Raw genomic sequence first — 57,671 nt, 5'->3', positions numbered from 1 at the left:
TGGTGGGCTATGCGGTGCGCTGGAACAGCCTGTCAGAAATTATCTGGGATGAATTCCGGGAGCAGTTCGCGCCGGGTGCGTTTAAAGAAAGCCTGGCATCCGGTAGTGATGTGCGTGCGCTGTATGAACATAACTATACCCAACTACTGGGGCGCACCAAATCCGGCACTCTGGTGCTGTCCGAAGATGATACCGGGCTGCGCTTCGAGCTGACGCCACCGAATACCCAGCTTGGTAATGATGTGCTGGAGCTGGTGGAGCGTGGAGATATTTCCGGCATGAGCTTTGGCTTCCGGGCGCTGAAAGAGGCGTGGGATATCGGCCAGTCTCCTTACCTGCGCACCGTGACCGCTGCCGAACTACGTGAAATCACCGTTACCTCTATGCCTGCCTATCCTGAGTCTGGTGTGGAAATTGCGTACCGTTCGCTTTTCTCCCAGCATCCTGAACTTATGCGCACTGGTGATAACCGTCGCCGCTGGGCTGACCTGGCGGGGCTGTGATATGTGGAATATCTGGCCTTTTGGCCGCAAAACAGATCAGCGCAGCCTGACCATTGATGAGTTTCTGGCGATGGCAGGGATCCCAAATACCGGATCAGGTGAGTATGTGTCTGCGGGTACTGCGGAATCTCTGCCAGCGGTGATGAATGCTGTGTCAGTTATCAGTGAAGCGGTGGCAACAATGCCCTGCTATCTGTACCGGGTACGCAATGATAACGGTCGTGAGGCGCGGGAATGGCTGAGTAATCACCCGGTGGATTATCTGCTGAATGAACAGCCTAACGTCTGCCAGACACCTTACCAGTTCAAGCGCACGATGATGCGTCACTGTCTGCTGAACGGTAACGCCTATGCGGTGATCGAGTGGGGCCGTGACGGCCAGCCGCAATCCCTGCATCCGTATGCGCCTGGGGCAGTTGTTCCTGAGCGTATCGGCGAGCATAAGTACAAGTACACCATCACCGAGCCTTTTACCGGAGCGGTACGAACCTACCTGCAGGAAGAGATCCTGCACCTGCGTTACTCCACCGATGATGGTTTTCTGGGGCGTTCGCCGATCACCATCTGCCGTGAAGCGCTGGGGTTAGGTCTGGCCCAGCAGCGCCACGGTGCCAGCATTATGAAAGACGGCATGATGGCGGCGGGCATCGTGAAGGCTAAAGAATGGCTCGACAGCACTAACGGTAAGAAAGCGCTGGATGCGCTGGAACGCTACAAAGGTGCCAGAAATGCCGGGAAAACACCCATCCTTGAAGGTGGCATGGAATATGAACAGCTTGGCATGAGCAATCAGGATGCCGAGTGGCTGGCCTCCCGCCGTTTCTCCATCGAAGACATTGCCCGCATGTTCAACGTGTCGCCCATCTTTCTGCAGGAATACAGCAACAGCACCTACAGCAACTTTAGTGAAGCGAGCCGCGCCTTTCTCACCATGACGATGCGCCCCTGGCTGACGAACTTCGAGCAGCAGATCAAATCTGCGCTGCTGGTGGCTTCACCAGTGCCGGGTATTCGCTACCAGGTTGAATTCGACTCTGCCGATCTCCTTCGTGCCACCCCTACCGACCGTTACGCCACTTACGAGCGCGGGATCAAGAACGGGATTATTAACCCGAACGAAGCACGAGAAAAAGAGGGGATGCCACCGCGTGAAGGAGGTGACGAATACAGCCAGGCATGGAAACAGGAAATCGCGGTCAATACCGGAAACGGAAAAACGGAGGACAAACCATGAGAGCCGGAGGCTTAAAAAACCGCGTAACCATCCGTAAGTTCACCACGTCGCGTTCACCTTCCGGGCAGGTTATTGAGAAGTGGGAAGACGGCGCAACCATCTGGGCAGAAGTAAAAGGTATCAGCGGACGTGAGCTGGTGGCCTCCGGGGCTGTAACGGCTGAGGCCACTGTCCGGGTATGGGTACGTTTTCGTCGCGATATTACGGCCGCTTCCCGTCTGAAAGTCTTAGCTGGTGCGTTTGCTGGCTCCACGCTCAACATCATCGGGCCGCCTGTCCCTGACACGGGTATGACGCGCCTGGAAATCCTTTGCAAACTGGGGGCAGAGAAATGAGTGAAATCACCCTGGCTGAGGCGAAGCTGCATTGTCGCATTGACGGTAACGAAGAAGATGTACTGATTCAGGCGTATATCGATGCGGCACTGGAAGTTTGCCAGAAGCATATCGGCAAACGGTTTGATAGTGGGCTGGAGTTTACCCCGGCGATCAAGGTTGGCTGCCTGATGTACATCTCCCTTCTTTACGAATACCGCACGCTAATCAGTGATGTTGAGGCTAAAGAGATCCCTTTGGCCATCTCTGCGCTGTGGTCTGTTTATCGTGATGTGGGGGTGTACTGATGCCGTGGCAACCAATGCGCCGGTGCACTGAGCCGGGATGCAATAAGCGGGTGAAGTCTGGTAAGTGCGATGAGCACAAGCGGGAAGCCTGGCGGGCGGAAGATGCCAGACGCGGCCACCGTCGCGCCCGTGGTTACTCTGCATCATGGGAGAAGTACCGCGCTCAGTATCTGAAACGTCAGCCGCTATGTGTCGAGTGCCAGAAGCTGGGCCTCTACGTTCCTGCAAAGATTGTCGATCACATCATCCCTGTCAACGGCGGTGATGATGTTCTGTTCTGGCCTGAGTGGAATCACCAGCCGTTATGCCAGATGCATCATAACCAGAAGACCACGCAGCAAGACCCCATCACCAAAGCGAACCGTAAGGCAGGGCTGTACCGAGAGCAGGAAGAGCGTGCAGCCCATCGCAATGACTGGATGTATGAGGCCAGCAATGAATGAGAAAGACGTGGTGAATCTGTACCGATCATTGATGCGCTGCCGTGATGGCTTCATGAATGGGCGAAGCAGACGCAATGAGCGCCAGACTGCGCAGCGTATGAGCGAGCGTGAACGGTAGTTGCGGGAATGCTTCCGCAACCGCTGACAGGCCGCATGGACGGGGTGGGGGCGGTTTTCAGGACAAACCTCAAGGTGCCAGGCACCGACCGCCCCCTCAAATTTTTACGCACGGTGTTTTTTTTGACAGCAGTAAGCCAGAAGGAAACAAGAAGTTATGGTGAGACCACCCAAACCACCCGCTTACCTTGATGAAATCGCAGGGCAGCAGTGGAAGACAAAAGCAAAGCAGATGGCTGAACGCGGGGATTTAACCCCTGCCGACTGGAACAACCTGGAGCTGTATTGCGTCAACTATTCGATGTACCGAAAAGCCGTTGCAGATATTGCCCTGCGCGGGTTTTCAGTTGAAGGCTCACGCGGTGCCGCCACCAGTAACCCGGCACTGAAAGCGAAATCCGACGCTGAGAAAATTATCATCAAAATGTCGTCTCTGCTGGGCTTTGATCCGGTGAGCCGTCGCCGGAATCCGCCAGAAACGGAAGAGGAAGACGAACTTGACCGTCTGGAATGAGTACGCAAACGCGATAAAAACGGGTGAAATCCCGGCCTGTAAGCGCGTAAAACAGGCCGTTGAACGGTACTTTTCAGACCTGAATGACACCCGCTATGAGTTCGATACGGCTACCGTAGAGCGGTTTATTGCGTTCTCACGGCTCTGTCCACACGTCAAAGGCCCGCTGCGGGGCCAGCCTATCGAGCTGGAGCCGTGGCAGCAGTTCGCCTTTGCTAACCTGCTGGGCTTTAAAGTCAGGGAGTCAGGCCGCCGCAAGTACAGCAGCGCCTTTATTGAAGTGCCGCGCAAGAATGCCAAATCCACCGTAGCCGCCATGCTGGCTAACTGGTTTCTGGTCATGGAGAAAGGCCAGCAGGATATCTACACGGCGGCGGTTAGCCGGGATCAGGCCCGTATCGTGTTCGACGATGCCCGCCAGATGTGCCTGCTGTCAAAACCACTGAAAAAGCGCGTCAATATTCAGGCGCACAAGGTCATTTTTCCAAAGAGCAACAGCCTGTTAAAGCCGCTGGCGGCGAAAGCGGCCACCATTGAAGGGACCAACCCCAGCCTGGCGATTGTCGATGAGTACCACCTTCACCCGGATAACGGCGTTTATTCCGCGCTTGAGCTGGGCATGGGGGCACGCCCTGAGGCGATTTTGTTCGCCATCACGACCGCCGGGAGTAATGTTGTTTCCGCCTGTAAGCAGCATTACGACTACTGTTGCCAGATTCTGGCCGGAGAAGAGAGCAACGATTCGCTGTTTGTCCTGATATACGAGCTGGACGACGAAAGCGAGGTTGAGCAGCCGGAAATGTGGATCAAGGCTAACCCTAACCTTCATGTGTCCGTTGACGCAGCGAAACTGGAATCCACTATTCAGAAAGCGCGGGGCATACCGTCGCAGTGGGTGGAAATGCTGACCAAACGTTTCAATATCTGGTGTCAGGGTTCCACGCCGTGGATGGGTGCTGGCGCATGGGATGCCTGTGCGCTTGACTACACCGAAGCGGATCTGGCAGGAATGGAGTGTTACGCCGGATTTGACCTGTCCTCTACCAGCGATATTACAAGCGTGAGCTACGCTTTCCCGTTCGACAGGGAGATCAGGCTCCTGACCCGTCATTATCTGCCAGAAGCACAGTTGCTTAACGTCGCCAACAAAAACCGCGCCATCTACCGCCAGTGGGTGAAAGCGGGCTGGATACGTACCACACCCGGCGACTGTATCGACTATGACCGCATCCGCGACGATATCCTGCGCGATGCTGAAACCTTCAATATCCGGCTGGTGGGCTTTGATACCTGGAACGCCACACACCTGCGCACCCAGCTACAGGGGGCGGGCCTCGACGTTGAGCCGTTCCCGCAAACCTATCTCAAGTTCAGCCCGGTAGCGAAATCCTTTGAGGTGTTCGTTAACCGTAAGGTAGTGCGCCATCGTGGTGATCCGGTTCTGGCCTGGGCGATTGGTAACGTGGTGATGGAGTCTGACGCCAATGCCAACATCAAGCCCAACAAAAAGAAATCCTCCAACAAGATAGACCCGGCGGTATCGGCGCTAATGGCGTTCGGTACATTCCAGGCAGAGCACGAGGATTTTGCTTTCGATATGAGTGAAACCCATAAACAGCGACTTGCGGATTTTACCGGGATTTGAATATGCTCAAACAAAAGAAAATCGAGGCAGCAATTGAAGAGATGGCCCGCCAGCAGGGGCATGAACTTAACGGGCAGGATAGGCTGTTAATTCGCACCAAAATCGCAACGGCTTTGGCAGCCACGCCAGCGAATGAGTGATAGAGTATATGTGTGGAAAAAAACTGCCACTAAGATAACTTTGGGTTAATATTTTTGCGGTCACGAAGTCTTCGTGTTCCGCGAAAGTATTTTTAACATTGCTTTAGGAGGTTAGAGAAATGTATCAATTTGCTGTTGGTGATAAGGTCCAACTAAAAGTTGGAGGACCAGAGATGGTTATCGGGAGGTTTACTCAAACAACAAGAGGCAAAGACTTCAATGGTGCTGAATGTTTTTGGGTTGAAGATGGTAAGAATACGAAAGATATTTTCCCTTTTGCGGTACTGGAGAAAGTCCCTACTATCACTGAAATAGGTGCAGAATTGCTTTAAGACTTCAAGTCTGCGCAGGAGTGCAGACAACCGACTGTAGTTATCACATTTTTACTATTCAACTCCCCCATCCTCTTACTGCTATAATCGCCACCTTTCTTACGTACTCATGCTTTCGCATAATTTCGGCTTTGTGCGATAATCCGTATATCAATCGGTGTATCAATTTCAACTGAAATTCAAAGCTTGAGTGTAATTTTAACTGATTAAAATCAGTGAGATATATAGATTATGAAGCATGTTGTTGAAGTGATGATCCCGGAAGCGGAGATCAAAGCGCGTATCGCCGAATTGGGTCGTCAAATCACAGAACGTTATCAGGACAGTGGCAGTGAAATGGTGCTGGTGGGCCTGCTGCGCGGCTCATTTATGTTCATGGCGGACCTTTGCCGTGAAGTGCAGGTACCGCACGAAGTCGATTTTATGACCGCCTCCAGCTATGGCAGCGGCATGTCTTCGACCCGCGATGTTAAAATCCTCAAAGATCTGGATGAAGATATTCGCGGTAAAGACGTTCTGATCGTTGAAGACATTATCGATTCCGGCAATACACTCTCTAAAGTGCGCGAAATTCTCAGTCTGCGCGAGCCGAAGTCTCTCTCTATTTGCACCCTGCTCGATAAACCGTCGCGCCGAGAAGTGCCGGTTGATGTGGAATTTGTCGGCTTCTCGATCCCTGATGAATTCGTGGTGGGCTACGGTATCGATTATGCGCAACGTTATCGCCACCTGCCGTATGTCGGCAAAGTGGTGATGCTGGACGAGTAAGCATAAAAAAAGCCGGGCTTTAGCCCGGCCTGATGCGTTATCCCAGCTGGCATCATGCTGCCGGGAAGGCAAGGTTATCTGTGATTGATGTGTTTCTTGCTGAGGTTCGAGACGCCCTGACGGTAGCGCTGTTCCAGGCTTTCGCGGTTCGTTGCGGTGACTTCCAGGTCACGCAGTAAACCATCGTGGATGCCATACGCCCAACCGTGAATCGTGACTTTTTGTCCACGTTTCCAGGCAGATTGCATAATGGTGGAGTGACCCAGGTTATACACCTGCTCCATCACGTTCAGCTCGCAAAGGGTATCAAGGCGGCGCTCCTGCGGCATCTCGCCAAGCAACGAACTATGCTTGAACCAGATATCGCGAATGTGCAGCAGCCAGTTGTTAATCAGCCCCAGTTCCGGGTTTTCCACCGCCGCCTGCACACCACCACAGCCGTAGTGGCCGCAGATGATGATATGCTCAACTTCCAGTACATCGACCGCGTACTGAACCACAGAAAGGCAGTTCAGGTCGGTATGAATAACCAGGTTGGCAACGTTACGGTGAACAAACAGTTCGCCTGGCTCAAGGCCGGTAAGGCGTTCTGCGGGAACGCGACTGTCAGAACATCCAATCCATAGAAAACGCGGTTTCTGCGCTTGCGCCAGTTTTTCGAAAAAGCCGGGATCCTCTTCCACCAGCATTTTTGACCATAGTGCATTGTTGCTGATGAGTGTATCTATGTCTTTCATGGAAGTTAACGACCTGTAACCAAATAAGTGCGTTGCGCTAATATAGGTCAACTCCCACGTTTTTTAAACCACACATCGAGTGTAAGAATAAGGTAAGTGAAAATTCATGACCATTGCACTGGAGCTTGAGCAGCTTAAAAAAACCTACCCGGGCGGCGTTCATGCGCTACGTGGTATTGATCTTAAAGTAGAAGCTGGGGATTTTTACGCGTTACTGGGACCAAACGGCGCAGGAAAATCGACCACCATAGGTATCATCAGTTCTCTGGTAAATAAAACGTCCGGACGCGTGAGTGTCTTCGGCTACGACCTGCAAAAAGATATCGTTAACGCCAAACGGCAGCTCGGTCTTGTGCCGCAGGAGTTCAATTTTAACCCGTTTGAAACCGTACAGCAGATTGTGGTTAACCAGGCAGGTTACTACGGCGTTGAACGTAAAGAGGCGCTGGAGCGTAGCGAAAAATACCTGAACCAGCTCGATCTGTGGGAAAAACGCAACGAACGCGCGCGTATGTTATCGGGCGGGATGAAGCGTCGTTTGATGATTGCCCGCGCCCTGATGCATGAGCCGAAGCTGCTGATCCTTGATGAACCTACAGCCGGGGTGGATATCGAACTGCGTCGTTCTATGTGGGGCTTTCTGAAAGATCTCAACGACAAAGGCACCACCATCATTCTGACTACCCATTATCTGGAAGAAGCCGAGATGCTGTGTCGCAACATTGGCATTATTCAGAGCGGTGAGCTGATTGAAAACACCTCCATGAAGTCATTGTTGGCGAAGCTAAAATCGGAAACCTTTATCCTCGATCTGGCAACGAAAAGCCCGTTACCGAAGCTGGAAGGTTACCAGTATCGGCTGGTGGATACGTCGACCCTGGAGGTCGAAGTGTTGCGTGAGCAGGGGATAAATAGCGTGTTCAGCCAGCTTAGCGCGCAGGGCGTACAGGTCTTGAGTATGCGCAACAAGGCTAACCGTCTGGAAGAGCTGTTCGTCACGCTGGTGCATGAGAAAAAAGGAGAGCACGCATGATGCAGCTTTATTGGGTGGCATTGAAAAGTATCTGGCATAAAGAAATTCAACGGTTTATGCGTATTTGGGTACAGACGCTGGTGCCGCCGGTGATTACCATGACCCTCTATTTTATTATCTTTGGTAATTTGATTGGCTCACGTATCGGTGAAATGCACGGCTTTACCTATATGCAATTCATCGTGCCAGGCCTGATCATGATGGCGGTGATCACTAATGCCTATGCAAACGTGGCGTCATCATTTTTCAGCGCCAAGTTTCAACGCAATATTGAAGAGCTGCTGGTCGCCCCGGTGCCCACACATGTGATTATCGCAGGGTATGTGGGTGGCGGCGTGGCGCGTGGTTTATGTGTCGGGGTGCTGGTGACGGCCGTGTCGCTGTTTTTCGTGCCTTTTCAGGTCCACTCGTGGGTTTTTGTTGCGTTAACGCTGCTGTTGACCGCGGTATTGTTCTCGCTGGCGGGTCTGCTGAATGCCGTTTTTGCGACAACCTTTGATGACATCAGCCTGATCCCGACATTTGTCCTGACACCGCTGACCTATCTCGGTGGGGTGTTCTATTCGCTGACGTTGCTACCGCCGTTCTGGCAGGCGCTGTCTCATCTCAACCCCATTGTTTACATGATTAGCGGTTTCCGCTTTGGTTTCCTCGGTATTACCGATGTGCCGCTTTTCACCACTGTGGCGGTTTTGGCGGTGTTTATCATCGCTTTTTATATATTGTGCTGGTATTTAATTCAGCGCGGACGCGGTCTGCGCAGTTAATCGCCACTTACCCGGCGGCGTTCGTCGCCGGGTTCTCATTGCCCTTTTAATCTATGATATCTGTCACCGACGGCTGATGGTCACCTGGCTAAACTGCAAGTCTGCTAAGGAGATAGGTATGCTGGGATGGGTCATTACGTGCCATGGTGAACTGGCGCAGGAGATGCTGGACAGTCTGGAGAGCCGGTTTGGTCCGCTTAAACAATGTAGAGCGGTCAACTTTCGCCACGGGCTTAGCACCAATATGCTCAGCCGCATGATTTGTGATGCGTTGCATGAAACGGATTCCGGTGATGGCGTGGTTTTTTTGACCGATATTTCCGGGGCAGCGCCTTACCGCGCCGCCTCGCTCATGAGCCACAAGCATGAGCATTGTGAAGTGATATCCGGCGTTGATGCTGAGTTGCTGGAAGCAATGTATCCGCTGCGTGAAGTATGTAGCAGTGCCGATTTTCGTGAGCAGATTGTGGGCGCTGGCGCGCCGGTGGTCAGCAGTCTCTGGCATCAGCAACAGAAAAATCCGCCGTTTGTGTTGTTACATGATTTGTATGAAAAATAAACGTTGGTATTCATTTTTCTTTTTCCTACAATAACCTAAATTATTTTTAGCCTGGTTAGGTGCATGCCTCGTTTTCTCCTCATTTTGTTCTTGCTGGTGTCATGTAGCGTTTCTGCACGTCTCGTTAGTCAAAATCCCGACCCTGCTCGCTATATGCAAATTACGGAAGATGCCGACATATGGGCGCAGATTGGCAACAATGTTATGACTGTTGGCAATATCCGCGCCGGACAAATTCTGGCGGTTGTGCCAGGGGCGGAAGACTATTACGAATTTCGCTTCGGCTTCGGTAAAGCGTGGATAGATAAAGGGCATCTGGGAACGGTTCGTGGCAGTGAGAAGGTTCAGGATAGCCTTGGCGATCTCAATAAGCCCCTGAGTAATCAAAATTTGATCACCTGGCGTGATACACCGATGTATAACGAGGCGGACAATACCAGTGAACAATTGGGTATTCTGGCCGGGAATCTGCGCTACCCCATCATCAGCAAGCTAAAAGACAGACTCAACCAGACTTGGTATCAGATTCGCATTGGCGAACGTCTGGCGTGGATCAGTAGCCTGGATGCGCAGGAAGATAACGGTATTCCGGTGCTCACCTACCATCATATTCTGGAAGACGAGGAGAACACGCGGTTTCGTCATACCTCGACGACCACCTCTCTTCGCGCTTTCACCAACCAGATGAGCTGGCTGCATGACCAGGGCTATACCACGTTAAGCATGTATCAACTGGAAGGTTATATACGTAACGCGATGAACCTTCCTGCCCGTTCAGTGGTGATCACCTTTGATGACGGACTGAAATCGGTCAGTCGTTATGCGTATCCGGTGTTAAAGCAAAACGGTTTCAGGGCGACCGCTTTTATTATTTCGTCGCGTATTAAGCGCAAACCGCAGCTCTGGGATCCAAAATCCCTGCAGTTCATGAGCATCTCTGAACTGGAGCAAATTTCGCATGTCTTTGATTTTCAGTCACATACTCATTTCCTGCATCGCACCGATGATGCTGGGCATCCGATCCTGCTAAGTCGCAGTTATGACAATATCCTGATGGATTTTAAGCATTCACGCCGCGCGCTTTCGCAGTTCAACCAGCACATATGGTATCTGGCGTACCCGTTCGGCGGCTATGACGACAAAGCGTTGGCTGCGGCGAAGGATGCAGGATTCCATCTTGCGCTGACCACGGTGCGAGGGAAGGTAAAGCCTGGGGATAATCCGTACTTACTGAAACGGTTGTATATCTTAAAGACGGATTCGCTGGAGGATATGTCGAGGTTAATAAGTAATCAACCTCAGGGATAAATCAGGCAAAATGGGCTATTTTATTTACCGTTTTGAACCAGGGCGGTGCTCGTCATCCTCACGTACTGTGTGTACGCTCCGGTGACTGCGCGCTGTCCGTGTTCAAACTGTCTGCATCAATACGCCCATTATGCCTGATTAATGAGTCGGCTATGCCATTCAGGCAACTTGTACCGGAACCGCTTTTGCCGTGCGTTTCATCTCGTTGTCGCCGTCAAAGTAGGCGACTTTCGGCTGCCAGCTACGCGCCTGCTCATCCGGCATGGTGATGTAGCTTGCGATAATCAGGATGTCGCCAACGTCAGCACAGTGCGCCGCCGCACCGTTAACTGAAATGATGCGGGAGCCACGTTCACCGGCAATGGCATAGGTGGAAAAGCGCTTACCGTTAGTGACGTTGTAAATATCGATGGCTTCGTATTCCAGGATACCAGCCGCCTCAAGGAAATCCTGGTCAATCGCGCAGGAACCTTCATAGTGCAGGTCGGCCTGTGTCACTTTGACGCGGTGGAGCTTGCCTTGCAGCATCGTGCGAATCATAACTTCTACCTTTAATGGCGTAACGAAATACAGGTATATCGCCGGGTGGCATTTTGCTGCCCGGCCAGACTTTCCCGGCCCGGCGACAGCGCCAGACCAGGCCGATAACAGGCCAGTATTGCCCGTTTTTTAACCCCTGTCTACAGGGGGAGATCAACCACTTTATTGTCGATGAGACGCGCCTGACCCAGCCAGGCGGCCATCAAAATCACCGCGCGTTTGCTGGTCTGCGCCAGCTCCAGAAGCGTGTCTGCATCGCGGATCTGGATGTCATCTGCGCGAAAGCCGCTGTCGTTAAGTTCCTGTTCCGCCAGGGCAATGATCTCTTCGAGATTGCGATCGCCTGCGCTCAGTTTTGCGGCCATCGCGTTCATGGTTTTGCTCAGAGCCGGTGCGATTTTGCGTTGATCGGCGGTGAGATAGCCGTTACGGGAACTGAGCGCCAGACCGTCTTTAGCACGCACGGTCGGAACCCCGACAATCTCAATGTCATAGCCCATATCGGCAACCATTTTGCGAATGAGCTGCAACTGCTGGTAGTCCTTTTCACCAAAGCAGGCGATATCTGGCTGGACCAGGTTAAAGAGCTTGCTGACGATGGTGGAAACACCACGGAAATGCCCCGGGCGGCTTGCGCCTTCAAGCATGGTGGAGATACCAGGCACATCCACATAGGTTTGCGTGTCTGTGCCCTGCGGATAAATATCATTTGGCACAGGGGCGAAAACAAAATCCACTTTCCGTTTATTGAGCTTTTCGCAATCTTCCTGCAGGGTGCGCGGGTAGCGAGCCAGATCGTCGGCGCGGTCAAACTGCATGGGGTTGACGAAAATGCTCACCACGACCACATCCGCGCGGGCTTTGGCTTCCTCAACCAGCGTCATATGACCATCGTGCAGGTTGCCCATCGTTGGCACCAGCGCAATGCGTTTTCCTTCCTGACGCGCTCTTCGAATATGCTGGCGCAGTAACGGCAGGGTTTCGATAATCAACACAACGGCACTCCTTAATGGAAACTGTGTTCTTCGCCCGGATAGACCCCGGACTCAACGTCGGCAATATACTGGCGCACGGCAGCGCGCATGTCGCCTGCCTCGCTCAGAAAGTTTTTCGCAAATTTGGGGATATGACCACCGGTAATGCCGAACGCGTCGTGCATCACCAGAATCTGGCCGTCTGTGACGTTACCTGCGCCGATACCAATGACCGGAATGGTCAGCGCGTCCGTGACACGCTTTGCCAGCTCAACCGGCACACACTCCAGAACCAGCAACTGCGCACCAGCGGCTTCCAGCGCCAGCGCGTCGTCCAGCAGCGTTTGTCCGGCATCGCCGCGCCCCTGAACTTTGTAGCCACCGAAGATATTTACGGACTGTGGCGTTAACCCCAGGTGCCCGCACACTGGCACAGCGCGTTCGGTGAGCATTTTCACCGTATCACTCAACCAGCGACCGCCTTCGATTTTTACCATATTGGCCCCGGCGCGCATCACGGCGGCGGCGTTTTCAAAGGCCTGCTCCGGTGTGGAATACGCCATAAACGGCAGGTCGGCCAGTAGCAAACAATGAGGGGCGCCACGGCGCACCGCGCGCGTGTGATAGGCAATGTCGTCTACCGTCACGGGCAGGGTGGAATCATGACCTTGTACCGTCATCCCTAACGAGTCGCCAACCAACATCACATTGATGCCTTCTTCGGCGAACAGTTTAGCGAAGCTGTAATCGTAGGCTGTGATGGTAGCGAAGCGTTTTTTTTCCTGTTTGCACTTAAGCAGCCAGGAGATGGTGGTGGGTTTCATAACGTTTCCTGATGGCTAAAAACGAATTCTGGCGCATTCTAACAGCAACATTCAGGTGAACAATGATTTTAGGCAATCGTTTAACACCGATCACATCAGAAGCGCCAGAAAAGCGTTTTACCACAAGGCAGGTTTGTCCGCTGCGCATTCTGTGAGGGCGGCGCTCAGCGTCATACCATCAGGGAATCGCAGGGCAGGGGCAATTTCAAATAACGGCCACAGCATAAAGCCGCGATTTTTCATGTCGTAATGGGGAACGGTGAGACGCGGCGTCTGAATAACCTGATCGCCAAACAGCATGATATCCAGGTCCAGCGTGCGTGGCCCCCAGCGCTCGGCTTTACGCACGCGCCCTTGCTGCAGTTCAATGCGCTGGGTGTGGTCAAGCAGCGCTTCGGCCTCAAGGGTTGTTTCCAGCGCGACGGCGGCGTTGAGATAGTCAGGCTGATCCTGCGGGCCAAGCGGAGGCGTGCGGTAGAACGAGGAGACGGTGACCACGCGGCTTTGCGGGATCTCCCCAATGGCGTCCAGCGCTGCCTTTACCTGCTCCAGAGGCGATGCGAGATTACTGCCGATGGCGATATAGCAAAGGGTCGGGGACATACAGGCTCCTGCGTTTTTCATTCTCTATAGCATCAGGCCTGCGCGTGGCAGGCCTGAAAGGGATAACATTATGCGCTGCCTTCACGGCGCGGCGCGCGTTTGCGCGGGCGGCGATGGCGACGGCGAACGGCGGGTTCATCGCCCAGGTCGTCAAGCATATCTTTCTGCTCCGGCGGTGCGGAAACCTGAAATTCTCCCCACCATTTCACCAGCCGCTGCAGTTCGCCGTTGTTTTCAACCTCGGCACGCAGGGCCAGCAGATCGTAGGCTGCGCGGAATTTCGGATGCTCCATCAGTTTCCACGCGCGTTTCCCCTGACGACGGGACATACGCAGTTGTAGCTGCCAGATATCGCGAATCAGCGAGGTGATGCGTTTCGGGATGGCCAGTGAACGGCAGGCTTCATCCAGCACATCGTTCATGGCAAGCGCAAAGGCGTCGTAATATGCCAGACCGCCTTCCTGAGTAATGCGCTGCGCGGTTTCCAGCAACGGATACCAGAACATAGCTGCAAACAAAAACGCCGGGTTAACCCGCATATCGTTGTGAAGGCGGGTATCGGTGTTTTTCAGCACCTGCGCAATGATGCGTTCCATCGGGCTGTCACCGTTTTCGGTGAAGAAGCGACTGATGGTAGGGAAGAGAGGCTGGAAGAGGTTGTATTCGCGCAGCAGCATGTAGGTATCGAAACCATAGCCCGCTTGCAATAATTTCAGCGACTCTTCAAACAGGCGCGCAGGGGGGACGTCATTAATCAGGGCGGCCAGACGAGGAATCGGTTCGGCCGTTTCAGCGCTGATGTTCATACCCAGTTTGGCGGCGAAACGCACCGCGCGCAGCATACGTACCGGGTCTTCGCGATAGCGGGTTTCCGGGTTGCCAATCAGGCGAATGACGCCCTCATCCAGATCGCGCATGCCGCCGACATAATCACGCACGGTGAAGTCAGCAACGCTGTAATAAAGGCTGTTAATGGTGAAATCGCGACGCTGAGCATCTTCTTCGATAGAACCGAAAATATTGTCGCGCAGCAACATGCCATTCTGGCCACGCTGAGACGTGGTGCGGTCGGCTTCGGTATCTTCGTGATGACCGCGAAAGGTGGCGACTTCAATGATTTCCGGCCCGAACATGACGTGGGCCAGGCGGAAACGGCGACCCACCAGGCGGCAGTTGCGAAATAATTTACGCACCTGGTCCGGCGTGGCGTTCGTCGTGACGTCGAAATCTTTTGGTTTTTTGCCCAGCAATAAATCACGCACGCCACCACCGACGAGATAAGCCTCGTAACCGGCTTTGTTCAGGCGGTAGAGGACTTTGAGCGCATTTTCACTGATATCTTTGCGAGAAATAGCGTGCTGTTCACGCGGGATAACCGTCATCTGAGGTTGTACGCTAGCCTCAACGACCATGCTCTCTTCGCGACTTAGCACCTTACGGCAAAAATTAGCGACTCGGGTAAAAATAGTGCACCTCGGTAGTGTCAAACGTCAGGACAAAAAAATAAGGACAAAAAAATAGCGGCTAATCATAGCTCAGCGCGAGGCGTTTGAGAATGCCGTATTCACATCCACTGCAATGGGCACGTTAGTGAGCGTCCAGTTTGCCACCGCATTTTTCAACAAATCGTCGACGCTGAGATCCTGCCACTCATTTGTTGCGCTCTGGTTTAAGAATTGTAACGCCCTGATTATTATGGGGCGCGGATCGCCACCGGGCAAGGCTGGCGCATGGTTTTGCTTGGAGAGTTTATTCCCTTGCGCATTGAGCGCCAGCGGCAGATGGACATACTGTGGCACTGGCCAGCCAAATTGTCGGTAGAGCGAAATTTGCCTGACCGTGGGTTCAATTAAATCTGCGCCGCGCACAATTTCCGTGATGCCCTGAAAATGGTCGTCAACCACGACGGCGAGGTTATAGGCAAACAGGCCATCCCGGCGGTGGATAATGAAATCCTCGCGCGCCAGTTTTTCATCCGCATAGAGTTCGCCGCGTAGCCTGTCGTGAAAATGGAGCACCGGATGTTGCTGCACCAGACGTACAGCCGCATTTTCCGGGCCATTATTAGCGCTACGGCAGTGGCCGTCATAGGTACCGCCCACGCTCTGAATGCGCGCCCGCGTACAGGTACAGTAGTAACTCAGCCCACGAGTACGAAGCCAGGCCAGCGCGTCGCGGTAGGCCTCATGACGTTGTGATTGCCAGAGTACATCGCCATCCCAGTGCAGGCCGTAATGCTCAAGCTGGCGCAAGATGGTGTCTGCGGCACCGGGAACTTCACGCGGGGGATCAATGTCTTCGATACGCACTCGCCAGGTACCCTGCTGCGCGCGCGCCTGCAGGTAGCTGCCAAGTGCAGCAATGAGCGAGCCAAAATGGAGTTCACCGGACGGTGACGGCGCAAAGCGCCCAATATAGTGAGAGTCAGACATAAAAGACAGGAAACGCCGACAATACGGGAAATTTTCCCCGACTATAGCACAGCCTGATTTGAAGGCGCAGGCTGGAATCAGCGCTGCGCCGTCTGAGGGGTTGACCGGCTGTCGGTCAGAGGCGAATTAACCCGCCATCTGTTTTTCGCGAATTTCCGCCAGTGTTTTGCAATCGATGCACAGGTCAGCGGTCGGACGCGCTTCCAGGCGGCGAATGCCGATTTCAACACCGCAGGATTCGCAGTAGCCGAAATCTTCGTCTTCAACTTTTTTCAGCGTTTTCTCGATCTTTTTGATCAGTTTACGCTCGCGGTCACGGTTACGCAGTTCGAGGCTGAACTCTTCTTCCTGTGCGGCACGGTCTACCGGGTCCGGGAAGTTAGCTGCTTCATCCTGCATATGGGTGACGGTGCGATCGACTTCATCCCTGAGTTGATTACGCCACGCTTCAAGAATACGCCTGAAGTGCGCCAGCTGGGCTTCATTCATATACTCTTCGCCCGGTTTCTCTTGATACGGCTCCACCCCAGCGATGGCGAGAATACTCAGGGACGATGTTTTACGGTTTTGCCCTTCTTGCATGTTGCTTCTCCTTAACACGCACTATCGATCCCCGTGTTGGGGGAAAATCAGGCCGCTATAAATAGCAGATGCTTTTCCGGATGGCAAATATCTAAACGTAACACTTGACAAGCCTGTGAGGAAAAGCGTATTTGCGCACGCGACCAGAACACTTATTAGTCAATTTAGTCAATCGCTGCTCTATATCGTGAAAGGCAGCGGCAATCTCAGAGTCATATTTGTAGCAGAAAGTTCCGCTTTTACCGCCAGAATTTCTACTCCCTGACCTTGTGCTTCCTTTAACAATCGTGCGTATTTCTCATCAATATGGCGCGCTGGAGAAAAATGTTCAACGGCTGAATGCAGCACGGCAAACAGAATAACCGCGCGGTCGCCGCTGGCCGCTACGCTCATTAACTCACGCAGATGCTTTTGTCCGCGTAGCGTAACTGCATCAGGGAAAAAACCGCATTCCCGCTCGGCGAGCGTTACTGATTTCACTTCAATATAGCAGTTGCGTCGGCCATCCGCCTGTAACAGAAAATCAATTCTGCTGCCTTCGGCACCATATTTCACTTCACTTTTCAGCGCACTGTAACCCGACAGTCCTGGCAAACGGTTTTGCTGTATTGCTTCTTTCGTTAACGTATTAGCGCGAAGCGTATTAACGCAAATAAAAGCGCCCTGTTGGGTTTGCGTTAATTCCCAGGTATGCGGATATTTGCGTTTAGTATTTTCTGATGTGGAATACCAAACCGTGTCGCCAGGCGTGGCGCAACCGGTCATTGCGCCGGTATTGGGACAATGGATTGTCAATGTTTCGCCTTCTGGCGTGATCACATCGGCAAGAAACCGCTTATAGCGCTGAATAAGCGTGGCGGATCGGAGGGGCGGAGAAAATTCCATGACATATCCTTTTTATGTTTTTAGCGTCCAGCGGTTTAACGCCGTGTAGCGCAGACGTCCTCCGGCAAACTGCGATTCATATAAGACAAATTCTGTTACAGGAAAAGTCCAGTGAAAACCCGGCGGCGGTATCGTGACCGCATGACTGGCATCGCGTAGCAGGGTGATATGAGGATGAAACGGCGTTGGACTTTGCCAGCATCCGCTGCGTGCAGCCTGAGCGCGCAGCATATCCGCCAGTTGCAACAGCCCGCGTGGCGACTGGCGACAGCCAAGCCAGACGACGCGCGAACGCAACCATTGCCCGGCATCATCGAGTTGTAACGTAAAGCCTGGCTGACGAATGCGACCGGCCAGCGTTTCCAGCGCCCGTTGTTTTTCCGCGCTCACTTCCCCCAAAAACGCCAGTGTCAGATGTAAGTTTGCTGCCGCAACCGGTCGTCCGGCATCTTGCGGGAAATGTTCCGCCCGCCAGCGCACCACCGCCTGTCGGGTGGCGTCGGGCAATTCGATGGCAAAAAACAGCCTTTTCGATTCAGACATGGCAGGCACTCAGTTAGGATTTGTCGCGATGCTACAATGGCAGGCGGATGCTCGCAAATCCTTCGGCGCTCCAAAGCGCCGTAGTTCATGTACAATTGGCCCCGTCCTTATCAATGTGAATCCTCTGGAGCCTTGAGTGTCCTCACTGCCGGTTGCTGCCGTATTGCCCGACCTTCTCAATGCGTTACAACACGCTCCCCAGGTACTGCTAACTGCCCCGACAGGCGCGGGGAAGTCAACCTGGCTGCCGCTGCAATTGTTGCAGCAGGGCGGTATTGACGGGCGTATTTTACTGCTTGAACCGCGCAGGCTGGCTGCCCGTAACGTGGCGCAACGGCTGGCGGAACTGCTCAATGAGCAGCCTGGTGACACGGTCGGCTATCGGATGAGAGCCCAAACTTGTGTTGGGCCGAATACGCGTCTGGAAGTGGTGACTGAGGGGATCCTGACGCGAATGATCCAGCACGATCCCGAGCTGAACGGCGTTGGTCTGGTGATCCTTGATGAATTCCACGAACGTAGCCTGCAGGCCGATCTGGCGCTGGCGCTATTGCTGGATGTCCAGCAGGGACTGCGTGACGACCTGAAACTGCTGGTCATGTCAGCCACCCTTGATAACAGCCGCCTGCAGACCCTGTTGCCGGATGCGCCGCTGATTGTTTCCGAGGGGCGTATGCACCCGGTCGAGCGGCGCTATCAGGCCTTAAACAGCCATCAGCGCTTTGACGAGGCGGTCGCGGTGGCGACAGCCGATTTGCTGCGTTCGCAATCGGGGTCGTTGTTACTGTTTTTGCCGGGAGTCGGGGAGATCCAGCGTGTGCAGGAACAACTGGCCAGCCGGGTCGCTGACGATGTATTGCTCTGTCCGCTGTATGGGGCGTTGTCGCTCAATGAACAACGCAAAGCCATTCTTCCGCCGCCTGCCGGGCAACGAAAGGTGGTGCTGGCGACCAATATCGCCGAGACCAGCCTGACCATAGAAGGCATTCGCCTGGTAGTGGACAGCGCCCAGGAGCGGGTGGCCCGTTTCGATTCGCGAACAGGGCTAACACGGCTTGTCACTCAGCGCGTGAGCCAGGCATCGATGACGCAGCGTGCCGGACGTGCCGGGCGCCTTGAACCAGGTATCTGTTTGCATTTGATCGGCAAAGAACAGGCCGAAAGGGCGGCGGCACAGAGCGAGCCAGAGATTTTGCAAAGCGATTTGTCTGGCCTGTTGATGGAGTTGTTACAGTGGGGATGCCAAGATCCCGTGCAGCTTAGCTGGCTGGATTTACCGCCAGCGACTAACCTTGCCGCAGCGAAGCGGTTGTTGACGCAACTGCGGGCGCTGGAAGGCGATCGCCTCTCTGCGTTCGGGAAAAAAATGGCATCGCTGGGTAACGATCCGCGCCTGGCCGCGATGTTAGCGAGCGCCAGCGGTGCGAATGAGGTGGCAACGGCGGCGAAGCTGGCAGCCATCCTTGAAGAGCCGCCGCGCGGGGGGAATACCGATTTGAGCGTTGCCTTTTCCCGCAATCAGCCCCAGTGGCAGCAGCGTGCCCGACAGTTGATCCGGCGGTTGAAAAGTGCGGAAGGGGAGCCGGATAGCGATCTGTTGGCGCCGTTGCTTGCCAGCGCTTTTGCCGACCGCATTGCGCGCAGGCGTGGCCAGGACGGGCGTTATCAACTGGCAAACGGAATGGGCGCAATGCTTGACGCGGATGACGCGCTTAATCGCCATGAATGGCTGCTCGCGCCACTGCTGTTACAAGGGAGCCAGTCGCCGGATGCCCGCATTTTGCTGGCGCTGCCGCTGGACATTGATCGGTTAATGGCAGCCTGTCCGCACATTGTTGAGCCGTCTGACTCTGTGGAATGGGATGAAGCGCTGGGAACCTTAAAGGCATTTCGCCGTAGCCGGATTGGTCAATTGACGGTAAAGGTTCAGCCGCTGGCGAAGCTTCCGGAAGAAGAACTACACCAGGCGATGCTCAACGGCATTCGTGATAAAGGGCTGGATGTCCTTAACTGGACGCCCGAGGCGAAACAGCTTCGTCTGCGTTTACATTGCGCGGCGAAATGGCTGCCGGAAGAGGCATGGCCTGCGGTGGATGACGCTTCGCTGCTGGCTTCTCTGGAAAGCTGGCTGTTACCGCAAATGGGGGGCGTACATTCGCTTCGCGCGTTGAAAGCGCTGGACGTGGGCGAAGCATTAAAAGCTTTCTTACCCTGGCCTTTGCGTCAACGTCTGGATAGTGAACTGCCTGGGCATTACACTGTGCCGACGGGAAGTCGGATTGCCATTCGTTATCATGAGGATAATCCGCCTGCTCTGGCGGTGCGTATGCAGGAGATGTTTGGTGAGGCCACAACGCCTGTTATCGCTCAGGGGCGCATTGCGCTGGTACTGGAACTGCTTTCCCCGGCTCAGCGTCCGCTGCAAATTACGCGCGATTTAGCGGCGTTCTGGCAGGGGGCGTACCGTGAAGTGCAAAAAGAGATGAAAGGGCGTTACCCGAAACATGTCTGGCCTGACGATCCGGCGAATGCCGCACCGACGCGGCGCACGAAAAAGTATTCGTAGTTATGGGCGGGGCAGATTGATGCCCTCACCCCAGCCCTCTCCCACAGGGAGAGGGTGCAGACACTAAAGATTTTCTCGTTGAGAAAATCTGCTGTTTACCTGGAGTGCGGCCTGGTGCCCTCACCCCGGCCCTCTCCCACAGGGAGAGGGTGCAGACACTAAGATTTTCTCGTTGAGAAAATCTGCTGTTTATTTTGAGAGATTTCTTCTTCTGCCTGGAGGCGGAAGAACTGAGAATCAGGCCCTTGCGCCTGAATGTTGCGGAGAGAGAGCATGGCGGGGAATGACCGCGAGCCAATTGGACGTAAGAGCAGACCTTCACGTCCGGCAAAAGAGAAAGTAAGTCGTCGTCGAGTCAGAGAAGAGGAATACGACGATTACGAAGATGATGATGGCGATGAGCAGGACTCAGCGCCGCGCAAAGGGAAAGGTAAAGGCGGTAAACCTCGCGGTAAGCGCCGTTGGTTCTGGCTGCTGTTGAAAATTTGTATCGTGGGTGCGGTGCTGCTGGCCATTTATGGCGTGTACCTGGATCAGAAGATCCGCAGCCGTATCGATGGCAAAGTGTGGCAACTGCCGGCTGCCGTCTATGGCCGTATGGTCAACCTTGAGCCGGATATGCCCATCAGCAAAAACGAGATGGTCAAACTGCTGGAAGCCACACAGTACCGTCAGGTGACGAAGATGACGCGTCCTGGCGAGTTTACCGTGCAGGCGAAAAGCATTGAGATGATCCGCCGCCCGTTTGACTTCCCTGATAGCAAAGAAGGGCAGGTCCGGGCACGTCTGACGTTTGATGGCGACCGGCTCGATAGCATTGAGAACATGGACAGCAACCGTCAGTTCGGTTTCTTCCGTCTCGATCCGCGTTTGATCACCATGCTTTCCTCGCCTAACGGCGAACAGCGTCTGTTTGTCCCGCGTAGTGGTTTCCCGGATCTGCTGGTGGATACGTTGCTGGCGACCGAAGACCGCCATTTCTACGAGCATGACGGTATCAGTTTTTACTCGATTGGCCGTGCGGTGCTGGCGAACCTGACCGCCGGACGTACGGTGCAGGGGGCGAGTACGCTGACCCAGCAATTGGTAAAAAACCTGTTCCTGAGCAGCGAGCGTTCCTACTGGCGTAAGGCTAACGAAGCCTATATGGCGCTGATCGTCGATGCCCGTTACAGCAAGGATCGTATCCTTGAACTGTACATGAACGAAGTGTACCTCGGGCAGAGCGGTGATAACGAAATCCGTGGTTTCCCGTTGGCAAGCCTTTACTACTTTGGCCGTCCGGTGGAAGAGCTGAGTCTCGACCAGCAGGCGATGTTGGTCGGGATGGTGAAAGGGGCGTCAATCTACAACCCGTGGCGTAACCCTAAACTGGCCCTGGAGCGACGTAACCTTGTCCTGCGCCTGATGCAAGAGCAGAAGGTGATTGACCAGGAGCTTTACGACATGCTCAGCGCTCGTCCACTTGGTGTGCAGCCGCGTGGTGGCGTGATTTCGCCGCAGCCTGCGTTTATGCAGATGGTCCGTCAGGAGCTTCAGGCTAAACTCGGCGATGACAAAGTGAAGGACTTGTCGGGGGTGAAGATTTTCACCACCTTTGATTCTGTTGCGCAGGACGCGGCAGAAAAAGCGGCGGTGGAAGGTATTCCGGCCTTGATCAAGCAGCGTAAACTGGACGACCTGGAAACCGCGATGGTGGTTGTGGATCGCTTCAGTGGCGAAGTCCGTGCAATGGTCGGCGGGGCGACGCCGCAATTTGCGGGCTATAACCGTGCAATGCAGGCGCGCCGCTCTATCGGCTCGTTGGCAAAACCGGCGACCTACCTGACAGCGCTAAGCCAGCCGGATAAATTCCGTCTGAATACCTCCATTGCCGATGCGCCGATTTCACTGCGTCTGTCCAATGGTCAGGTCTGGGCACCGCAAAACGACGACCACCGTTTTAGCGGTCAGGTGATGCTGGTGGATGCGTTAACGCGCTCCATGAACGTGCCGACAGTTAACCTCGGGATGGCAATGGGGCTGCCTGCGGTGACCGACACCTGGTTGAAATTAGGTGCGCCTAAAGATCAGTTAACGGCTAACCCGTCCATGCTGTTGGGGGCGCTCAACCTGACGCCGATTGAAGTCGCGCAAGCGTTCCAGACCATCGCCAGCGGCGGTAACCGCGCAACGTTGTCTGCGCTGCGTTCAGTCATTGCAGAGGATGGTACGGTGCTGTACCAGAGTTATCCGCAGTCTGAGCGTGCGGTACCTGCACAGGCGGCCTATCTGACCCTGTGGACCATGCAGCAGGTTATTCAGCGCGGTACCGGGCGCCAGCTCGGCGCGAAATATCCGGGGCTGCATCTGGCAGGGAAAACCGGTACCACCAACAACAACGTCGATACCTGGTTTGCCGGGATTGACGGGCGTGAAGTGACGATTACCTGGGTTGGGCGTGATAATAACCAGCCGACCAAGCTGTATGGTGCGAGCGGGGCGATGGCTATCTATCAGCGCTATCTGGCAAACCAGTCGCCAATTCCGCTGGATCTGACGCCGCCGGAAGATATCACCACCATGAGCGTGGATGATATGGGCAACTTCATTTGCGGCGGTGGCGGTGTGCGTTCACTGCCGGTCTGGACGACCAGCCCGGAAACGCTGTGCCAGCAAAATCCGATGATGCAGCAGCCGCAGCAGGGTAATCCGTTCGATCAGTCAACCCCGCCGCCGCAACAGCAGCAGCCTCAGCAACAGCCACCACAGCAGCAAGAGAAGAGCGACGGTGTTGCAGGCTGGATTAAAGATATGTTCGGTAGTAACTAATGCTCAAACCCCCAGTCGCCCGGCTGGGGTTTTTGATTTAGGCATGGCTGGAACATCTCTTTAACCTCGTTTTAAATCCTTTTTAATTCCTTCTTAACGCCATCCTTTTTACTTGGTTGTTTATTAATCCCTCACACCGCGCAGGGCCGCTTAGCGCTTGCTATGCGGTCGGCGCTTCGCATATTATGCTGCCGTCATAATAATAATTATCGTTTACGTTATCATTCACTCATTGTCAGAGAACAAACAATGGCGCGTCTAAAAACTGCTCAGCCAGTCAACACCTCACTGCGTAAACTCGCAGTAGTTGTAGCCACAGCGGTTAGCGGCATGTCTGTCTATGCACAGGCTGCAACGACCCAACCTGAAGAAACCGTTACCGTAACCTCCAGCAGCACGGCGGGGCAGGAAAATGCCTGGGGCCCGGCGGCAACGATTGCCGCGCGCCACTCTGCGACGGGGACCAAGACCGACACCCCGATTGAGAAGACCCCGCAGTCTATCTCCGTGGTAACCAGCGAAGAGATGGCCCTGCATCAGCCGAAGTCCGTGAAGGAAGCGCTGAGTTACACGCCGGGTGTCGCCGTGGGGACGCGTGGCGCATCCAATACCTATGACTATCTTGTCATTCGTGGTTTTGCCGCAGATAACCAGAGTCAGAATAACTACCTCGACGGTATGAAGATGCAGGGCAACTTCTACAACGACGCGGTGATTGATCCTTACATGCTCGAACGTGCTGAAATCCTGCGCGGCCCGGCTTCTGTGCTGTACGGTAAGAGCAGCCCGGGTGGGTTACTGAACATGGTCAGCAAACGTCCGACAACGACGCCGCTGTATGAAGTGCAGTTCAAGATGGGCACCGATAACCTGTACCAGACAGGTTTTGATTTTAGCGACGCGCTGGATGACGACGGCGTTTATTCTTATCGTTTGACCGGTCTGGCACGCTCCGCTAACGCCCAACAGGAAGGGGCAAAAGAGCAGCGCTACACCATTGCGCCGTCTTTCAGTTGGCGTCCTGATGACAAAACGAACTTCACATTCCTTTCTTATTTCCAGAACGAACCGGATACGGGTTACTACGGCTGGTTACCGAAAGAGGGGACCGTTCAGCCGCTGCCAAATGGCTCCCGTCTGCCGACCGACTTCAACGAAGGCGCGAAGAACAACACCTATTCCCGTAATGAGAAAATGGTGGGTTACAGCTTCGAACATGGCTTTAACGATACCTTCACGCTGCGCCAGAACCTGCGTTACGCGGAAAACAAAGTCGCGCAGAATAGCGTCTATGGTTACGGCGTCTGCTCAGATTCAGCCAATGGTTTTAACGCTAGCTGTAATGCGCTCTCTGCAGCGGATAAAGGCCACTATCTGGCACGTAAATACGTCGTTGATAGCGAACGCCTGCAGACGTTCACTGTGGATACTCAGTTGCAGAGCAAATTCGCCACTGGCGATGTAGATCATACCCTGCTGACTGGCGTTGACTTTATGCGTATGCGTAATGATATCGACTCCTGGTTCGGTTATGACAACTCTGTTCCGTTGCTGGATCTCTACAACCCTGTCTCTTCTGATTTCGATTTCGGTACCAAAGATCTGACTAACTCAGGTCCTTATCAGGTGCTGAATAAACAGAAACAGACCGGTGTGTATGCGCAGGATCAGGCGCAGTGGGACAAAGTGCTGGTCACCCTCGGGGGGCGTTATGACTGGGCGAAGCAGGAAACCCTGACCCGTACCACTGGCATACAAACCACCCGTGACGATAAGCAGTTCACCTGGCGCGGTGGCGTTAACTACCTGTTCGACAATGGTGTAACACCATACTTTAGCTATAGCGAATCCTTCGAACCGGCATCCACGACGGGCCAGAATGGCAAGATTTTCGCACCGTCTAAAGGTAAGCAGTACGAAGCGGGCGTGAAATACGTACCAAAAGATCGTCCGATTGTGCTGACCGGTGCAGTGTATCAGTTGACCAAAACCAACAACCTGATGGGCGATCCGGCGGGATCTTTCTACTCGGTTGAAGGCGGCGAAATCCGTGCGCGCGGCGTTGAGCTTGAAGCGAAAGCGGCACTCTCTGCCAGCATCAATGTGGTCGGTTCTTATACCTATACCGACGCTGAGTACACTACCGATACCAACTACAAAGGCAACACGCCTGCCCAGGTGCCAAAACACATGGCATCTCTGTGGGGCGATTACACCATCTTTGATGGCGCGCTCTCTGGTCTGACGCTGGGTACCGGCGCTCGCTTTACCGGTTCCAGCCAGGGCGATCCGGCGAACTCTTTCAAAGTGGGGAGCTACACGTTAGTTGACGCTCTGGTGCGTTACGATCTGGCGCGTGTAGGCCTGGCGGGCTCTAATGTGGCGTTACACGTGAACAACCTGTTCGATCGCGAGTACGTCGCAAGCTGCTTTAATACCTATGGTTGCTTCTGGGGGGCTGAGCGCCAGGTGGTGGCGACAGCAACCTTCCGCTTCTAATCTCTCTTCGGGCACGGTTCGCCGTGCCCTTTTAAAAGTTGGCACTCATGCAGGAAAACAACGCGCTTCCCGATACCACGTTTCAACTCACCGACGTCACATTCAGTGTGCCTGGCCGCACGCTGCTGCATCCCCTTTCTCTGACCTTTCCGGTTGGTAAAGTCACTGGCCTTATCGGGCATAACGGTTCAGGGAAATCCACACTGCTGAAAATGCTGGGGCGTCATCAACCGCCTTCGCAGGGAGATGTTCTGCTCGACGGACAGCCGCTGGCAAGTTGGAGCAGTAAATCCTTTGCCCGTAAGGTGGCCTATCTGCCGCAGCAGTTGCCTCAGGCAGAAGGTATGACGGTACGTGAACTGGTGGCGATTGGTCGGTATCCGTGGCATGGCGCGCTGGGCCGTTTTGGTGTGGCTGACAGAGAGAAAGTGGAAGAGGCGATAGCGCTGGTTGGACTCAAACCACTGGCGCATCGTCTGGTTGATAGTCTGTCCGGCGGCGAACGTCAGCGTGCATGGATTGCCATGCTGGTGGCACAGGATAGCCGTTGTCTGCTACTGGATGAACCGACCTCGGCGCTGGATATCGCTCATCAGGTGGACGTGCTGGCGCTGGTGCATCGTTTAAGCCAGCAACGCGGGCTGACGGTAATTGCCGTGTTACACGATATTAATATGGCGGCGCGCTATTGCGATTACCTTGTCGCATTACGCGCCGGTGAAATGATTGCCCAGGGGACCCCGGATACACTCATGCGCGCGGAGACTCTCGAACAAATTTACGGTATCCCGATGGGGATTCTTCCTCACCCGTCAGGTGCTGCCCCGGTGAGCTTTGTCTATTGATGGATGGCCTGAACATGATTAGCCGTCGTCGCCTGTTGACGATGATGGCGCTCTCTCCTTTGCTGTGGCAGATGCGCAGCGCGCATGCCGCGGAAATCGACACGCAGCGGATTGTCGGTCTGGAGTGGCTGCCGGTCGAACTGCTGTTGGCGCTGGGGATTAAACCTTACGGCATTGCCGATATTCCCAATTACAATCTGTGGGTGAATGAGCCTGCGCTCCCCGCCGGGGTGATTGACGTTGGGCTGCGCACGGAGCCCAATCTGGAACTGCTTACGCAGATGAAACCTTCTTTCCTGGTCTGGTCTGCCGGCTATGGCCCCTCTGCCGATGTACTGGCGAGAATCGCGCCGGGGCAGGGGTTCAATTTTAGCGACGGTAAGAAACCGCTGGCGACGGCACGAAAATCCCTCAACGAGATGGCACAGCTATTCCATATGGAAGCGGCGGCAAAAGCGCATCTGGATACCTTCGATAGCTTTATTGCCGACAGAAAACCGCACTTCAGACCGCGTGGCGAACGCCCGTTGCTGATGATGACGCTGCTGGATGCACGCCACATGCTGGTCTTTACCCGCAACTGCCTGTTCCAGGAAATCCTGGATGAGTTTGGTATTCAAAACGCCTGGCAGGGGGAAACCTCGTTCTGGGGAAGCACCGCCGTGGGGATTGATCGCCTGGCGATGTATAAAGACGTCGATGTTCTCTGTTTTGACCACGGTAATGATGCTGATATGCGTAAGTTGATGGCGACCCCGCTGTGGCAGGCGATGCCATTTGTTCGCGCGGGCCGATTCCAGCGCGTACCTGCCGTCTGGTTCTATGGCGCGACGCTCTCTGCCATGCACTTTGTGCGTGTTCTGGATAACGCGCTCGGGGGCAAAGCATGAGAAGACCGTTTGCGTTACTGCCGGGCCTGCTACTGGCGGTGTTATTCATTGCTGGTGCCTGGCTAACCTGGCTGAATTTGAATGCCGCACTTCCCCGTGCACAGTGGGGGCAGGCGCTTTTCTCGCCCAACGTTGATGTGATTGAACAGATGCTGTTCCATTACAGCCTGCTGCCACGACTGGTGATTTCGCTGTTAGTCGGGGCTGGCCTGGGGCTGGTGGGGGTACTGTTCCAGCAGGTCTTACGTAACCCGCTGGCAGAACCTACAACGCTTGGGGTCTCTACCGGCGCGCAACTGGGCATCACCGTCGTCACGCTCTGGGCGCTTCCGGGTGCGTTGACCACGCAGTTTGCCGCGCTGGCCGGCGCCTGTGTGGTTGGCGCGCTGGTGTTTGGGGTTGCCTGGGGCAAACGGCTTTCTCCGGTGACGCTCATTCTGGCAGGGCTGGTGGTGAGCCTCTACTGCGGGGCGGTCAACCAGTTGTTGGTGATTTTCCACCACGATGCGCTGCAAAGCATGTTCCTGTGGAGCACCGGTACGCTTACCCAGACCGACTGGAGCGGCGTGCAGCGCCTGTGGCCGCAGCTGATCGGCGGCGTGGTGCTCACCCTGCTGTTGCTGCGACCATTAACGTTGATGGGGCTGGATGATGGCGTTGCCCGCAATCTTGGTCTCGCGTTATCAATGGCGCGTCTGGCCGCGCTTACGCTTGCGATCGTACTCAGCGCACTGCTGGTGAATGCGGTCGGGATTATCGGCTTTATCGGCCTGTTTGCACCTTTGTTGGCGAAAATGCTCGGTGCGCGGCGTCTGCTGGCGCGTCTGATGCTTGCCCCCCTGATTGGCGCCCTGATTCTTTGGCTATCTGACCAGCTTATCCTGTGGCTTGCCCGCGTATGGAGAGAGGTCTCCACAGGATCTATGACGGCGCTGATTGGCGCGCCGCTGTTACTGTGGCTGCTGCCGCGTTTGCGCAGCATGAGCGCGCCTTCGATGGATGTCGGGGACAATGTCCCCACGGAACGGCAGAACGTGCAATGGTTTGCGCTGGCCGGGCTGGTTGTATTGCTACTGGGTGTACTGGTGGCTCTTTCGTTCGGACGCGACGCGGAAGGCTGGCGCTGGATTAGCGGTACGATGCTCGACGATCTAATGCAGTGGCGTTTGCCGCGGATTATCGCCGCGCTGACGGCCGGGATCATGCTGGCGGTAGCCGGGTGTATTATTCAGCGCCTGACGGGGAACCCGATGGCAAGCCCGGAAGTGCTGGGGATCAGCGCCGGAGCGGCCTTCGGTGTTGTGGTCATGCTGTTCTTCGTGCCGGGGAATGCGTTTGGCTGGCTGATGCCAGCCGGCAGTCTCGGTGCGGCCATTACGCTGCTGGTCATTCTGATTGCCGCCGGTCGCGGGGGCTTTTCTCCGCACCGTATGCTACTGGCCGGGATGGCGCTCAGTACCGCGTTCACCATGCTGTTGATGATGTTGCAGGCAAGCGGCGATCCGCGTATGGCGAAGATCCTGACGTGGATTTCCGGTTCGACCTATCACGCGACCTTTGAGCAGGTGATGCTTACGGGCCTGATGATGGTCGTGCTCCTCGCGCTGGTGCCGTTATGTCGTCGCTGGCTGACGGTATTGCCGCTGGGCGGTGATACGGCGCGTTCGGTGGGGATGGCGTTGACCACATCACGTATCGGGCTATTGCTGCTGGCGGCGGCGTTAACGGCAACCGCAACGATGACCATTGGTCCGCTGAGTTTTATTGGCCTGATGGCACCGCATATCGCGCGTATGATGGGTTTTCGCCGTACCATGCCGCATATCGTTATGTCTGCGCTGACGGGTGGGCTTCTGTTGGTGTTTGCCGACTGGTGCGGGCGGATGATGATGTTTCCCTACCAGGTCCCGGCAGGACTGCTGTCGACCTTTATCGGCGCGCCGTATTTTATCTATTTGTTGAGAAAGCAGAGCCGATAAGCGGTGGGTCGCCGGTGCGGCCCTGATTTGTAGCCCTGGTAAGCGTTGCGCCACCAGGGCGTGTCCCGGATGACGGCGCAAGCGCCTTATCCGGGATACGATTCTGGCTGAACAGGTGCCACGCAAGGCGACACCTGTCTCGTCAGAAATTACAGCTTCGCAAACACGCGGCGTGCTGCATCAACCGTATTGCGGATATCTTCTTCGCTATGCGCGATGGACATAAAACCTGCTTCGAAAGCTGATGGCGCAAAATAGACACCCTCTTCAAGCATCAGATGGAAGAAGCGCTTAAAGCGTTCCACATCGCAGGCCACCACATCCTGATAACAGGTCACTTCCGGCGCATCGGTAAAGAACAGACCGAACATGCCGCCTACGTGGTTGACCACCAGTGGGATACCCTGGCCGCGCGCTGCATCAATCAGGCCATCTGCCAGCAATGCCGTCAGATCATTGAGGGTTTCATGCACGCCCACCTGCGACACTTCGGTCAGGCAGGCATAACCAGCGGCCATGGCAATGGGGTTGCCGGAAAGTGTACCGGCCTGATAGACCGGGCCTGTCGGCGCCAGGGCTTCCATAATGTCGCGGCGGCCACCAAATGCGCCCACCGGCATTCCGCCGCCGATGATTTTACCCAGGCAAGTCAGGTCCGGCGTGACGTCATAGTAAGATTGCGCACCCGCCAGCGCGACGCGGAAGCCGGTCATCACTTCGTCGATAATCAGCAACGCGCCGAACTCATCACAGAGCGCGCGCAGGCCCGGCAGGAAGTCATCTTTCGGCGGAATACAGTTCATGTTACCCGCGACCGGCTCAACGATGATACAGGCGATATCCTGCGGATATTGCTCGAAAGCGTCGCGGACGCTCGACAGATCGTTATAGGTGCACGTCAGGGTATGTTTGGCGAAGTCCGCCGGCACGCCCGGAGAGTTTGGCTGGCCCAGCGTCAATGCGCCGGATCCCGCTTTGACCAGCAGGCAGTCTGCGTGGCCGTGGTAGCAGCCTTCAAATTTGATGATTTTGTCGCGACCGGTAAAACCGCGAGCCAGACGAATCGCACTCATGGTGGCTTCGGTACCGGAGTTCACCATACGCACCATATCCATGGTCGGTACCAGTTGAGTCACCAGTTCGGCCATTTTCACTTCCATCTCGGTCGGCGCGCCAAAACTCAGACCGCGCTGGGCGGCTTCAATTACCGCATTGCGAATAGCCGGATGGTTGTGACCCAGCACCATCGGACCCCAGGAGCCGACGTAATCAATGTAAGCTTTGCCATCGGCGTCGTAGAGATAAGCGCCGTCAGCGCGCTCAATAAACAGCGGCGTGCCTCCTACGCCGGTGAAGGCGCGTACCGGCGAGTTAACGCCGCCGGGGATAAGTTCGCGTGCGGCGCTGTAGAGGTTTTCTGACTTACTCATGAAATCGTTCCTGGTTTGTTAAAAACAATGGGGCTTATTCTAAGGGATTCCTGGAAGAGGATAAAAGTATTGCGCACGGAAAGGATAGCCACCTCAGAGGGAGAATACTTGAACGAATAACCAGGGTAATAGATAATAGCCAAAATGATCGGGTTATTATTTGCCCAGATCGCAGTATGAATGGGAGCGAAAAATGAGTGACGATGTAGCGCTGCCGCTGCAGTTTACCGACGCAGCAGCCAGTAAAGTGAAAAACCTGATTGCGGATGAAGACAATCCGAACCTGAAACTGCGTGTCTACATTACGGGCGGCGGTTGCAGTGGCTTCCAGTATGGCTTCACGTTTGACGACCAGATCAACGATGGCGATATGACCATTGAGAAACAGGGCGTAGGCCTTGTTGTTGACCCGATGAGCCTGCAATATCTGGTGGGTGGTTCGGTTGATTATACCGAAGGTCTGGAAGGTTCCCGTTTTGTGGTGACCAACCCGAACGCAACAAGCACCTGCGGTTGCGGATCCTCATTCAGCATCTGATCCCTGTTCGGATGCCACAAAAAAGCCGTGTCAGTGACACGGCTTTTTGCTATCTGCCATTCTCATCCAGCGCGAATGTCGGCAGCTTGAGATGCCAGCGTATGGCGGCAAGGCGAATGCCCAATGTGACCACCATTCCAAGCATCGCGGCGTTTTCCAGCGGCACATCAAAAGAGTAAGCCGCTGTTGAATGGACAATACCGCCAATGATACAAGCGGTGGCGTAGATTTCCGTTCGCAGGATCATCGGTACTTCGCGTGCCAGCACATCACGAATAATCCCACCGCCAACACCGGTCAGCACCCCCATACCCGTTGCGACCAGCGGCCCGGTGCCAGCCATAAACGCTTTGTTTACCCCAATACCGACAAACACGGCCAGCCCGACGGCATCAAGCACTGGCAGCACCCATTTCGGCAGACGCCTTGGCTGGCGAACCAGCAAAATCGTCAGCATACAGGTGACCATTGCCACCACCAGGTCGGTCGGATCTTTCACCCAGAATACAGGGCCATGGGCGAGCGCCATATCGCGGATCGTGCCGCCACCGACGGCGGTTACCACGCCTAATACCAGCACACCAAAAGGATCCATCCGGAGTTTTCCGGCAAGCAGCACACCTGAGATGGCAAAAACAGCGGTACCGACAATATCCAGCCAGTAGACGAGCATGGTTTAATCCCCGGTTATTTCACCTGCGCCAGGGCAGGGCAGAGTTGTTGAGCGGCGAGGATAATACGCGGACCGGCGCGCTCAAACCAGTCGCTGGTTAGCGGAATGACCGGAATATCGAGCTGTTTGTGCCAGAATTGTTCGATTTTAGGAATTTCGCTCACATTTCCTGCTACCACGATCGCATGGGGCTCGCGCGCCAGCACTTGCTCACGACTCACCTGGGGCCAGGGAACCCGGCTGGCGGCAAAGATATTCTCGCCCCCGCACAGTTCCAGCACTTCGTTTTGCAGCGAGCCTTTACCGCTGGTGAAAAGCGGTTCTCCGCCAAACTGCAGAAACACCCGTTTTTTCGTCTGCCCGGCATACTGTTTTTTCAGCGCCTGATACTGGGCCAGCAGCTCAGTTGATGCCTGCTGTGCTTGTTTGGGGTGTGGGCTGTATTGTGCGAGCCCGGCTAAAGATTCTGCGACTTGTTCGATGGTTACCGAATCCAGCCACAGCACCTTGATACCCAGCCGTTCCAGTTGATCGACCTGACGTTCCGCATTGCCGCCGCGCCAGGCGAGGACGACGTCGGGTTTTAACGCCACAATCCGCTCGATGTTGAGCCCTTGCCAGGTGGCAACCTGCTCGATTTTTTTCGCCTCAGGGGGAAAGTCTGAATAGCTGCTGACGCCCACAGGCGTGATGCCAGCGGCAAAGGCCATTTCCGTATTCGCAGGAGAGAGGGAGATCACGCGCGGCGCGGCGCAAAGCCACGCCGAAGCAAAAATAAGCAGGGCGGCCAGCGCCCTGAACAAATATTTAGCCACGTGCCAGGTTCTGCACCAGTGTCTCAACCATCAGGCTGGACTGTTTCGCAGCAACCACGAGGAACTCATCAAAGCTCAGGTGGGATTGCTGGTCGGCCACGTCGGAGATGGCGCGCACCACCACAAAGGGTACGCCAAAGTTATGGCAGACATGCGCAATGGCGGTTGCTTCCATTTCAACGGCTACGGCTTGCGGGAAGTTATGGCGAATTTTGGCCAGACCCACGGAGCCGTTAATAAAGGCATCACCGCTGACAATCAGACCGCGAACCGCGTTCAGATTGAGCTGTTTAATGCAGCTTTCTGCCGCAGTAACCAGTTTTTCATCTGCTTTAAAGCCCGCCGGGCAACCGGGCAACTGGCCGAACTCGTAGCCAAATGCTGTGACGTCCGCGTCGTGATAGCGTGCTTCGTCAGAGACCACGATATCGCCGACTGTCAGGGTTGACGCCAGACCACCAGCGGAACCTGTATTGATAATCACATCCGGCTTGCAGCGTTCCAGCAGCAGTGTTGCGCCCATTGCGGCGGCCACTTTGCCGATGCCAGATTTCAGCAGGGCGACTTCTGTACCATTCAGCGTACCGGTGTAAATTTCACAGCCGCCAATGGTCAGCGTCTGACGATTTTCGATTTTGTCACGCAACAGCGTAACTTCTTCTTCCATTGCACCAATAATGCCAATTTTCATGGAGATACTCGCTAATGTGATAAGACAGGGATACGTTTACAGGGCATAGTCTATCATGGCATACACAATTGCATGATACCCCGTGACGCCTCGCTGACAGGAGAGGAAATGGCTGAGATCGATTTTCGCAAAAAAATAAACTGGCATCGTCGCTACCGTTCGCCACAAGGCGTGAAAACTGAGCGCGAAATCCTGCGCATTTTTGAAAGCGATCGCGGGCGGATAATCAACTCGGCGGCGATTCGCCGTCTGCAGCAAAAAACGCAGGTCTTCCCCCTGGAACGTAACGCGGCGGTGCGCACGCGGTTGACCCATTCGCTGGAAGTGCAGCAGGTTGGGCGTTACATCGCCAAAGAGGTGTTAAGCCGCCTGAAAGAGCTTCGTCTGCTTGAAACCTATGGCCTGGATGAACTTACCGGCCCTTTTGAAAGCATTGTTGAGATGGCGTGCCTGATGCACGACATTGGTAATCCGCCATTTGGTCATTTTGGCGAGGCGGCAATCAATGACTGGTTTCGTCAGCGCCTGGCGCCAGAGGATGCTGCCAGCCAGCCTCTGACGGACGATCGCTGCGAAGTGGTGGCGCTGCGTCTGCGGGAGGGGGAAGATGCTCTCAATGCGCTACGTCGTAAGGTGCGCCAGGATCTCAGCCATTTTGAAGGAAATGCGCAGGGTATTCGTCTGGTTCACACCCTGATGCGCATGAATCTGACCTGGGCACAGGTGGGCTGTATCTTAAAATATACCCGGCCTGCCTGGTGGAGTGGTCCACCGCCATCCACCCACAGTTATTTAATGAAAAAGCCGGGTTTTTATTTTTCCGAAGAGACGTATGTCGCCCGGCTGCGTAAAGAACTTGAGCTCGATACTTACAGTCGTTTCCCACTGACCTGGATAATGGAAGCTGCTGATGATATTTCCTATTGCGTAGCTGACCTTGAAGATGCGGTGGAAAAGCGCATTTTTACCGCAGAGCAACTCTATCAGCATCTCTATGAGGCCTGGGGTGAACACAGTAAAGGTTCTTTGTTCTCTCAGGTAGTGGAGAACGCCTGGGAGAAATCCCGCGCAAATTCATTAAGCCGTAGCGCCGAAGATCAGTTCTTTATGTATTTACGTGTAAATACCTTAAATAAACTTGTGCCTTATGCCGCGCAGCGATTTATTGAAAACCTACCGCAAATATTCAGCGGAGAATTCAATCACGCCCTGCTGGAAGATGACAGTGATTATAGCCAGCTCCTTGAACTTTATAAAAATGTCGCCATTAAAGAGGTGTTTAGTCATCCCGATGTTGAACAACTGGAGTTACAGGGATATCGCGTAATCAGTGGGCTTCTGGAGATTTATCGTCCGCTACTGCAATTATCTCTGGCGGATTTTTCAGAGCTTGTGGAAAAAGATCGCGTGCGACGTTTGCCGATTGAATCACGCTTGTTCCAGAAGTTATCAACGCGCCATCGACTGGCTTACGTTGAAGCTGTGAGCAAATTATCCCCGGAAGGGAGCGACTTCGCGATATTGGAATATTATCACCGTTGTCGGCTCATCCAGGACTATATCAGCGGAATGACAGATTTATATGCATGGGATGAATACCGCCGCTTGATGGCGGTGGAATAATCGGTTGGGAATTGTAAAGACGGACAATAAATTTTTACTTTTTCCAAAAACTTAATCCCGGAACTTCACGCTATAAAGCGACTCTGAGTGATACATACACAGCCGTTTGCGTTACCAGTAAAGAGATTGAGAGACATGAAAAAAACGACTTTAGCAATGAGTGCACTGGCGTTGGCTTTAAGCCTGGCGCTGTCCCCTGTTTCCGTGATGGCTGCTGAAACCGCCTCATCGGTGTCGACTTCGCAGCAGATGCCAAGCCTGGCGCCCATGCTGGAACAGGTCATGCCATCCGTTGTAAGTATTAACGTAGAAGGCAGCACCACGGTTAATACGCCGCGTATGCCGCGTAATTTCCAGCAGTTCTTCGGTGATAATTCCCCGTTCTGCCAGGACGGTTCTCCCTTCCAGAGTTCGCCTTTCTGTCAGGGCGGTGGTGCTCCGGGCGGGCAAGGTGGCCCCGGGGGTGATGGCGCTCAGCAACAGAAATTTATGGCTCTGGGTTCCGGTGTCATCATTGACGCAGCTAAAGGCTATGTCGTGACAAACAACCACGTGGTGGATAATGCGACCTCAATTAAAGTTCAGTTGAGCGATGGCCGTAAATTCGATGCCAAAATCGTTGGTAAAGACCCGCGTTCCGATATCGCACTGGTGCAAATTCAGGATCCGAAAAACCTGACGGCTATTAAGCTGGCTGACTCTGACGCTCTGCGCGTCGGTGATTATACCGTGGCTATTGGTAACCCGTTTGGCCTGGGTGAAACCGTGACCTCAGGTATTGTCTCTGCGCTGGGTCGCAGCGGCCTGAATGCGGAAAACTATGAAAACTTTATCCAGACCGATGCGGCGATCAACCGGGGTAACTCCGGCGGTGCGCTGGTTAACCTGAATGGTGAACTGATCGGTATCAATACCGCCATCCTCGCTCCGGATGGCGGCAACATCGGTATCGGCTTTGCTATCCCAAGTAATATGGTGAAAAACCTGACGGCGCAGATGGTGCAGTATGGCCAGGTACGTCGTGGCGAGCTGGGAATCATGGGGACTGAACTGAACTCTGAGCTGGCGAAAGCGATGAAAGTCGATGCTCAGCGCGGTGCCTTTGTCAGCCAGGTCATGCCAAATTCTGCGGCTGCGAAAGCAGGTGTGAAAGCCGGTGATGTGATTACTTCGCTGAATGGCAAACCAATCAGCAGCTTCGCCGCGCTGCGTGCGGAAGTGGGTTCTATGCCTATCGGCAGCAAAGTGCAACTGGGTCTGGTTCGCGACGGTAAACCGGTGAATGTGAGCCTTGAACTGCAGCAGAGCAGCCAAAATCAGGTCGAGTCCGGCAATATTTTCAGCGGCATTGAAGGCGCTGAAATGAGCAACAATGGTAAAGATGAGGGCGTTGTCGTGAACGTGGTGAAAGCCAACACGCCTGCTGCGCGCATTGGTCTTAAGAAAGGGGATATCATCGTGGGGGCTAACCAGCAACCGGTGAAAAACCTTGGCGAGTTGCGCAAAATCATCGACAGCAAGCCTTCGGTCCTTGCTTTGAATATTCAGCGTGGTGATACTTCAATCTATCTGCTGATGCAGTAACCCGCTTAAGCCCTCTTCTTCCATTCGGGAGAAGAGGGCGCTCTCCTCAGATTTTGTGAGGCCTTCCACAACTCCATACTTCCACCGCCTGCTTTGTGCATTTGCACAGTGCGCCCCGTAATTATCTCCCATATGCTTGTGCTCTGCTCACGGGAGGGTTACATGGCTGGCTGGCATCTTGATACTAAAATGGCGCAGGATATCGTGGCGCGCACTATGCGCATCATAGATACAAACATTAACGTGATGGATGCTCGTGGCCGCATTATTGGTAGCGGCGATCGCGAGCGAATTGGGGAATTGCACGAAGGCGCGTTGCTTGTGCTGGCGCAAGGGCGCGTGGTGGATATCGATGATGCGGTGGCCCGTCACCTTCATGGGGTCCGTCAGGGCATCAACTTGCCGTTGCGTCTGGAAGGGGAAATCGTCGGCGTTATTGGCCTGACGGGTGAGCCTGAGTCGTTGCGCAAATATGGCGAGCTGGTGTGCATGACCGCCGAAATGATGCTGGAACAATCCCGGCTGATGCACCTGCTGGCTCAGGACAGTCGTCTGCGTGAAGAGCTGGTAATGAACCTGATTCAGGCAGAAGAGCATACCCCAGCACTTACCGAATGGGCACAGCGTCTGGGCATCGATTTAAATCAGCCGCGTGTGGTTGCCGTGGTGGAGGTCGATAGCGGGCAGTTGGGGGTGGACAGCGCGATGGCGGAACTCCAACAATTGCAAAATGCCCTGACCACGCCTGAGCGTAACAACCTTATTGCGATTGTCTCGTTGACCGAAATGGTGGTGCTTAAACCGGCACTGAATCAGTTTGGTCGCTGGGATGCCGAAGATCATCGTAAGCGCGTTGAACAACTGATTCAGCGCATGAAAGAGAACGGTCAGTTGCGTTTTCGCGTTGCGCTGGGTAACTACTTTACCGGGCCGGGCAGTATCGCTCGTTCCTACCGTACTGCGCGCACCACTATGATGGTGGGGAAACAGCGCATGCCGGAAAGCCGTAGTTACTTCTATCAGGATTTGATGCTGCCGGTGCTGCTCGACAGTTTACGCGGCGGCTGGCAGGCGAATGAGCTTTCCCGCCCGCTGCAGCGTCTTAAAGCGATGGATAATAATGGCCTTTTGCGCCGTACGCTTTCCGCATGGTTCCGCCACAATGTTCAGCCGCTGGCGACGTCAAAGGCGTTATTTATTCATCGCAATACGCTGGAATATCGTCTGAACCGTATTTCTGAACTCACCGGGTTGGATCTGGGGAACTTTGACGACAGGTTGCTGCTCTATGTGGCGCTGCAACTGGATGAACAGCGGTAAATGAAAGCAAAAAGGCAACCTGGGTTGCCTTTTTAGTGTTTGCGCCCTCTCCAGCCAGGAGAGGGACGGGGTGAGGGCATCAGAATGCGTCACTCCCGCATTATTTATTGCGCGTCAGTTTTTCCAGATCGGATTCAATTTCGCTGATCTTATTCGCGACAACGCTTTCCAGATGGCGGAGATCGTCCAGGATCTTCCGTTTCAGATCCACATCTGTCCGATCACGCTGACAGATTTGATCTAACTCGTCGATCACGTAGCGCAGGTTTGGACTGATCTCCTGCACCTCTTTGTATCCCTGACCGATACCATCCGCGACCACCGTTTTGCGCTGACGAGGATATTTAAACTTTACGCTTTTCGCAAAAAACTCGCCTTTGTCCTTGTGGAAATAGATTTTCAGAATGTCGTTGTTTGCTTCCTGACGAAGGCTGTAGCGATCGATTTCATCAGGATTGGTGATGCCTAAACTTTTCAGATTATCGTACATAGCGGTACCCTTAAGCTCAACATAACCTATGAATAATTAACGAAAAAATCTATTTTCGCCACCTGGAAATGCAAAAAAGGCGGGATATGTCACCCTCTCCCGAATCAGGAGAGGGTATGACTTAGTCGATGGTGCGCAGCAGTTCGTTGATGCCGACTTTACCACGCGTTTTGGCATCGACTTTTTTCACGATGACAGCGCAGTACAGGCTGTATTTACCGTCTTTAGACGGCAGGTTGCCTGAAACAACAACGGAACCCGCTGGTACGCGGCCATAGTGAACTTCGCCCGTTTCGCGGTCATAAATACGTGTACTCTGACCAATGTACACGCCCATGGAGATCACGGAACCTTCTTCAACGATAACACCTTCTACTACCTCGGAACGTGCGCCAATAAAGCAATTATCTTCGATAATGGTCGGATTCGCCTGTAATGGCTCCAGAACACCACCAATCCCGACACCGCCAGAGAGGTGAACGTTTTTACCGATCTGCGCGCATGAACCGACAGTCGCCCATGTATCGACCATGGTGCCTTCGTCGACGTAAGCGCCGATATTCACATAAGACGGCATCAGCACGGTGTTACGGGCAATGAACGCGCCCTGGCGCACCGCCGCGGGTGGCACGACGCGGAAGCCTTCTTTCTGGAAACGCGCTTCGTCGTAGTCGGCGAACTTCATCGGTACCTTATCGAAGTAGCGGCTTTCCGCACCTTCGATAACTTTATTATCGTTAATGCGGAAAGAGAGCAGTACGGCTTTCTTCAGCCATTGGTGAGTGACCCACTGACCATCAATTTTCTCTGCGACGCGCAGCGCGCCGGAATCTAACAGGGCAATAACCTGGTTAACCGCTTCACGGGTAACGGTATCTGCGTTTGCCGGGGTGATCTCTGCGCGACGCTCGAAAGCGGCTTCAATAACGTTCTGTAACTGCTGCATTGTTAAACTCTTTCCATATAAAAAAACACGTCACCCTTTATCGTTTGGATTGAGGGCCTCTGTCAACCGTTGTTGTACCTCCTTTTGCAGCTCATTATTAAGGCCACGCCGGTCGGCAGTCGCGATTATAAATAAATCTTCTACTCGCTCACCAATTGTCGTAATTCTCGCCCCGTGCAGCGAAATGCCAAGGTCCGCAAACACTTTGCCCACGCGGGCCAGCAGCCCTGGCTGATCCAGCGCGATGAGCTCCAGGAAACTTTTTCGGTCTGTATGCGTCGGCAGGAAATTCACTTCCGTATCGACGGTAAAGTGGCGCAACTTGGCTGGTTGACGACGCGGCTGCGGTGCCTGCCAACTGGGCTGTGTAATCGCCTGTTCCAGGCCAAAGCCGATGGCGTCATGACGATCCGGCGACAGTGGGCTACCGTCTGGTTCCAGGACGATAAATGTATCCATCGCCATGCCATCACGGGTCGTGAAAATCTGTGCGTCGTGCACGCTCAGGTTGCGCCGGTCCAGCTCGGCGCAGACGGCGGCAAACAAATAAGGCCTGTCCGGACTCCAGATAAAAATCTCGGTACCGCCGCGCGTGGCCTGCGGGCTGAGCAGGATCAATGGCTTACTCAGGTCGTGTTGCAACAGATGCCGCGCGTGCCAGGCAAGCTGATTTGGACTGTGGCGGACGAAGTAGTTGGCGCGACAGCGTCCCCAAATCTGATGCAGTTGCTCTTCATTTATATTGTCCATACGCAGCAGCGCCAGCGCCTGGAGCTGATGGTGCCGCACGCGTTCGCGCATATCCGGCGTGTTTTGCATGCCGCGACGCAATTGTTTTTCCGTAGCGAAATAGAGTTCGCGGAGCAGGCTTTGCTTCCAGCTATTCCACAGGGTTTCATTAGTGGCGCAAATATCAGCCACTGTCAGGCACACCAGGAAGCGCAGACGGTTTTCTGTTTGCACTTCTTCGGCGAACTGTTTGATCACCTCCGGATCCTGGATATCACGGCGTTGTGCGGTGACAGACATCAGCAAGTGGTGGCGCACCAGCCAGGCAACCAGTTGTGTTTCCCTGGAGTTGAGACCGTGTAATTCGGCGAATTTCAGCACATCCTGTGCGCCAAGCACGGAGTGGTCGCCCCCGCGTCCTTTGGCGATATCGTGGAACAACGCAGCGATCAGGATAAGCTCGGGATGCGTCAGGCGCGGCCACAGTTCCACGCAAAGCGGATGGCGCTGACGCGTCTCTTCACTGGCGAAACTTTCCAGTTTCAGCATTACCCGGATGGTGTGCTCGTCTACGGTATAGGCATGGAACAGGTCGAACTGCATTTGCCCGACAATGTGCGACCACTGCGGCATATAAGCCCACAAAACGCTATGGCGATGCATTGGCAGCAGGCCACGCTTCACGGCTCCGGGATGGCGGAGCATGCTAAGAAATATTGACCGCGCTTCGGGGATATAGCACAACGGCTGCGTCAGGTGGCGTCGCGCATGGCGTAAATGGCGCAAGGTGGTCGAATAGATACCGGTGATACTGCTGTTACGCACCATGATGTAGAACATACGCAGGATGGCCTGTGGCTCGCGGATAAACAGATTGTCATCGCGCAGGTCAATCAGCGTGCCGCGTAGTTGGAATTCATCATCAATGGCGCGTGGCTTTTCATCTTCGGTGAGCGCCAAAATCGCTTCATCAAAGAGCTGTAACAGCATATGGTTCAGTTCGGTCACGCGACGAGTAACGCGAAAAAAATCCTTCATCATATGCTCGACCGGTTGATTCCCCTCACCGACGTAATTCAGGCGTTGAGCAACGCTGAGCTGGCGGTCAAATAGCAGACGGTTGTCATAGCGGTTGAGTTCAAGGTGCAGGGCGAAGCGAATACGCCAGAGCAGGTGCAAACACTCGTTAAGTTCGTTGCGTTCGGCTTCGGTTAAAAAGCCAAACCCAACCATCTCATCCAGGGACGTTGCGCCAAAGTGGCGACGTGCGACCCATTGCAGGGTGTGGATATCGCGCAGGCCGCCAGGGCTGCTTTTGATATCGGGCTCCAGATTGTAGCTGGTGCCGTGATAACGCTGGTGGCGCTCGTTTTGTTCGGCCACTTTTGCCGGGAAGAATTTTTCCGATGGCCAGAAATCTTCGCTGAAAATATGCTTTTGCAGTTCAAGAAACAGGGCAACATCGCCAATTAACAGGCGGGATTCAATCAGATTGGTGGCGACCGTTAAATCGGAAAGCCCTTCCTGTAGACACTCGCTTAGCGTACGCACGCTGTGGCCGACTTCCAGCTTCACATCCCATAAGAGCGTGAGCAGTTCACCGATTTTTTGTGCCTGTTCGTCAGGCAATTTCGTGCGGCTCAAAATAAGGAGGTCGATATCCGACAGCGGGTGCAGTTCGCCGCGACCGTAGCCCCCCACGGCAACCAGCGCGGTATCGCCGATGTCGCCGAAACCATACTCCAGCCACAGGCGTTGCAGGAGCTGATCGATAAATTCCGTGCGGGCTTCTATCAGTTGTTCGGCAGAAAGGCCGGCGTCAAAAACATGCCCCAGCCATTGCTGAAATGTATCGATATGCGCCTTGATGGCGGCGCAATTCAGTTCGTCCTGTGGCCAGTTCCCGGGATAGTCCGGTTGACCCGGAAGGGTGGGTTTCACCGTACTGATGAATTGTTCAGAAAATGTATTGCTCATTAACAGGCCACCCATAAGTTGAAGGCAGGACGCGACATAGCCGAACCAGAGAGCGTTCGGGATGCGAAGACATATGCGACAAATTAGAAGAGATAACGAGAAATGAAAAGTCGTTTATATCTATGACGTAGAGCGGGGCGGGGGGAGAAAACAACGGCCCGCGACGCGGACCGTTAAATACTATCAAGCGGCGGTTAACACGGCGTCGATAGTGTCATCTTTACGCAGGGTCAGAATTTCGCACCCTGTGTCGGTAACCACAATTGTGTGCTCGTATTGCGCGGAAAGGCTGCGGTCTTTGGTTTTTACCGTCCAGCCATCTTTCATAGTACGAATACGGTAATCGCCTGCGTTCACCATCGGTTCAATGGTGAAGGTCATACCGGCCTGCAGCACTACGCCACCGTCATCCGCATCGTAGTGCAGCACCTGCGGCTCTTCGTGGAAAACGCGACCAATACCGTGGCCGCAATATTCACGGACGACAGAGAAACCTTCCGCTTCCACGAATTTCTGAATGGCTGCACCGAGGGTACGCAGACGGATGCCCGGTTTCACCATTCTCAGCGCCAGATAGAGGCTCTCCTGAGTGATACGGCACAGACGCTCACCCAAAATAGTAGGTTTGCCGACGATAAACATTTTCGACGTATCGCCATGGTACTCATCTTTAATCACCGTCACGTCGATGTTGACGATATCGCCATCTTTGAGCTGTTTTTCGTCGTCCGGAATGCCGTGACAAACCACTTCATTAATAGATATGCAAACGGATTTCGGGAAGCCGTGATAGCCAAGGCAGGCGGAGATGGCGTGCTGTTCGTTAACGATATAGTCATTACAGATACGATCCAGCTCACCGGTGCTTACGCCGGGCTTAATGTACGGCTCGATCATTTCCAGCACTTCGGCGGCGAGACGGCCGGCGATGCGCATTTTTTCAATTTCTTCTGGAGTCTTTATTGAGATAGCCATGAATTCTGTCCATCAGCGTCGAATTTTTCGACAATACTAGTCTAAGTGCTGTCAATGGTAACAGTCTGACGAGTCCTGTGCCAAATTGAGAATCATTCTGAACTTCGTCTTTCGTGCCGCCCGTGTACTGCTATGCCTCCTGTAACAGGAAATTCATCGTTCAGTACCGTGCGTAACGCCAACAATTATTGGAGTCTGACGCCTGTTTATGGTATAAAGCGCGCCGGACTTCCGTTCCTCTTCGGAACTGAGGCGACCAAATCTCACTTTGTGTAATAACACACACGTATCGGCACATATTCCGGGGTGCCCTTCGGGGTCGGTAATATGGGATACGTGGAGGCTTAACCCCAACTTTATCTATAGAGGTTTTTACCATGGCAACTGTTTCCATGCGCGACATGCTCAAGGCTGGTGTTCACTTCGGTCACCAGACCCGTTACTGGAACCCGAAAATGAAGCCTTTCATCTTCGGCGCGCGTAACAAAGTTCACATCATCAACCTTGAGAAAACTGTACCGATGTTCAACGAAGCTCTGGCTGAACTGAACAAGATCTCTTCTCGTAAAGGTAAAATCCTTTTCGTTGGTACTAAACGCGCTGCAAGCGAAGCGGTAAAAGAAGCTGCAAACAGCTGCGATCAGTTCTTCGTGAACCATCGCTGGTTGGGCGGCATGCTGACTAACTGGAAAACCGTTCGTCAGTCCATCAAACGTCTGAAAGACCTGGAAACTCAGTCTCAGGACGGTACTTTCGACAAGCTGACCAAGAAAGAAGCGCTGATGCGTACTCGTGAGCTTGAGAAACTGGAAAACAGCCTGGGCGGTATCAAAGACATGGGCGGCCTGCCGGACGCACTGTTCGTTATCGATGCTGACCATGAGCACATTGCTATCAAAGAAGCGAACAACCTGGGTATCCCGGTATTCTCTATCGTTGATACCAACTCTGATCCAGATGGCGTTGATTTCGTTATCCCGGGTAACGACGATGCAATCCGTGCTGTGACCCTGTACCTGAATGCTGTTGCTGCGACCGTCCGTGAAGGCCGTTCTCAGGATCTGGCTACCCAAGCGGAAGAAAGCTTCGTAGAAGCTGAATAATAAGGTTTGCTCTTTTAGAGCCCTTATTAACCAGGTAGTTACAAGTTTGGTTAGGGGGCCTGTCTCAGGCCCCTTTTTTACTTTCATATCTGTGCGGTTCTTCGAACCGGGCAGGTCAAATTCTCCCGAGGAATAAAGAATGGCTGAAATTACCGCATCCCTGGTAAAAGAGCTGCGTGAACGTACTGGCGCAGGCATGATGGATTGCAAAAAAGCACTGACTGAAGCTAACGGCGACATCGAGCTGGCAATCGAAAACATGCGTAAATCTGGTGCAATCAAAGCTGCGAAAAAAGCAGGCAACGTTGCTGCTGACGGCGTGATCATCACCAAGATCGACGGCACCTACGGTATCATTCTGGAAGTTAACTGCCAGACTGACTTCGTTGCGAAAGACGGTGGTTTCCAGGCATTTGCTAACAAAGTTCTGGACGCAGCTGTTGCAGGCAAAATCACTGACGTTGAAGTTCTGAAAGCACAGTTCGAAGAAGAACGTGTAGCGCTGGTTGCTAAAATCGGTGAGAACATCAACATCCGTCGTGTTGCTTCCCTGGAAGGCGACGTGCTGGGTTCTTACCTGCACGGTGCACGTATCGGTGTTCTGGTTGCGGCTAAAGGCGCAGACGAAGAGCTGGTTAAACAGCTGGCTATGCACATCGCTGCAAGCAAACCAGAATTCGTTAAGCCGGAAGATGTGTCTGCTGAAGTGGTAGAAAAAGAGTACCAGGTTCAGTTGGACATCGCCATGCAGTCTGGCAAACCGAAAGAAATCGCTGAGAAAATGGTTGAAGGCCGCATGAAGAAATTCACCGGCGAAGTTTCTCTGACGGGTCAGCCTTTCGTTATGGATCCGAGCAAAACCGTTGGCCAACTGCTGAAAGAGCAGGGCGCTGATGTGACTAACTTCATCCGCTTCGAAGTGGGCGAAGGTATCGAGAAAGTTGAGACTGACTTCGCAGCAGAAGTTGCTGCAATGTCCAAGCAGTCTTAATTATTAAAGCAGCCGCCTGAGGGCGGCTTCTTTTTGTTCCCGTCAGAGTAAAATCAGCCAATCGCTATAGTGTTTGCGCTGACAGGCGACGTATCATATCGCCGGATTTAAACCCGTCTAATTGTTGACAGTCTCAGGAAAGAAACATGGCTACCAATGCAAAACCCGTCTATAAACGCATTCTGCTTAAGCTGAGCGGCGAAGCCCTGCAGGGTTCCGAAGGTTTCGGTATTGATGCAAGCATCCTTGACCGCATGGCGCAAGAAATCAAAGAACTTGTTGAACTGGGTGTTCAGGTTGGGGTGGTAATTGGTGGCGGTAACTTGTTCCGTGGGGCTGGCCTGGCGAAAGCGGGTATGAACCGCGTGGTGGGTGACCACATGGGCATGCTGGCTACGGTCATGAATGGCCTGGCAATGCGCGACGCGCTGCATCGCGCCTATGTGAATGCCCGCCTGATGTCCGCATTTCCGCTGAACGGCGTGTGTGACAATTACAGCTGGGCTGAGGCGATCAGCCTGCTGCGTAACAATCGTGTTGTGATTTTTAGTGCCGGTACGGGTAACCCGTTCTTTACGACTGATTCCGCTGCCTGCCTGCGCGGCATTGAGATAGAAGCGGATGTCGTACTGAAAGCCACCAAGGTTGATGGCGTGTTTACTGCCGATCCGGCAAAAGATCCGGCTGCGACCATGTACGATCAGCTCAGTTATACCGAAGTTCTTGATAAAGAACTGAAAGTAATGGATCTTGCCGCCTTTACCCTGGCCCGCGACCATAAATTACCTATCCGCGTGTTCAACATGAACAAGCCGGGCGCGTTGCGTCGTGTGGTAATGGGCGAAAATGAAGGCACTTTGATTACGGAATAATTCCCGTAAGCAACAAATAAGGGTAAGATTCCGCCTTAATTTATTTAGCAGTTCTGTCGGGCATCTTCACGGTGCCTTGTACTGAACGAGACTATACTAACCACTCAAGTGGCGTATGGTTTGCCTGAGACAAGATTTCAAGGATTCGTAACGTGATTAGCGATATCAGAAAAGATGCTGAAGTGCGCATGGAAAAATGCGTAGAATCATTCAAAACCCAAATCAGCAAAGTGCGCACTGGCCGTGCTTCCCCGAGCCTTCTGGATGGTATCGTCGTTGAGTATTACGGTACTCCGACGCCGCTGCGCCAGCTGGCGAACGTAACGGTAGAAGACTCCCGTACGCTGAAAATCAACGTGTTCGATCGTTCTATGGGCCCGGCCGTTGAGAAAGCCATTATGGCGTCCGACCTCGGTCTGAACCCAAGCTCCGCCGGGACCGACATTCGTGTTCCGCTGCCGCCGCTGACTGAAGAACGTCGTAAAGACCTGACCAAAATTGTTCGTGGCGAAGCTGAACAAGCGCGCGTTGCTGTTCGTAACGTACGTCGTGATGCGAACGATAAAGTTAAAGCGCTGCTGAAAGATAAAGAAATCAGTGAAGATGATGACCGTCGTTCTCAGGAAGACGTGCAGAAACTGACTGACGCTGCAATCAAAAAAGTCGATGCGGCGCTGGCGGATAAAGAAGCAGAACTGATGCAGTTCTGATTCGAAAACCGACGAAAAACGCCGTACAGAGAGCCGCCAAGGGGGCTTTGCTGACGGCGTTTTGCTTTTAATCTGCACAATATTGTGAGCGTTTCATGAAGCATTTAACCCTTCTGGGCTCAACAGGTTCTATTGGTTGCAGCACGCTCGATGTGGTTCGCCACAATCCCGATCGCTTTTCCATTACTGCCCTGGTTGCGGGTAAAAATGTTACCCGTATGGTGGAACAATGCCTGGAGTTCACCCCGCGTTTTGCGGTGATGGACGATGAAGCCAGTGCGCGTCAGCTAAAAGCTGAATTACAGCAACAGGGCTGCCCGACGCAGGTCATGAGTGGTCAGCAGGCGGCCTGTGAAATGGCTGCGCTCGATGATGTCGACCAGGTGATGGCGGCGATTGTTGGCGCTGCTGGCCTTGTGCCTACGCTTGCGGCTATCCGCGCGGGTAAAACCGTGCTGCTTGCCAATAAAGAGTCGCTGGTGACCTGCGGACGTCTTTTTATGGACGCAGTGAAAGAGAGCGGGGCGCAGCTCCTCCCGGTGGATAGCGAACATAACGCTATTTTTCAGAGTTTACCGGAAACAATCCAACAAAACCTGGGGTACGCTGATTTAGAGCAGAATGGCGTTTCGTCTATTCTGCTTACCGGGTCTGGTGGCCCGTTCCGTGAAACGCCTATGTCCGAACTGGCCTCAATGACGCCGGATCAGGCATGTCGTCATCCGAACTGGTCGATGGGGCGAAAGATCTCCGTTGATTCCGCCACCATGATGAACAAAGGTCTGGAATACATTGAAGCGCGCTGGTTATTCAACGCTTCTGCCCGCCAGATGGAAGTGCTTATTCACCCGCAATCGGTGATCCACTCCATGGTGCGTTATCAGGACGGCAGTGTTTTAGCGCAGCTTGGTGAACCGGATATGCGTACACCGATTGCACATACTATGGCCTGGCCTGAACGTGTGCCCTCCGGCGCCAATGCCCTCGATTTTTGTAAATTGAGCGCGTTGAGTTTTGCCGCACCTGATTATGACCGCTACCCTTGCCTGAAACTGGCGATAGATGCGTTTGCACAGGGGCAGGCAGCGACCACGGCGCTGAATGCGGCTAATGAGGTAACGGTGTCGGCATTTCTGGCTTCCGCTATCCGTTTTACGGATATTGCTGCGCTGAATCTGTCTGTTCTGGAACAGATGGTATTAAGCGAACCACAAAGTATTGATGATGTATTGGCTGTAGATCGGCTAGCACGTGACGTAGCGCAAAAACAAGTGACGCGCTTCGCAAGCTGGTGATAATCCAGCCACTAACAGTCATGCTATTTGTTAGCGTTGGGCTTCGGTGATATAGTCTGCGCCATCCATCAGCCTGTTTAATGTCGGGCTGTCAGGGGAAGCCGTGGTTGACACGGCTTTTTTGCGTAAAGGCTTTTGTATTCCTGAGTACCGCTAAATCCTTTTCAGGGACTAAAACGCGTTATGTTGTCTGCGAATCAACCAATGAGCGAAAATTTGCCAGCACATGGCTGTCGCCATGTAGCAATCATTATGGACGGCAATGGTCGCTGGGCGAAAAGACAAGGAAAGATACGGGCATTTGGACACAGAGCGGGTGCGAAATCAGTCCGCCGGGCCGTTTCTTTTGCTGCCAACAGCGGGATTGATGCGTTAACGCTTTACGCGTTCAGTAGTGAGAACTGGAATCGTCCAGCGCAGGAAGTCAGTGCGCTAATGGAATTATTTGTGTGGGCGCTGGACAGTGAAGTGAAGAGCCTGCACCGACATAATGTGCGTTTGCGCATTATTGGTGATACCAGCCGTTTCAACGCGCGTCTGCAAGAGCGTATTCGTAAAGCGGAAGCGTTGACTGCCCAGAATACGGGGCTGACGCTAAATATCGCGGCGAATTATGGCGGACGCTGGGATATCGTACAGGGAGTACGGCAATTGGCCGTTCAGGTTCAGGAAGGGGTATTGCATCCTGACCAAATTGATGAAGATTTGCTAAGTCAGCAAATCTGTATGCATGAACTGGCACCTGTAGATTTAGTGATTAGGACGGGTGGGGAACATCGCATAAGTAACTTTTTACTTTGGCAAATTGCCTATGCCGAACTTTACTTTACGGATGTTCTTTGGCCCGATTTTGATGAACAAGACTTTGAAGGTGCGCTGCATGCCTTTGCCAATCGAGAGCGTCGTTTCGGCGGCACCGAGCCAGGTGGCGACAAAGCCTGATGGGGGTAGCTTTTGCTGAAGTATCGCCTGATTTCTGCGTTTGTATTAATACCCATTGTCATTGCTGCATTGTTCTTATTGCCGCCTGTGGGTTTTGCGATTGTTACGCTTGCCGTTTGCATGCTGGCTGCATGGGAATGGGGACAACTGAGCGGTTTTACGTCACGGACACAGCGTGTCTGGCTGGCGGTATTATGCGGGCTGGTGTTGGCACTGATGTTGTTTATGCTGCCGGAGTACCATCATAATATTCATCAGCCAGTCGTCGAGGTTTCACTTTGGGCTTCGCTTGTCTGGTGGGTTATCGCTCTGGTGCTGGTGCTGGGTTATCCTGCATCTGCAGCAATTTGGCGTAATTCGAAACCTATACGGTTGATTTTCGGCATTCTCACAATTATTCCTTTTTTCTGGGGTATGCTGGCGCTGCGGTCATGGCATTACGCTGATAATCACTACAGCGGGGCGTTATGGTTGCTGTATATCATGATCCTGGTATGGGGCGCAGATTCCGGTGCGTATATGTTTGGCAAACTGTTTGGCAAACATAAGCTGGCACCGAAGGTGTCACCGGGAAAAACCTGGCAAGGCTTTATTGGCGGCTTGTTTACCGCAGGAATTATTTCCTGGGGATATGGTGCGTGGGCAAATCTCGAAGTTGCGCCATCAACATTATTACTCTGTTCTGTGATCGCGGCGCTGGCCTCGGTGCTGGGCGATCTGACGGAAAGCATGTTTAAGCGTGAAGCCGGTATTAAAGACAGTGGTCATTTAATCCCCGGTCACGGTGGTATACTTGACCGCATCGACAGCCTGACGGCGGCGGTTCCTGTATTTGCCTGTCTGCTGTTACTGGTTTTCAGGACGATTTAACGGACGGTTTTATGCTGAGCTTTCTCTGGGATTTGGCGTCGTTCATTGTTGCGCTTGGTGTTCTAATCACCGTGCATGAATTTGGCCATTTCTGGGTTGCTCGCCGTTGCGGCGTGAGAGTCGAGCGTTTTTCCATTGGTTTCGGCAAAGCGCTCTGGCGTCGCAAGGACAAGCAAGGTACGGAATTCGTTATTGCCGTCATTCCGCTTGGTGGTTACGTCAAAATGCTGGATGAGCGTGTTGAACCGGTGACGCCGGAAATGCGCCATTACGCCTTCAACAATAAAACCGTTGGCCAGCGTGCTGCGGTTATCGCGGCGGGACCGATCGCCAATTTCCTCTTTGCTATCGTGGCTTACTGGCTGGTGTTTATCATCGGTGTACCGGGTGTTCGCCCGGTTATTGGTGAAATTGCGCCCAATTCCATCGCGGCAAATGCGCAAATTACGCCAGGAACGGAACTTAAAGCGATTGATGGCATCGAAACGCCTGATTGGGACGCAGTGCGTTTGCAGCTGATCGCCAAAATTGGCGACAAGCAAACCACACTCAGCGTGGCTCCGTTTGGGAGCAATAACCGCCAGGACAAAGTTCTCGATTTACAACAGTGGAATTTTGCACCTGATAAAGACGACCCGGTAGCGTCATTAGGGATTCGTCCACGCGGTGCGCAGATTGAACCGGTATTAGCTGAGGTACAATTAGGCTCGGCTGCAAGCAAAGCAGGTTTGCAAGCTGGCGACAGGATCGTTAAAGTCGATGGTCAGCAACTAACGCAGTGGATGACGTTTGTCACCCTGGTGCGCGATAATCCGGGCACACCGTTAGCACTGGACATTGAAAGGCATGGGAGTCCCTTGTCTTTAACGCTAATACCGGATGCGAAACCCGGTAACAAGGCGGAGGGTTTTGCCGGCGTTGTGCCGAAAATTATCCCGCTGCCGGATGAATATAAGACAGTACGCCAGTACGGGCCATTTAGCGCCATCGCTGAAGCTACGGACAAAACGTGGCAATTGATGAAGCTGACGGTCAGTATGTTGGGGAAATTGATAACCGGTGACGTAAAACTGAACAACCTCAGTGGGCCGATCTCGATCGCTCAGGGGGCTGGGATGTCAGCAGAGTTCGGGTTGATTTACTACCTGATGTTCCTCGCGTTGATAAGCGTGAACTTAGGTATCATCAATCTGTTCCCATTACCTGTCCTCGACGGGGGGCATCTGCTGTTTTTAGCGATTGAGAAGCTGAAAGGCGGACCGGTATCCGAGCGGGTTCAAGACTTTAGTTATCGCATTGGCTCGATTTTGCTGGTGTTGTTAATGGGGCTTGCACTTTTCAATGATTTCTCTCGGTTGTAAGAGAGTTTGTTAGGAAGAACGCATAATAACGATGGCGATGAAAAAGTTGCTCATAGCGTCGCTGCTGTTTAGCAGCGCCACCGTATACGGTGCTGACGGGTTCGTAGTGAAGGACATTCATTTCGAAGGCCTGCAGCGTGTCGCCGTTGGTGCGGCCCTCCTCAGTATGCCGGTTCGCCCAGGCGACACGGTGAATGATGAAGACATCAGTAACACCATCCGCGCCCTGTTTGCCACTGGTAACTTCGAGGATGTTCGCGTACTCCGCGACGGTGATACCCTTCTCGTTCAGGTAAAAGAACGTCCGACAATCGCCAGTATCACTTTCTCCGGCAACAAGTCGGTGAAAGATGACATGCTCAAGCAGAACCTTGAAGCTTCAGGCGTACGTGTTGGTGAATCTCTGGATCGCACTACACTGTCTGATATCGAAAAAGGTCTGGAAGATTTCTATTACAGTGTCGGTAAATACAGTGCCAGCGTGAAGGCGGTCGTTACGCCTCTGCCACGTAACCGTGTTGACCTTAAACTGGTCTTCCAGGAAGGCGTATCAGCCCAGATCCAACAGATCAACATCGTCGGGAACCATGCGTTTACGACCGAAGAGCTGATCTCTACCTTCCAGTTGCGCGATGAAGTGCCATGGTGGAACGTGGTGGGCGATCGCAAGTACCAGAAACAGAAACTGGCGGGCGATCTTGAAACCCTGCGTAGTTACTATCTGGATCGCGGTTATGCGCGTTTTAATATTGATTCCACGCAGGTGAGTCTGACGCCGGATAAAAAAGGTATCTACATCACCGTCAACGTGACCGAAGGGGATCAGTACAAACTCTCTGGTGTTGAAGTTAGCGGCAATCTGGCGGGTCACTCCGCGGAGATTGAAAGCCTGACCAAAATCCAGCCGGGCGAGCTGTATAACGGCACCAAAGTGACCAAAATGGAAGATGACATTAAAAAACTTCTTGGTCGCTATGGTTATGCCTACCCGCGCGTTCAGTCGCAGCCGGAAATCAACGATACGGATAAAACCGTTAAGCTGCATGTAAACGTCGATGCGGGTAACCGTTATTACGTGCGTAAAATTCGCTTCGAAGGTAACGATACTTCGAAAGATGCCGTTCTGCGCCGCGAGATGCGTCAGATGGAAGGTGCCTGGCTGGGCAGCGACCTTGTAGATCAGGGTAAAGAGCGTCTGAACCGTCTGGGTTACTTCGAAACGGTAGATACCGATACGCAGCGTGTGCCGGGCAGCCCGGACCAGGTTGACGTCGTGTACAAAGTTAAAGAGCGTAACACCGGTAGCTTCAACTTCGGTGTTGGCTACGGTACAGAGAGCGGTGTGAGCTTCCAGGTGGGTGTCCAGCAGGACAACTGGCTGGGTACTGGCTACTCCGTGGGTATCAACGGTACGAAGAACGACTACCAGACCTATTCCGAATTCTCGGTGACCAACCCGTACTTTACGGTGGATGGTGTGAGTCTCGGCGGGCGTATCTTCTACAATGACTTTAAAGCTGACGATGCTGATCTGTCTTCCTACACCAACAAAAGTTATGGTCTGGATGGCACGTTAGGTTTCCCGGTTAACGAATACAATACCCTGCGTGTGGGCTTAGGCTATGTCCATAACGATCTGTCTAAGATGGAACCGCAGGTGGCGATGTGGCGTTATCTGGACTCCATTGGTCAAAGCGCCAGTAAAACCGACGATAATAACGGTTTCACGGCAAACGACTTCACCTTCAACTATGGTTGGACATACAACAACCTTGACCGGGGTTACTTCCCGACCAAGGGCTCACGTGTCAACCTGAACGGTAAGGTGACGATTCCGGGTTCCGATAACGAGTTCTACAAAGTTACAATTGATACGGCTTCCTACTTCCCGATCGATGACGATCATAAATGGGTTGTTCTGGGACGTACACGTTGGGGTTATGGTGACGGCTTAAGTGGTAAAGAACTGCCGTTCTATGAGAACTTCTATGCTGGTGGTTCCAGCAGCGTTCGTGGTTTCCAGTCCAACAACATTGGTCCGAAAGCCGTTTATTACGGTGCGAAGGGGCTGGATAACTGTGATTCGACGACTAAGAAATACTGTAGTTCTAATGACGCCGTGGGCGGTAACGCAATGGGCGTGGCAAGCGTAGAGTTCATCACGCCGACGCCATTTATCAGTGAGAAGTATGCGAATTCTGTACGCACATCGTTCTTCTGGGATGCAGGTACCGTTTGGGATACCAACTGGCAAAACACTGCTGATATGAAAGCGTTAGGCATACCGGATTACAGTGACCCGAGCAATATCCGTATGTCCGCGGGTATCGCCTTACAATGGATGTCCCCATTGGGGCCGTTGGTTTTCTCCTACGCCCAGCCGTTTAAGAAATACGATGGAGACAAGGCAGAACAGTTCCAGTTTAACATTGGTAAAACCTGGTAACTTGCCGCAGCGAAGGAATGCATAAGTAGTGTCGTGATGGTGAGGCAGTGCGCTTCGTACTGCCTGCCAACGCAAAGAACGGTACCTTCGGGTACAAACGGGATGGTGAGGAGTTAATTGTGAAAAAGTGGTTATTAGCTGCAGGTGTAGGTTTGGCAATGGCAACGTCTGCTCAGGCGGCCGATAAAATTGCGGTCGTAGACATGAACAGCCTGTTCCAACAGGTTGCGCAGACTTCTGGCGTTTCTCAGACAATGAAAAACGAATTCAGTGGCCGTGCCAGCGAACTGCAGCGTATGGAATCTGACCTGCAGACTAAAATGCAGCGCTATCAGCGTGACGGTTCCACAATGAAAGCGGCCGATCGTACTAAGCTGGAAAAAGATATCCAGGCTCAGCGTCAGGATCTGGCACAGAAAGGTCAGGCTTTCGAGCAGGATCAGGCTCGTCGTTCTAACGAAGAACGTGGCAAGCTGATGACCAAAATTCAGGCTGCTGTGAAGAAAGTTGCTTCCGATCAGGGCGTGGATCTGGTTATTCCTTCTAACGCCGCTATCTACAACAGCAATGACGTTAAAGACATCACTGCTGATGTACTGAAACAGGTTAAATAAGTAATGCCTTCAATTCGACTGTCTGATTTAGCTCAACAGTTGGATGCAGAGTTACACGGTGATGGCGATATCGTCATCACCGGCGTTGCGTCCATGCAATCCGCTAAAGCAGGGCAAATCACCTTCATGGTAAATCCTAAGTACCGTGAAAGCTTAGCTGCCTGTCAGGCGTCTGCTGTCGTCATGACGCAGGACGATCTTCCTTTTGCCACGAGTGCGGCTCTGGTAGTGAAAAACCCCTACCTGACATACGCGCGCATGGCCCAAATTCTTGATACCACGCCGCAACCGGCTCAGAACATCGCCCCTGGGGCCGTGATCGATCCTGATGCGACGCTGGGAAACAACGTGGCGATTGGCGCAAACGCAGTCATCGAATCCGGCGTGACGCTTGGCGACAATGTTGTCATTGGCCCCGGCTGCTTCGTTGGGAAAAATACGAAAATTGGTGCGGGCTCCCGTTTATGGGCCAATGTGACCATTTACCATGAAATCGAGATCGGTGAGAATTGCCTGATTCAATCGGGCACCGTGATCGGTTCTGATGGTTTTGGTTATGCTAACGATCGCGGCACCTGGGTTAAGATCCCACAACTTGGTCGTGTCATCATCGGCGATCGTGTTGAAATTGGTGCATGTACCACTATCGATCGCGGTGCGCTGGATGATACCCGCATTGGTAACGGTGTCATCATTGATAACCAGTGCCAGATTGCACATAACGTCGTGATTGGCGACAATACCGCGGTTGCTGGTGGCGTCATCATGGCGGGTAGTTTGAAAATTGGCCGTTATTGCATGATTGGCGGTGCCAGCGTTATCAACGGGCATATGGAAATCTGCGATAAAGTCACCGTGACGGGAATGGGGATGGTGATGCGTCCTATCACCGAGCCAGGAATTTATTCCTCCGGCATCCCGCTACAGCCGAACAAGGTGTGGCGTAAAACCGCAGCCCTGGTGATGAACATTGATGACATGAGCAAGCGCCTCAAAGCTATTGAGCGTAAAGTCAATAAAGAAGACTAATAGCTCGCTCGCTACGTTTAAACTTCCCGGCCTGTCGGCATTCTTACGATTGCCGCGGGCCGTGTTATTATGGCCTTTTAGTATATTTAGACAGGAAGAGTATTTTGACTACTGACACTCATACTCTGCACATTGAAGAGATTCTGGAGCTTCTGCCGCACCGTTACCCGTTTTTGCTGGTAGACCGTGTGCTGGACTTTGAAGAAGGTCGTTTTCTGCGCGCAGTTAAAAATGTTTCGGTAAATGAGCCGTTTTTCCAGGGGCATTTCCCAGGCAAACCGATTTTACCTGGCGTGTTGATTCTGGAAGCGATGGCGCAGGCAACCGGTATTCTGGCGTTCAAAAGCGTCGGTAAACTGGAACCAGGCGAGCTCTACTACTTCGCAGGTATCGATGAAGCGCGCTTTAAGCGTCCGGTTGTGCCAGGCGATCAAATGATCATGGAAGTAACTTTCGAAAAAACGCGCCGTGGCCTGACTCGCTTCAAGGGTGTCGCGCTGGTAGACGGTAAAGTTGTTTGTGAAGCTACTATGATGTGTGCACGTAGCCGGGAGGCCTGATACGTGATTGATAAAACCGCCTTTATTCATCCTTCTGCCATTGTTGAAGACGGTGCCGTTATTGGTGCTAACGCTCACATTGGTCCGTTTTGTATTGTTGGCGCTAACGTCGAAATCGGCGAAGGCACCGTACTGAAGTCTCATGTTGTTATTAATGGCCATACCAAAATTGGTCGCGATAACGAGATTTATCAGTTCGCTTCCATCGGCGAGGTTAACCAGGATCTGAAATATGCTGGTGAACCGACCCGCGTGGAAATTGGCGATCGCAACCGCATCCGCGAAAGCGTCACCATTCACCGTGGCACGGTACAAGGCGGTGGGTTGACGAAGGTGGGCAGTGACAACCTGCTGATGGTCAATGCGCACGTTGCGCATGATTGCACCGTTGGCAGCCGCTGCATTCTGGCGAATAACGCCACACTGGCAGGCCACGTTTCCGTTGATGATTTCGCGATCATCGGCGGTATGACCGCGGTGCACCAGTTCTGCATTATCGGTGCGCACGTTATGGTTGGCGGCTGTTCTGGTGTCGCACAGGACGTTCCACCGTTCGTGATTGCTCAGGGTAACCACGCCACTCCGTTTGGTGTGAATATTGAAGGTCTTAAGCGTCGTGGCTTTAGCCGCGAAGCGATCACCGCAATCCGTAACGCGTATAAACTGCTGTACCGCAGCGGCAAAACGCTGGATGAAGCGAAACCTGAAATCGCCGAGCTGGCAGAACAGCATCCGGAAGTGAAAACGTTCATGGCGTTTTTTGAACGTTCCACGCGTGGTTTAATTCGGTAATGGTTGAACGTCGTCCGTTAACGATTGCCCTCGTCGCCGGAGAAACCTCCGGCGATATTCTTGGTGCGGGTCTCATCCGCGCACTGAGAGCGCGTATTCCCGATGCGCGCTTCGTCGGTGTTGCCGGGCCGCGTATGCAGGCCGAAGGCTGCGAGGCCTGGTACGAAATGGAAGAGCTGGCGGTGATGGGGATTGTCGAGGTGCTTGGTCGCCTGCGACGTCTGCTGCATATCCGTGCTGACCTCACGCGTCGCTTTAGCGAGCTTAAACCCGATGTCTTTGTCGGCATTGATGCACCCGATTTCAATATTACCCTTGAGGGGAACCTGAAAAAGAAGGGCATCAGGACCATTCATTATGTCAGCCCTTCGGTATGGGCCTGGCGCCAGAAACGCGTTTTCAAAATAGGCAGAGCCACCGACCTGGTGCTCGCATTTCTGCCTTTCGAAAAAGCGTTTTACGATAGATTCAATGTTCCCTGCCGTTTTATCGGTCATACCATGGCGGATGCGATGCCGCTGGATCCGGATAAAAATGCGGCGCGGGACACATTAGGCATTTCCCATGACGCGCACTGCCTTGCGTTACTTCCGGGCAGCC

The 57,671-nt window shown here is 53.6% G+C and carries 56 protein-coding genes and 1 pseudogene (2 of these 57 cut by a window edge); 39 read left to right on the top strand and 18 right to left on the bottom strand.

The window, feature by feature from the left end; translation table 11 throughout:
* The 11 genes and pseudogenes from MRY16398_RS23855 to hpt form a co-directional block, all read left to right on the top strand.
* A protein-coding gene (locus MRY16398_RS23855) for an HK97 family phage prohead protease (RefSeq protein WP_125125310.1) crosses the window boundary here: on the top strand, positions 1-503 show its 3' portion. Its footprint begins 58 nt before the window's first position; the window shows 503 of its 561 coding nt (coding positions 59-561); the start codon falls outside the window, past its left edge; the stop codon is at positions 501-503.
* A gap of 1 nt (position 504) precedes the next feature.
* Positions 505-1,737, top strand: a complete 1,233-nt coding sequence (locus MRY16398_RS23850; protein ID WP_125125309.1) for a phage portal protein — start codon at positions 505-507, stop codon at positions 1,735-1,737.
* Positions 1,734-2,072 carry a phage head closure protein gene (locus MRY16398_RS23845; RefSeq protein WP_125125308.1) on the top strand — a complete coding sequence of 113 codons (339 nt, stop codon included), beginning with the start codon at positions 1,734-1,736 and terminating at the stop codon, positions 2,070-2,072. Before MRY16398_RS23850 ends, MRY16398_RS23845 begins: the two co-directional genes overlap by 4 nt.
* Entirely contained in the window at positions 2,069-2,359 is a 291-nt protein-coding gene (locus MRY16398_RS23840) for a head-tail connector protein (RefSeq protein WP_125125307.1), read from the top strand. Before MRY16398_RS23845 ends, MRY16398_RS23840 begins: the two co-directional genes overlap by 4 nt.
* A complete protein-coding gene (locus MRY16398_RS23835; RefSeq protein WP_125125306.1) occupies positions 2,359-2,802 on the top strand; it encodes an HNH endonuclease signature motif containing protein in 444 nt (147 codons plus the stop codon). Before MRY16398_RS23840 ends, MRY16398_RS23835 begins: the two co-directional genes overlap by 1 nt.
* Positions 2,795-2,920 (top strand): hypothetical protein, encoded by a 126-nt coding sequence (locus MRY16398_RS30705; protein ID WP_172600682.1) that lies wholly within the window; start codon positions 2,795-2,797, stop codon positions 2,918-2,920. Before MRY16398_RS23835 ends, MRY16398_RS30705 begins: the two co-directional genes overlap by 8 nt.
* Positions 2,921-3,076: 156 nt before the next feature.
* Entirely contained in the window at positions 3,077-3,433 is a 357-nt protein-coding gene (locus MRY16398_RS23825; RefSeq protein WP_125125305.1) for a phage terminase small subunit P27 family, read from the top strand.
* The gene (locus MRY16398_RS23820) at positions 3,417-5,078 is read left to right on the top strand and encodes a terminase large subunit (protein ID WP_125125304.1); all 1,662 of its coding nucleotides are present in this window, start codon (positions 3,417-3,419) and stop codon (positions 5,076-5,078) included. Before MRY16398_RS23825 ends, MRY16398_RS23820 begins: the two co-directional genes overlap by 17 nt.
* 2 nt (positions 5,079-5,080) lie before the next feature.
* A pseudogene (locus MRY16398_RS23815) lies at positions 5,081-5,267 on the top strand (hypothetical protein).
* Positions 5,268-5,337: 70 nt separating this feature from the next.
* Positions 5,338-5,550, top strand: a complete 213-nt coding sequence (locus MRY16398_RS23810; RefSeq protein ID WP_125125303.1) for a YodC family protein — start codon at positions 5,338-5,340, stop codon at positions 5,548-5,550.
* Between the two features lie 231 nt (positions 5,551-5,781).
* A complete protein-coding gene (gene hpt, locus MRY16398_RS23805) occupies positions 5,782-6,318 on the top strand; it encodes a hypoxanthine phosphoribosyltransferase (RefSeq protein ID WP_125125302.1) in 537 nt (178 codons plus the stop codon).
* 74 nt (positions 6,319-6,392) lie between these two features.
* On the opposite strand, the gene can is transcribed toward hpt, so the two are convergent.
* The gene (can, locus tag MRY16398_RS23800; RefSeq protein WP_039078401.1) at positions 6,393-7,055 is read right to left on the bottom strand and encodes a carbonate dehydratase; all 663 of its coding nucleotides are present in this window, start codon (positions 7,053-7,055) and stop codon (positions 6,393-6,395) included.
* A 106-nt stretch (positions 7,056-7,161) separates the two neighbouring features.
* On the opposite strand from can, the gene MRY16398_RS23795 reads away from it, so the two are divergent.
* From MRY16398_RS23795 to MRY16398_RS23780, 4 genes are all read left to right on the top strand, one after another.
* On the top strand, positions 7,162-8,088 hold the full coding sequence (locus tag MRY16398_RS23795) for an ABC transporter ATP-binding protein (protein WP_039078402.1): 927 nt from the start codon (positions 7,162-7,164) through the stop codon (positions 8,086-8,088).
* Positions 8,085-8,855 (top strand): ABC transporter permease, encoded by a 771-nt coding sequence (locus MRY16398_RS23790; protein WP_039078403.1) that lies wholly within the window; start codon positions 8,085-8,087, stop codon positions 8,853-8,855. Before MRY16398_RS23795 ends, MRY16398_RS23790 begins: the two co-directional genes overlap by 4 nt.
* A gap of 118 nt (positions 8,856-8,973) precedes the next feature.
* Complete coding sequence (locus tag MRY16398_RS23785; RefSeq protein ID WP_039078404.1) at positions 8,974-9,414, top strand: PTS sugar transporter subunit IIA; 441 nt, start codon at positions 8,974-8,976, stop codon at positions 9,412-9,414.
* Between the two features lie 63 nt (positions 9,415-9,477).
* The gene (locus MRY16398_RS23780) at positions 9,478-10,722 is read left to right on the top strand and encodes a polysaccharide deacetylase family protein (RefSeq protein ID WP_071193664.1); all 1,245 of its coding nucleotides are present in this window, start codon (positions 9,478-9,480) and stop codon (positions 10,720-10,722) included.
* A gap of 159 nt (positions 10,723-10,881) precedes the next feature.
* Here the strand turns inward: MRY16398_RS23780 and panD are convergent, their stop codons facing one another.
* The 9 genes from panD to thpR all read right to left on the bottom strand — a co-directional run bounded on the left by panD (position 10,882) and on the right by thpR (position 18,105).
* Positions 10,882-11,262, bottom strand: a complete 381-nt coding sequence (gene panD / locus MRY16398_RS23775) for an aspartate 1-decarboxylase (protein ID WP_125125301.1) — start codon at positions 11,260-11,262, stop codon at positions 10,882-10,884.
* A 140-nt stretch (positions 11,263-11,402) separates the two neighbouring features.
* A complete protein-coding gene (gene panC / locus MRY16398_RS23770) occupies positions 11,403-12,257 on the bottom strand; it encodes a pantoate--beta-alanine ligase (RefSeq protein WP_039078407.1) in 855 nt (284 codons plus the stop codon).
* Positions 12,258-12,268: 11 nt separating this feature from the next.
* Complete coding sequence (gene panB / locus MRY16398_RS23765; protein ID WP_079497232.1) at positions 12,269-13,060, bottom strand: 3-methyl-2-oxobutanoate hydroxymethyltransferase; 792 nt, start codon at positions 13,058-13,060, stop codon at positions 12,269-12,271.
* Between the two features lie 117 nt (positions 13,061-13,177).
* Positions 13,178-13,663: a 2-amino-4-hydroxy-6-hydroxymethyldihydropteridine diphosphokinase gene (gene folK, locus MRY16398_RS23760; RefSeq protein WP_039078409.1), complete on the bottom strand. Its 486-nt coding sequence runs from the start codon at positions 13,661-13,663 to the stop codon at positions 13,178-13,180.
* A 68-nt stretch (positions 13,664-13,731) separates the two neighbouring features.
* Entirely contained in the window at positions 13,732-15,129 is a 1,398-nt protein-coding gene (gene pcnB / locus MRY16398_RS23755; RefSeq protein WP_222557120.1) for a polynucleotide adenylyltransferase PcnB, read from the bottom strand.
* 69 nt (positions 15,130-15,198) lie between these two features.
* Positions 15,199-16,095, bottom strand: coding sequence for a tRNA glutamyl-Q(34) synthetase GluQRS (gluQRS, locus tag MRY16398_RS23750; protein WP_125125300.1), 897 nt, complete (start codon positions 16,093-16,095; stop codon positions 15,199-15,201).
* Between the two features lie 126 nt (positions 16,096-16,221).
* Positions 16,222-16,677 (bottom strand): RNA polymerase-binding protein DksA, encoded by a 456-nt coding sequence (gene dksA, locus MRY16398_RS23745; protein ID WP_001155227.1) that lies wholly within the window; start codon positions 16,675-16,677, stop codon positions 16,222-16,224.
* Positions 16,678-16,857: 180 nt separating this feature from the next.
* Complete coding sequence (gene sfsA, locus MRY16398_RS23735; RefSeq protein WP_039078412.1) at positions 16,858-17,562, bottom strand: DNA/RNA nuclease SfsA; 705 nt, start codon at positions 17,560-17,562, stop codon at positions 16,858-16,860.
* A gap of 12 nt (positions 17,563-17,574) precedes the next feature.
* Positions 17,575-18,105 (bottom strand): RNA 2',3'-cyclic phosphodiesterase, encoded by a 531-nt coding sequence (thpR, locus tag MRY16398_RS23730; protein ID WP_071193667.1) that lies wholly within the window; start codon positions 18,103-18,105, stop codon positions 17,575-17,577.
* A 136-nt stretch (positions 18,106-18,241) separates the two neighbouring features.
* Between thpR and hrpB the strand changes: the two genes are divergently transcribed.
* The 6 genes from hrpB to fhuB all read left to right on the top strand — a co-directional run bounded on the left by hrpB (position 18,242) and on the right by fhuB (position 29,695).
* Positions 18,242-20,671 (top strand): ATP-dependent helicase HrpB, encoded by a 2,430-nt coding sequence (gene hrpB, locus MRY16398_RS23725; protein ID WP_125125299.1) that lies wholly within the window; start codon positions 18,242-18,244, stop codon positions 20,669-20,671.
* A 273-nt stretch (positions 20,672-20,944) separates the two neighbouring features.
* Complete coding sequence (mrcB, locus tag MRY16398_RS23720; protein WP_039078415.1) at positions 20,945-23,482, top strand: bifunctional glycosyl transferase/transpeptidase; 2,538 nt, start codon at positions 20,945-20,947, stop codon at positions 23,480-23,482.
* 249 nt (positions 23,483-23,731) lie between these two features.
* The gene (gene fhuA, locus MRY16398_RS23715) at positions 23,732-25,981 is read left to right on the top strand and encodes a ferrichrome porin FhuA (protein WP_071193670.1); all 2,250 of its coding nucleotides are present in this window, start codon (positions 23,732-23,734) and stop codon (positions 25,979-25,981) included.
* 47 nt (positions 25,982-26,028) lie between these two features.
* Complete coding sequence (fhuC, locus tag MRY16398_RS23710) at positions 26,029-26,826, top strand: Fe3+-hydroxamate ABC transporter ATP-binding protein FhuC (protein WP_125125298.1); 798 nt, start codon at positions 26,029-26,031, stop codon at positions 26,824-26,826.
* A complete protein-coding gene (gene fhuD, locus MRY16398_RS23705) occupies positions 26,826-27,716 on the top strand; it encodes a Fe(3+)-hydroxamate ABC transporter substrate-binding protein FhuD (protein WP_125125297.1) in 891 nt (296 codons plus the stop codon). The genes fhuC and fhuD overlap by 1 nt, the downstream gene beginning before the upstream one ends.
* Positions 27,713-29,695: a Fe(3+)-hydroxamate ABC transporter permease FhuB gene (gene fhuB / locus MRY16398_RS23700; RefSeq protein ID WP_125125296.1), complete on the top strand. Its 1,983-nt coding sequence runs from the start codon at positions 27,713-27,715 to the stop codon at positions 29,693-29,695. Before fhuD ends, fhuB begins: the two co-directional genes overlap by 4 nt.
* Positions 29,696-29,844: 149 nt before the next feature.
* Here fhuB and hemL read toward each other — a convergent pair whose 3' ends face one another.
* The gene (gene hemL, locus MRY16398_RS23695; protein WP_125125295.1) at positions 29,845-31,125 is read right to left on the bottom strand and encodes a glutamate-1-semialdehyde 2,1-aminomutase; all 1,281 of its coding nucleotides are present in this window, start codon (positions 31,123-31,125) and stop codon (positions 29,845-29,847) included.
* 193 nt (positions 31,126-31,318) lie between these two features.
* Between hemL and erpA the strand changes: the two genes are divergently transcribed.
* Positions 31,319-31,663, top strand: a complete 345-nt coding sequence (gene erpA / locus MRY16398_RS23690) for an iron-sulfur cluster insertion protein ErpA (protein WP_039078421.1) — start codon at positions 31,319-31,321, stop codon at positions 31,661-31,663.
* A gap of 49 nt (positions 31,664-31,712) precedes the next feature.
* Here the strand turns inward: erpA and MRY16398_RS23685 are convergent, their stop codons facing one another.
* Genes MRY16398_RS23685 through mtnN form a run of 3 tightly spaced genes read right to left on the bottom strand, consistent with a single transcriptional unit; the run spans position 31,713 to position 33,842 of the window.
* Positions 31,713-32,336, bottom strand: a complete 624-nt coding sequence (locus tag MRY16398_RS23685) for a TRIC cation channel family protein (RefSeq protein ID WP_039078422.1) — start codon at positions 32,334-32,336, stop codon at positions 31,713-31,715.
* Positions 32,337-32,350: 14 nt separating this feature from the next.
* Positions 32,351-33,151 (bottom strand): vitamin B12 ABC transporter substrate-binding protein BtuF, encoded by an 801-nt coding sequence (btuF, locus tag MRY16398_RS23680; RefSeq protein ID WP_039078423.1) that lies wholly within the window; start codon positions 33,149-33,151, stop codon positions 32,351-32,353.
* On the bottom strand, positions 33,144-33,842 hold the full coding sequence (mtnN, locus tag MRY16398_RS23675) for a 5'-methylthioadenosine/S-adenosylhomocysteine nucleosidase (protein ID WP_071193676.1): 699 nt from the start codon (positions 33,840-33,842) through the stop codon (positions 33,144-33,146). The genes btuF and mtnN overlap by 8 nt, the downstream gene beginning before the upstream one ends.
* A 108-nt stretch (positions 33,843-33,950) precedes the next feature.
* Between mtnN and dgt the strand changes: the two genes are divergently transcribed.
* The 3 genes from dgt (at position 33,951) to cdaR (ending at position 38,369) form a co-directional block, all read left to right on the top strand.
* Positions 33,951-35,465, top strand: coding sequence for a dGTPase (gene dgt, locus MRY16398_RS23670; protein ID WP_125125294.1), 1,515 nt, complete (start codon positions 33,951-33,953; stop codon positions 35,463-35,465).
* A gap of 135 nt (positions 35,466-35,600) precedes the next feature.
* Entirely contained in the window at positions 35,601-37,049 is a 1,449-nt protein-coding gene (degP, locus tag MRY16398_RS23665) for a serine endoprotease DegP (RefSeq protein ID WP_039078426.1), read from the top strand.
* A gap of 162 nt (positions 37,050-37,211) precedes the next feature.
* The gene (gene cdaR / locus MRY16398_RS23660; RefSeq protein WP_039078427.1) at positions 37,212-38,369 is read left to right on the top strand and encodes a DNA-binding transcriptional regulator CdaR; all 1,158 of its coding nucleotides are present in this window, start codon (positions 37,212-37,214) and stop codon (positions 38,367-38,369) included.
* A gap of 100 nt (positions 38,370-38,469) precedes the next feature.
* Here the strand turns inward: cdaR and MRY16398_RS23655 are convergent, their stop codons facing one another.
* The 4 genes from MRY16398_RS23655 to map all read right to left on the bottom strand — a co-directional run bounded on the left by MRY16398_RS23655 (position 38,470) and on the right by map (position 43,486).
* Positions 38,470-38,859, bottom strand: coding sequence for a DUF3461 family protein (locus tag MRY16398_RS23655; RefSeq protein ID WP_039078428.1), 390 nt, complete (start codon positions 38,857-38,859; stop codon positions 38,470-38,472).
* A 121-nt stretch (positions 38,860-38,980) separates the two neighbouring features.
* Entirely contained in the window at positions 38,981-39,805 is an 825-nt protein-coding gene (gene dapD / locus MRY16398_RS23650; RefSeq protein WP_039078429.1) for a 2,3,4,5-tetrahydropyridine-2,6-dicarboxylate N-succinyltransferase, read from the bottom strand.
* Positions 39,806-39,835: 30 nt separating this feature from the next.
* A complete protein-coding gene (gene glnD / locus MRY16398_RS23645; RefSeq protein WP_039078430.1) occupies positions 39,836-42,511 on the bottom strand; it encodes a bifunctional uridylyltransferase/uridylyl-removing protein GlnD in 2,676 nt (891 codons plus the stop codon).
* Between the two features lie 183 nt (positions 42,512-42,694).
* The gene (gene map, locus MRY16398_RS23640; protein ID WP_039078431.1) at positions 42,695-43,486 is read right to left on the bottom strand and encodes a type I methionyl aminopeptidase; all 792 of its coding nucleotides are present in this window, start codon (positions 43,484-43,486) and stop codon (positions 42,695-42,697) included.
* 377 nt (positions 43,487-43,863) lie between these two features.
* Between map and rpsB the strand changes: the two genes are divergently transcribed.
* From rpsB to lpxB, 14 genes are all read left to right on the top strand, one after another.
* Positions 43,864-44,589 (top strand): 30S ribosomal protein S2, encoded by a 726-nt coding sequence (gene rpsB, locus MRY16398_RS23635; RefSeq protein ID WP_039078432.1) that lies wholly within the window; start codon positions 43,864-43,866, stop codon positions 44,587-44,589.
* A 139-nt stretch (positions 44,590-44,728) separates the two neighbouring features.
* Positions 44,729-45,580 carry a translation elongation factor Ts gene (tsf, locus tag MRY16398_RS23630; RefSeq protein WP_071193677.1) on the top strand — a complete coding sequence of 284 codons (852 nt, stop codon included), beginning with the start codon at positions 44,729-44,731 and terminating at the stop codon, positions 45,578-45,580.
* 146 nt (positions 45,581-45,726) lie between these two features.
* Entirely contained in the window at positions 45,727-46,452 is a 726-nt protein-coding gene (gene pyrH / locus MRY16398_RS23625) for a UMP kinase (RefSeq protein WP_039078434.1), read from the top strand.
* Positions 46,453-46,604: 152 nt separating this feature from the next.
* Positions 46,605-47,162 (top strand): ribosome recycling factor, encoded by a 558-nt coding sequence (frr, locus tag MRY16398_RS23620; protein ID WP_039078435.1) that lies wholly within the window; start codon positions 46,605-46,607, stop codon positions 47,160-47,162.
* 95 nt (positions 47,163-47,257) lie between these two features.
* Positions 47,258-48,457, top strand: a complete 1,200-nt coding sequence (ispC, locus tag MRY16398_RS23615) for a 1-deoxy-D-xylulose-5-phosphate reductoisomerase (RefSeq protein WP_039078436.1) — start codon at positions 47,258-47,260, stop codon at positions 48,455-48,457.
* A gap of 183 nt (positions 48,458-48,640) precedes the next feature.
* Entirely contained in the window at positions 48,641-49,399 is a 759-nt protein-coding gene (gene ispU / locus MRY16398_RS23610; RefSeq protein ID WP_039078437.1) for a (2E,6E)-farnesyl-diphosphate-specific ditrans,polycis-undecaprenyl-diphosphate synthase, read from the top strand.
* A 12-nt stretch (positions 49,400-49,411) separates the two neighbouring features.
* Positions 49,412-50,269 (top strand): phosphatidate cytidylyltransferase, encoded by an 858-nt coding sequence (gene cdsA, locus MRY16398_RS23605; protein ID WP_039078438.1) that lies wholly within the window; start codon positions 49,412-49,414, stop codon positions 50,267-50,269.
* Positions 50,270-50,280: 11 nt separating this feature from the next.
* Complete coding sequence (rseP, locus tag MRY16398_RS23600; RefSeq protein ID WP_039078439.1) at positions 50,281-51,630, top strand: sigma E protease regulator RseP; 1,350 nt, start codon at positions 50,281-50,283, stop codon at positions 51,628-51,630.
* Between the two features lie 31 nt (positions 51,631-51,661).
* A complete protein-coding gene (gene bamA, locus MRY16398_RS23595) occupies positions 51,662-54,076 on the top strand; it encodes an outer membrane protein assembly factor BamA (protein WP_071193679.1) in 2,415 nt (804 codons plus the stop codon).
* Between the two features lie 119 nt (positions 54,077-54,195).
* Complete coding sequence (skp, locus tag MRY16398_RS23590; RefSeq protein WP_039078473.1) at positions 54,196-54,690, top strand: molecular chaperone Skp; 495 nt, start codon at positions 54,196-54,198, stop codon at positions 54,688-54,690.
* 3 nt (positions 54,691-54,693) lie between these two features.
* Positions 54,694-55,719 (top strand): UDP-3-O-(3-hydroxymyristoyl)glucosamine N-acyltransferase, encoded by a 1,026-nt coding sequence (gene lpxD / locus MRY16398_RS23585; protein WP_039078441.1) that lies wholly within the window; start codon positions 54,694-54,696, stop codon positions 55,717-55,719.
* A 104-nt stretch (positions 55,720-55,823) separates the two neighbouring features.
* Positions 55,824-56,279 carry a 3-hydroxyacyl-ACP dehydratase FabZ gene (gene fabZ / locus MRY16398_RS23580; RefSeq protein WP_004145858.1) on the top strand — a complete coding sequence of 152 codons (456 nt, stop codon included), beginning with the start codon at positions 55,824-55,826 and terminating at the stop codon, positions 56,277-56,279.
* 3 nt (positions 56,280-56,282) lie between these two features.
* Positions 56,283-57,071, top strand: coding sequence for an acyl-ACP--UDP-N-acetylglucosamine O-acyltransferase (gene lpxA, locus MRY16398_RS23575; protein WP_039078442.1), 789 nt, complete (start codon positions 56,283-56,285; stop codon positions 57,069-57,071).
* Positions 57,071-57,671, top strand: the 5' portion of a protein-coding gene (gene lpxB, locus MRY16398_RS23570; RefSeq protein ID WP_125125293.1) for a lipid-A-disaccharide synthase. The gene runs 548 nt beyond the window's last position; the window shows 601 of its 1,149 coding nt (coding positions 1-601); the start codon lies at positions 57,071-57,073; its stop codon lies off the right edge, out of view. Before lpxA ends, lpxB begins: the two co-directional genes overlap by 1 nt.

The sequence above is a fragment of the Phytobacter sp. MRY16-398 genome (assembly GCF_003925915.1).
Taxonomy (GTDB): Bacteria; Pseudomonadota; Gammaproteobacteria; order Enterobacterales; family Enterobacteriaceae; genus Phytobacter; species Phytobacter diazotrophicus.
This window is presented reverse-complemented; position numbering and strand designations above follow the sequence as displayed.

What these genes read in the sequence shown, in the direction of transcription:
- MRY16398_RS23850 (WP_125125309.1), top strand. Translation starts at nt 505, where the DNA reads ATGTGGAATATCTGGCCTTTTGGCCGCAAAACAGATCAGCGCAGCCTG.
- MRY16398_RS23845 (WP_125125308.1), top strand. Translation starts at nt 1,734, where the DNA reads ATGAGAGCCGGAGGCTTAAAAAACCGCGTAACCATCCGTAAGTTCACC.
- MRY16398_RS23840 (WP_125125307.1), top strand. Translation starts at nt 2,069, where the DNA reads ATGAGTGAAATCACCCTGGCTGAGGCGAAGCTGCATTGTCGCATTGAC.
- MRY16398_RS23835 (WP_125125306.1), top strand. Translation starts at nt 2,359, where the DNA reads ATGCCGTGGCAACCAATGCGCCGGTGCACTGAGCCGGGATGCAATAAG.
- MRY16398_RS30705 (WP_172600682.1), top strand. Translation starts at nt 2,795, where the DNA reads ATGAATGAGAAAGACGTGGTGAATCTGTACCGATCATTGATGCGCTGC.
- MRY16398_RS23825 (WP_125125305.1), top strand. Translation starts at nt 3,077, where the DNA reads ATGGTGAGACCACCCAAACCACCCGCTTACCTTGATGAAATCGCAGGG.
- MRY16398_RS23810 (WP_125125303.1), top strand. Translation starts at nt 5,338, where the DNA reads ATGTATCAATTTGCTGTTGGTGATAAGGTCCAACTAAAAGTTGGAGGA.
- hpt (WP_125125302.1), top strand. Translation starts at nt 5,782, where the DNA reads ATGAAGCATGTTGTTGAAGTGATGATCCCGGAAGCGGAGATCAAAGCG.
- can (WP_039078401.1), bottom strand. Translation starts at nt 7,055, where the DNA reads ATGAAAGACATAGATACACTCATCAGCAACAATGCACTATGGTCAAAA.
- MRY16398_RS23795 (WP_039078402.1), top strand. Translation starts at nt 7,162, where the DNA reads ATGACCATTGCACTGGAGCTTGAGCAGCTTAAAAAAACCTACCCGGGC.
- MRY16398_RS23790 (WP_039078403.1), top strand. Translation starts at nt 8,085, where the DNA reads ATGATGCAGCTTTATTGGGTGGCATTGAAAAGTATCTGGCATAAAGAA.
- MRY16398_RS23785 (WP_039078404.1), top strand. Translation starts at nt 8,974, where the DNA reads ATGCTGGGATGGGTCATTACGTGCCATGGTGAACTGGCGCAGGAGATG.
- MRY16398_RS23780 (WP_071193664.1), top strand. Translation starts at nt 9,478, where the DNA reads ATGCCTCGTTTTCTCCTCATTTTGTTCTTGCTGGTGTCATGTAGCGTT.
- panD (WP_125125301.1), bottom strand. Translation starts at nt 11,262, where the DNA reads ATGATTCGCACGATGCTGCAAGGCAAGCTCCACCGCGTCAAAGTGACA.
- panB (WP_079497232.1), bottom strand. Translation starts at nt 13,060, where the DNA reads ATGAAACCCACCACCATCTCCTGGCTGCTTAAGTGCAAACAGGAAAAA.
- folK (WP_039078409.1), bottom strand. Translation starts at nt 13,663, where the DNA reads ATGTCCCCGACCCTTTGCTATATCGCCATCGGCAGTAATCTCGCATCG.
- gluQRS (WP_125125300.1), bottom strand. Translation starts at nt 16,095, where the DNA reads ATGTCTGACTCTCACTATATTGGGCGCTTTGCGCCGTCACCGTCCGGT.
- dksA (WP_001155227.1), bottom strand. Translation starts at nt 16,677, where the DNA reads ATGCAAGAAGGGCAAAACCGTAAAACATCGTCCCTGAGTATTCTCGCC.
- sfsA (WP_039078412.1), bottom strand. Translation starts at nt 17,562, where the DNA reads ATGGAATTTTCTCCGCCCCTCCGATCCGCCACGCTTATTCAGCGCTAT.
- thpR (WP_071193667.1), bottom strand. Translation starts at nt 18,105, where the DNA reads ATGTCTGAATCGAAAAGGCTGTTTTTTGCCATCGAATTGCCCGACGCC.
- mrcB (WP_039078415.1), top strand. Translation starts at nt 20,945, where the DNA reads ATGGCGGGGAATGACCGCGAGCCAATTGGACGTAAGAGCAGACCTTCA.
- fhuA (WP_071193670.1), top strand. Translation starts at nt 23,732, where the DNA reads ATGGCGCGTCTAAAAACTGCTCAGCCAGTCAACACCTCACTGCGTAAA.
- fhuC (WP_125125298.1), top strand. Translation starts at nt 26,029, where the DNA reads ATGCAGGAAAACAACGCGCTTCCCGATACCACGTTTCAACTCACCGAC.
- fhuD (WP_125125297.1), top strand. Translation starts at nt 26,826, where the DNA reads ATGGATGGCCTGAACATGATTAGCCGTCGTCGCCTGTTGACGATGATG.
- fhuB (WP_125125296.1), top strand. Translation starts at nt 27,713, where the DNA reads ATGAGAAGACCGTTTGCGTTACTGCCGGGCCTGCTACTGGCGGTGTTA.
- hemL (WP_125125295.1), bottom strand. Translation starts at nt 31,125, where the DNA reads ATGAGTAAGTCAGAAAACCTCTACAGCGCCGCACGCGAACTTATCCCC.
- erpA (WP_039078421.1), top strand. Translation starts at nt 31,319, where the DNA reads ATGAGTGACGATGTAGCGCTGCCGCTGCAGTTTACCGACGCAGCAGCC.
- MRY16398_RS23685 (WP_039078422.1), bottom strand. Translation starts at nt 32,336, where the DNA reads ATGCTCGTCTACTGGCTGGATATTGTCGGTACCGCTGTTTTTGCCATC.
- mtnN (WP_071193676.1), bottom strand. Translation starts at nt 33,842, where the DNA reads ATGAAAATTGGCATTATTGGTGCAATGGAAGAAGAAGTTACGCTGTTG.
- dgt (WP_125125294.1), top strand. Translation starts at nt 33,951, where the DNA reads ATGGCTGAGATCGATTTTCGCAAAAAAATAAACTGGCATCGTCGCTAC.
- degP (WP_039078426.1), top strand. Translation starts at nt 35,601, where the DNA reads ATGAAAAAAACGACTTTAGCAATGAGTGCACTGGCGTTGGCTTTAAGC.
- cdaR (WP_039078427.1), top strand. Translation starts at nt 37,212, where the DNA reads ATGGCTGGCTGGCATCTTGATACTAAAATGGCGCAGGATATCGTGGCG.
- MRY16398_RS23655 (WP_039078428.1), bottom strand. Translation starts at nt 38,859, where the DNA reads ATGTACGATAATCTGAAAAGTTTAGGCATCACCAATCCTGATGAAATC.
- dapD (WP_039078429.1), bottom strand. Translation starts at nt 39,805, where the DNA reads ATGCAGCAGTTACAGAACGTTATTGAAGCCGCTTTCGAGCGTCGCGCA.
- glnD (WP_039078430.1), bottom strand. Translation starts at nt 42,511, where the DNA reads ATGAGCAATACATTTTCTGAACAATTCATCAGTACGGTGAAACCCACC.
- map (WP_039078431.1), bottom strand. Translation starts at nt 43,486, where the DNA reads ATGGCTATCTCAATAAAGACTCCAGAAGAAATTGAAAAAATGCGCATC.
- rpsB (WP_039078432.1), top strand. Translation starts at nt 43,864, where the DNA reads ATGGCAACTGTTTCCATGCGCGACATGCTCAAGGCTGGTGTTCACTTC.
- tsf (WP_071193677.1), top strand. Translation starts at nt 44,729, where the DNA reads ATGGCTGAAATTACCGCATCCCTGGTAAAAGAGCTGCGTGAACGTACT.
- pyrH (WP_039078434.1), top strand. Translation starts at nt 45,727, where the DNA reads ATGGCTACCAATGCAAAACCCGTCTATAAACGCATTCTGCTTAAGCTG.
- ispC (WP_039078436.1), top strand. Translation starts at nt 47,258, where the DNA reads ATGAAGCATTTAACCCTTCTGGGCTCAACAGGTTCTATTGGTTGCAGC.
- ispU (WP_039078437.1), top strand. Translation starts at nt 48,641, where the DNA reads ATGTTGTCTGCGAATCAACCAATGAGCGAAAATTTGCCAGCACATGGC.
- rseP (WP_039078439.1), top strand. Translation starts at nt 50,281, where the DNA reads ATGCTGAGCTTTCTCTGGGATTTGGCGTCGTTCATTGTTGCGCTTGGT.
- bamA (WP_071193679.1), top strand. Translation starts at nt 51,662, where the DNA reads ATGGCGATGAAAAAGTTGCTCATAGCGTCGCTGCTGTTTAGCAGCGCC.
- lpxD (WP_039078441.1), top strand. Translation starts at nt 54,694, where the DNA reads ATGCCTTCAATTCGACTGTCTGATTTAGCTCAACAGTTGGATGCAGAG.